Below are 56900 nucleotides of genomic sequence, written 5' to 3'. Positions count from 1 at the left end.
CCGCTGCCGCCCGCGGTGCTGAACAAGGCCACGGAGCTGGCGCGCGGCGTCACCGAGTCGCTCCAGGTCGAAGGCCTGCTCGTCATCGAGCTGTTCCTGCTGAAGGACGGCAGCGTGCTGGTCAACGAGCTGGCGCCGCGCCCGCACAACAGCTTCCACTCCACCGAGGTGGCGTGCCTCACCTCGCAGTTCGAGCAGGCGGTGCGCGCGGTGTGCAACCTGCCGCTGGGCTCCGTGGAGGTGGTGCGTCCAGCGGCCATCGTCAACCTGCTGGGCGACTTGTGGCTGAAGGACGGCGGCCCTCGCTTCCAGGAGGTGCTGGCCATGCCCGGCGTCCGCCTGCACCTGTACGGCAAGCGGGAGGCGCGCAAGGGCCGGAAGATGGGGCACCTGTCCGCGGTGGGCAGCTCGCCCGAGGACGCGCTCGCCCGCGTGCAGGCCGCCGCCACCGCGCTGGGGATGTGAGGCCGTGAAGACGAACAGCGCCCGGCTCCTGGACTCGCTCGGCGTGAAGTACGCGCTGCGCGACTACGACGTGGACCTGGAGGATTTGTCCGCGGAGTCGGTGGCGGCCAAGGTGGGCATGCCCGCCGAGCAGGTCTTCAAGACGCTGGTGGCGCGCGGCGACCGCACCGGCGTGTTGATGGCGGTGGTGCCCGGCAACGCGGAGCTGGACCTGAAGGCGCTGGCCCGGCTCAGCGGAGACCGCAAGGTGGACACCGTGCCGCTCAAGGAGCTCCAGCCGCTCACCGGCTTCATCCGGGGCGGCTGCACGGCCATCGGCGGCAAGAAGGACTATCCCGTGTACGTCGACGAGACGATGGAGCTGTTCGACGCCATCGCCGTGTCCGCGGGCGTGCGTGGCACGCAGCTCGTGCTCGCCCCCGCGGACTACCTGCGCGTGACGAAGGCGAAGACGGGCCCCATCTCCCGCGACAAGGCCTGAGCCCGGCTCACGGGGATTCGCCCGGTGCCTGTCCCTGCGCGGGAACGAAGAGCACCTTGCCAGACGTCATGTCCGCGGAGGCGATGCGCACCGCCTCGCCCGCTGACTCCAGCGGGAGCCGGGCGCGCACGGGCGTCTCCAGCGTCTGCCCCACCAGCGACGGCACGCCCATCAGCGCCTTGACTTGCGCGGCGCCAAAGCCCTGGCGGTGCCACTCCGACAGCCAGAAGCCCTCCACCCGCTTGCGCCCGAAGATGAGGTCGCCAGGCGCGATACGGCACTCCTGTTCGGAGAGCGAGCCATACACGATGACGGTGCCGCCCTCCGGCAGCGCGTGGAGCAGCTGCCCGGTGAGCCGTCCGCCCACCGGGTCGAAGGCGAGCGACACCTTCAGCGCGTGACATACGCGGTGCAGCCGCTCCTCGAATTCGGGCTCGTGGGTGCTCAGCACAAACTCCGCGCCCAGGCCCTGAAGCAGGGCCACCTGCTCCGGGCGCCGCACCACGTTCACCATGGCCACGCCCCGGCGCTTCGCGAGCGCCACCAACATCCGTCCCATGGTGCCCGCGGCGGCCGTCTGCGCCAGCGCGGCATGGCCACCCTCCTTCGCACGCTCCATCAACACCCACGCGGTGAAGGGATTGATGAAGAGGCTGGCGCCCTGCTCGTCGGAGACCTGGCCCCGCAGCGGCAGACACTGCCCCAAGGGCACCGCCGCATACTCCGCCCATAAGCCGTCCCCCTCGCCGGGCGCCACACACGCCACGCGGCGCCCCACCAGGAGCCGGCCCGCGACGCCGCCCGAGGCCACCACCGTCCCGCTGGCCTCCAGGCCCGGCACCACGGGCAGCGGCTTGCGGATGCCGTACTGCCCCCGCACGAACATCAGGTCCGCCGGGTTGATGGGTGCCGCCGCCACGCGCACCAGGACCTGGCCCGTGGTGGGCCGAGGCACCGGCCGGGATTCCACGCGCAGGGACTCCGGCCGTCCGTCATAGGCGGTGAGGACCAGCGCGCGCATCGTCTCGGGAACGACGGGGCTCTTCATCGGCAGACCTTTTTCGCCACCCATGCGTGAAAGGAACAGTTCCTGCCCGGCCTACATCCGTGGGGAGTCGATGAACGCCACTCTATTGCAGCTCCATCATCGCGAGGCCTTCGAGCAGACCGTGACGCGCGCGCTCACGGCCGGGGCCGGGGCCGGCGTGTTGCATCTGGCCATGACACGCGTCGGGGTGCCCCTGCCGCTGGCGTGGCTCGTCCCCGCCGCCGTCGTGCTCGGGTGTGCACGAGGCGACAAGTGGGACCGCGTGCTGCTCGGGGGTCTGGGAGTACTCCTCACCGCGCTGCCCTATGCCCTGGGCATGGCCCCGGGATGGACGGTGGCGCTCAGCGCGGCGGCGGCGGGAGCGCTGCTGGTGCGCTCCCGACTCAGTGAGCGCGGAGAGAATGGCCAGGTGGCGGAAGCGCGCCCCACCCTCTTCCACTTCGGACTGGGCGCGGCGCTGTGCGCGGGCTTGACGCTGGGCGGCATGGAGGTGTCCCGCGTCTTCTCCGCGCGACTGGCGGACCTGGCCACGCCGGCGCTCCTGGGCGCGGGGGTGGCGGGCGGCATCCTGGGCCTCTTCGTGGGATTGAGCGCGGTGGCCGCGCACCTGGCGCTGACAGCGGACCCGGTGGAGGCGCGCGTGGAGGCGTTGTTGCCGCAGCTCGCCGGTGACTTCCGCACGCTGACCGAGCGGGCGTTGAACCTGTACCGGCAATGCGGACAGTCCCTGGCGATGCTCCCTCGCGAGCCCGCGCGCGAGGAGCTGGCGCGCACCCTGGGGAAGATGACGCGCGACGCCGCGGAGCTCGCGTCTGAATGGGCGGGGGTGGAGGCCCAAATCGAGGAGCGCGCGCAAGCGGACCTCCAGGCCGAGCGCGAAGACCTGGAGCGCAGCGCCCGCGCCAGCACGGACGCCATCGCGAGACGCCAACTCGAGCTCGCCGCGGCCTCCCTGGGTGAGGAGGTGGAGCGGCTGGGCACCCTGAAACAACGGCGCGAGCGCATCCTCGCGCGCCTGAGGGCAGAGGTGGCCCAACTGGAACGGGCCCGCGTGGCCCTCCTGTCACTGCGCAGCGGCCAGGCCCAGCTCAAGGCCGCGGAGCTGTCCGCCCTGGCGCGCCGCTTCCGGGCCCTCTCCTCCCTCCAGTGGGAGGAAGCCCAGTCCATGGAGGACGTATTTCCAATGATTCAGGGGACTTCCATGCACTCGCCTCCGCTGGAAGTCAGACAGGCCGAGGGCGAGGAAAACCCGGCGTCAGGCCTGGCAAGCGGGCAGCTGAGGGTCGGCGAGTCTTGAGCGCCGGGGCTCCGGCCCGGGTGCAATGCCCCCGTGACATGCGGCCTTGCAGCTTCTTTCGGGGAGGGCATGGAGCCTGCGGTGGGTTCGGCTACAATTTCCACACATGAGCCTGCCCCTCTCCTCCGCACCAGCGCCCGCCTGGCTGTGGAAAGGTGACGAGCCGAGCGTCACCTCGGTGTTTCAGCCCATCGTGGACTTGCTGCGTGGCGAGGTCATCGGGCACGAAGTGCTTTCGCGAGGCCCCGGCGAGTTCCGCGAGCCGCACATTCTCTTCACGCAGGCGCGATTGGAAGGCTACACGTGGGAGCTGGAGCGCGCGTGCTGGACGTCCGCGCTGCGCTGCATCTCCACGCTGCCGGAGGCGCAACGCAGCGCGCCCTTCTTCTTCAACGTCAGCCCGGACGTGCTGAGCGACCCGCGCTTCGGGGATGGCTCCACGGAGGAGCTGCTCGCGCGCTATGGGCTGAACCCGAAGAACCTGGTGCTCGAAATCACGGAGAAGGCGGCGTTCGAGGACAACGCGCTGCTGCAACGGCTGACGCGGCAGTGCTCGGCGCTGGGCTTCGGCATCGCGCTGGATGACTTCGGCGCGGGGCACTCCGGACTGGTGACGCTGGTGAACAGCGCGCCGCAGTTCATCAAGCTGGACCAGGCGCTGGTGCGGGACATCCACCGGCACAGCTACCAGCAGCACCTGGTGAAGTCGCTGGTGTCCTTCGCGGCCAGCGTCAACGCGACGCTGATTGCGGAAGGCGTGGAGACGTGGAACGAGCTGGCCGTGCTGCTCCGCCTGGGCATCCGGCACGCGCAGGGCTACCTGGTGGCCCGCCCCGCTCCCGTCCCCGTGCTTCCCAGCGTCGAGTTCGAGGCGCGGCGCCATGAGGCCATGCGCGCGCTCGACTTCCGCGAGGACGAGGACGACGAGACGGTGGGCAGCATCGTCATCCGCCGCAACTGCGTGGAGCGGCCCGTGACGCCCGAGGAGTTGGAGCGGCTGTTCCAGCAGAAGGCCGACGTGGACCACGTCGCCGTGCTGCATGGCGAACGGCTGGAGGCGCTGGTGTTGCGGCGCGCGACGGCCACGAAGGGCGCGGCGCAGGTGGCTCCGCTCATCGTCGAAGACCGGATGGCGCTCACCACCCTGGCGCGGCTCGCCATGGAGCGCGCGCCCGAGGCGCTCTATGACCCGGTGGTCGTCACGGATGCCCAGAAGCGATTCCTGGGTACCGTCACCATGCAGCAACTCATTCGCCGCATCACGGAGTTGCTGGAACGGCGCACGCCGGCCTGATGACGGGCACGGCTGCCGCGCGATGTGCACGACGCGGTGGTCCGACTTGTTGCCCCAATTCACGCGGGCACCGACGCAGGCGCAGCCCGACCGCCCAACCAGGTTCGCGCATTCGCTGTCCGAATAGAACTCGTACCAGAATTGAAGCGCACACCCGGCGAGCGCTTCCTCCTGCGTGTCCAGGGACAGCTCGGCGTCCACCTGCTCCATGCCGCCACAGCCCGTCAGCAGTCCCGCGATCAGCGCCATCCCTCCGGCAAAATGACGTACCTACATACGCACCTCCTGAGATGAAGCACTCACAAGAATAGCGCACCTGACATCTTTAAATCCCCGACTCAATGGAAAAGCAATCCCAACGCACGCCTCCATCAAAAGCAAGGCCAACACCATTAAGACACCGCCACCAAGCCTTTAAAGGATGAATCTCCCAATTGCACAAAGGCAAAGTAAAAAATCCATTCCCCTCACAGTCTTTCAACATGAGGGGCATCTCTCCCGAACAACGTTCCCAGAACCATCAGAAATGGGAGCCAGCACCATTCCAAACCAGCCCCAAGGGGCCAGACACTGAAACTCCCAGTACCGTACGCGGGCCTTGCACTGCAGAACAGCAGGCATCTTATCCCTGCAAGGTCCTGGACTCCTCAAACTCCAGCCCTAAAAACAAGCGACCGAGAGATTCACAACCGTGTATGAATTCGGATACGGCGTAAAATAAACAGGGACACCAGTCTGATACCCCCGATACTGACAAATTTGAATTGAACTACTACGAAGAGCCCACCAAGCTGCGCCACGGATATCCCCGGAAATATTGGCCAGATCAGGGAAGCGCGGGTCATCGGTATCAGCCCCAAACCTACCCACATACTCCCGTGGGATACAGACCAACCCAACCAAGTCATTCTCAAAATCCTGATACCCAGTGAAAAAACCCGTCCCATAATCACCAGGACTAGTGGCGCAAATGGAATGAGCAACGATACTGGCCAGGAAATAGGCCTGATTGTCCACAGCAACATGCCCATTAAGCCACGAGGCCCACATTCTCACCTGGGACCCGGGAACATCAAACCACTGAGCAATATCACTCGACAGGCAATCAATCCCCATGATGTCGCCATTCTGAGACCCAGTATAAAGCCCTCGAGCATAGCCCCATTGGGCACACAGAGCCTCGGCACCCCTGCTTGCGTAGGCCCAATTAGTCGTCAGTCGATTCGAAATCGGGTAGCCCGACCCTGCCCGCTGAGTTCCAGTCGTGTCAAGCCAAGTGACACCAGCAACCGTCGGCAGGGGGAAAAGCACCAGCACCCCAAAAATGGCAGCAAAACCCAATCCACTCCGAATCGCACTCATACCCATAACTCCCCTCAAACAAGCACACCAATCAAACAGCCACTCCCCACTCCACGACAAGTCAAACCACATACACAGAAAAACCCCAACGAACAAGGCCTCGTTCTCCACGACAACCGCCACGCCAATGGCAAAGATTTTACTTGCCATTGACTCCCCTCCCACGAACAAGACTGAGCACGAAGTCATTCTGTTGCACTAGTATAATTTCAACCAAACGGTCCGAAATCTTGACACACTCCAGCGAAACCGCTCTCCATGCACGATGAAGCTGAATCCCCTAGATTGCCTTGGAGTCGATCCTCAAAGCGGACACGCTCTGTGAGGCGGACCTGCGAATCGGTACTCACAAGGGGAGCGCATCTTCAGCGCACTGTAAGGACGTAGAGCTACGGGATGTCCCTGATTACTGCAGCCAGAGAACCATGGCTGCGGCGTGCAGGATGGAGAGGTAAGCTTGACCTACCTGCGCCACCTGCATCCGTCAGACAGTGCCTAGCGCTGCTGTCCTTGTGTCGGCGCGAGGTGGAGCCGTTTACCGTTCGTCGTTGTGACGGCGTGAACCTTCGTTGAAAACCTTCTCAAGAGCGCCCCAGAGCATTGCTTTGGATCCCCCATTCTCGCCCACGGCATCCTGACGTGCCCAGACGACCGATGCATCAATCAGAGAGCCGCCTTCATCCACACCGAGCCGAAGCTCCTTGAAGATGGCCTCCCAGCGCCCAGTTCGCGCCCACCGGCGGAATCGATTGTAGACGGACTTCCAATTGCCGAACCGCTCCGGGAGCGCCCGCCACTGCACCCGGTCTGCACGCACGACACCACCGCATTGATGAAGTCGCGGCCCCCTCGCTTCGAGGGCGGGCCAGTCCTGGAGCCAAGACGGGCTCGATGCGGATCGACTCGGCATCGCTCAGCTCATGTCGGCGCATGGCCAGTGCTGATCATTCATGGAGTCGACCAGCAACTCCGCCCTGTGCTGAATTAGCAGAACTGAACTTTCGGCCTTCCGAGTGGATTTCCGAATAGGAGAGCAGGGACAGCCTCTAGTGGGCTCAACCACCCGGCGCAGAACCGCGGCGCGGCGCAATCCGCCGAGGATTAAACTAGGGCTCGATGGCCATGCCCGCCACGCCCTCGAAGCGGACAGCACTGCCCTTGCGGATGCCCACCTTCTCCGTCCAGCCGCCGGGCACCTCCAGCACGTACTGGCTGGGTACGCCCACGGAGCGGGACTCCAGTGAGCGAGGCACCGCGCGCGACACGATGCCCGCCACGCGCAGGTCGGACGTAATGAAGATCATGTCCAGCGGGATGAGCGTGTTGCGCATCCAGAACCCCTGGACCTCTTCGTGGGGGAAGAGGAAGAGCATGCCCTTCCCCTCCGCCAGCTCCTTGCGCCACATCATGCCCCGGGTACGCGTGCCCGCCGTCGCGGCGATCTCCACCTCCACCCGGCGCGCTCCGCCGAAGGCATCCTCCAGCCGCACATGTCCACGCGGAAGCGGCTGCATGACGTAGTCCTCGGCGGTGACGTCGGTGACGCGCGGACGGGGCTCAGCGGCCTTCGGCGTGGCACGCGGCGCGCTGCCCTGCGCCTCCTGCTGGCAGGCCGATGCCAGCAGCGGCACCGCCACCACCATCCACCGAAGGCCGTGCTTCATGAGTGCGAGTGCAGCGGCTTGTTGAGCAGCTTCTCCGTCAGCTCGCCACCGAGGCTGTCGGACATCAGCCCCTCCACCACCGTCTCGAACTCCACTCGCTGCGCTTCACTGCTGTAGATGAAACGGATGCCCATGCCGGGCTCGTCCGCGTCCGCCTTGGACCAGACGACCTCGCCCAGCAATTCAAACGGGGCCTCCCGGTGTGGCACCGTCAGCTTGAAGAGGAAGCGCGTGCCGATGGGCAGCGGCTTCTTCGTCTTGATGAACGTGCCACCCTTGCTGATGTTCTTCGTGTAGTCCGCGAAGAACGAGTTGAGCTTCTTGTAGTCGACCTTCAGCTCGATGGGCGCGCGCCCGTTCTGGCGGTGCTCTGGACCTGTCTTCTGTTCGGACATGCTGGCCGGGAGTATAGGAGAGGCCATGCGGCAAGTCCTCACCCGCGCCTCTGGCCTGTTGCGTCGCCCTGCCGTCCTGGCCACCGTCCTCCTGCTCGCGGGCGGGGGCTCGGCGCTCGTCCTGCTCCCCCTCTTTGGCGTCCCCGGCTTCGAGCTGAGCCTGGCCCTCTCCATCGCCGTCGGCCTGCTCGGAGGGGGGATAGGCATCGCCGCGGCCGCCCAGGAGCGTCGCATCCTGCTGGGCACCACCCCGACCCCACCGGGCGCCCTCCGGCCGCAGACGCCCAGCGGCGCGGTGGGCCGGGCCCTGGGCACTGCCCTGCTCCTCAACGTCGGCGTCCTGGTGCCCCCCTTCCTGGTAGCCACCCTGTTCGCCTGGCTGCGCACCGCGTGTGACCCATTCGCACTGGTGGGCTTCTATCCGATGCTCACCCTCCCCTCGGCCGCGCTGGCCGCCTCCGCGGGCGTGCTGTGCGGCTTCACCGCCGAACGCCCCCGCCGGGCCGCGGGGCTGTACGCACTCCTCATCCTCCTCTCCGCCGTGCCCACCGCGTGGCCCATCGTCGCCGGGCCCCAGGTGTTCGCCTTCAACCACTTCCTGGGACACATGCCCGGGCCCCTCTACGACGAGGCCCTGGGTGTCTCCGCCGCGCTCGGCTGGTTCCGCTTGGAGACGCTGCTGTGGGTCACCGTGTTCGCGGGGCTCACCTGCGCCCTGCTGGACCTGGGCACCGGGCGCCTTCGCCGCGCCGGCCTGCGCCGCGCCACCCTGGCCGCCCTGGTGCTGCCCCTGGCCGCCATCGCCTTCATGGAGGCGCGCGGCCCGGCCCTGGGCCTGCGGATGACGGATGCGTGGCTCACCCAGGAGCTCGGCGGCCTGCGGGAGACGGAGCACTTCGTCTTCCACTACTGGCAAGGCAAGCCGCGCGAGGACGTGGACCGATTCGCGAGGGACCTGGAGTTCCGCTGGGCCCAGACGCGGCACTTCCTGGGCGTGGCCCCCACCGAGCCCATCCACGTCTGGCTCTACCGCGACGAGCACGAAAAGCAGCGCCTGGTGGGCGCCGGCCGCACCCAGTTCGCCAAGCCCTGGCGCCACGAGTTGCACATCCAGGACCGGCCCTTCCCCCACTCCGTGCTCCACCATGAGCTGGCCCATGTCATGGCGGCCCCCGCGGGCAGCGGTCCCTTCCGCGTCACCACCCGGCTGGGCATCTGGCCGCTCATGGGCGTCATCGAGGGGTTCGCCGTCGCCGCGGACGGCCCGGTGCAGGGCGACCTCACGCTGCACCAGTGGGCGGCGGGCATGCGCCGGCAGAAGCTGGCGCCGGACATGCGCAAGCTGATGGGGCCGCAGGGCTTCTACCAGTCGGCACCCGCGCGCGCGTACACGGTGGCGGGCTCGTTCCTGCGCTACCTGGCGGACACCTACGGCGCGGACCGGCTGCGGGCCGTGTATGCCCATGCGGACTTCGACGCAGCATACGGCCGCCCCCTGGGAGAGCTCGTCACCGAGTGGGAGCAGTACGTGGACGCGCTCCCCCTGGACGAAGCCTCCGTGGCGAGAGCCTTCGCGCGCTTCCGCACCGGAAGCCTCTTCACCCGCGCCTGCGCTCGCGAGGTGGCGCGACTGTCGGATTCCGCCCGGCAGGCGCTGGCGAGTGACCCCGAGGACGCGCTGAAGCGCTACCGCCGCGCCGGCGAGCTCCAGCCCGAAGAGCCTGGCTTCCGCATCGGGGAGGCCGTCGCCCTGTCCCAACTGGAGCGCTACGCGGACGCGGACGCCGTGCTCGCCGAGGTGGGCGAGCGCATGAAGGGCCAGGCCGTGCTGGAGGCGGAGGTGGCCATGGCGCGGGCGGACGTCGCGCTGCGCCGCGACCAGCCCGGCGAGGCCCGCCGCTTCCTCGACACCGTGCTGTCGAAGGACGCCGGGCCGGAGCTGACGCGCACCGCCCAGGTGAAGCTCGCCGCCATGGAGGACGCCGTGCGCCAGGCCCCCATCGACGCGTACTTCCGGGCCGGCCAGGACGAGGTGCGGCTGCTGATCCTCGCGCGCGCCCTGGCCGCGGTGCCCACGGACCCGTTCCTCAACTACCTCATGGGGCGCCGGTTGCAGCAGTTGGGCGCGCCCCTGCTGGCCACGGGCTACCTGCAACAAGCCCTTGCGGCGGAAGGACTGCCGGAAGCGCTCCGCCGCGAAGCCCTGCGCATGCGGGTGGAGTCCGCCTACCTGTCAGGAGACTGCGGCGCGGTGCGGCACGAGGTCGGTGCACTACCGGACTTTGGCGCCGCCTTCCGGGCCTCCGCCGACGAATGGCGGGAGCGCTGCGACTTCGAGGAGAAGACCTTCCGTGGACTGCTGGTGCCACGACAGGCTTTCCGCTAGCCACGCTTTTCGGCTAGGCAGGCAGCCAGACAGCGGTGACGTGCCAGCCTGGCAAGGAGGACGTGGATGCGTTTCGAGTCGCGGCATCGGATTCAGGGGACGGTGGATGAGGTGGAGCGCGCGCTCCTCGACGAGCGGTACTTCGAGTTCCTCCTCAAGCACCATGGCGTGCTGCTGGAGCTGCAGCCCCTGGAGGTGAAGCCGGACGGAGACGTCGTGCGCCGCCGCGTGCGCTACCGCCCCAGGCCCGTCATCGAGAAGATTGGCCCCAAGACGGTGCCCCCGGAGTGGTTCGCGTTCGTCGAGACGTCCACCTATGACAAGCGCCGCAAGGAGCTGACGTTCGAGAACGTCCCCACCTCGAACAAGATCTCCAAGATGCTGGTGAACACCGGCACCATGCGCTTCCGCGACGTGGGCGGTGGCCAGACGGAGCGGGTGATGGACGGTGAAATCGCCCTCAAGCTGCCCTTCCTCCTCAAGCCGCTGGGGCTCATCGCGGAGAAGGTCATCCAGGCGGAGGGCTTGAAGATCCTCGACAACGAGGTGCCGGTGCTCAACCGGTTCATCGCCGAGGTCATCCGCCCCGGATAGGCGTCTTCCCGCCCCCGGCGGGGCCTGGGAATGGGTTGACTTCCGTTGGGTTGTCCCAATAAGGCCCCGCCATGCTCAAACGCTTCCTCGCCTTCAGCGTCCTGTCCCTGCTGGTCGCCTGCGCCCCGAAGCGCATCCCTGGCACGGACATCGTCGACAACTCCGACACGCGCGCCATTCTCGCGGTCATGGAGGAGTACCGCACCGCGCTGGAGGCCCGGGACGCCCAGGCCATCCAGAAGCTCGTCTCGCCTTCGTTCCAGGACGACGGCGGCACGCCGAACGACCCCAGCGACGACCTGACGGCGCAGACCCTGGTGCCCTACCTGGAGCGGGTGTTCCCCCGCATCCAGGGCCCTCGCATCGAGCTGAACATCCGCCGCATCCAGGTGGGTGACGGCGTGGCCGCCGCCATCTACTACTGGAACGCCTCCTGGCGGATGCCGTCGCTCCACTCGCGCCCGATGAAGGAGTCCGAGCTGGAGCAGATGGTGCTGCGCAAGGAAGACGGCACCTGGAAGATCCTCACCGGCATCTGACGCCGCCGGGCCCTCACAGGCCCAGCAGCGCGGCGAAGCCCTCGGGCCCCATGGCATTCAACGCCCGGGCCCGGTTGAGGTAGGTGCGGTAGTCCTTGCGCACCAGCTTGTCCGCCGGCAGCGGGGACAGGTGGTAGTCGCGGATGCGGCTCGCCGTGAAGCGCACCGCCCCGTAGAGCGCATGGCCGAAGAGGTTCGTGCGCTCCACGGCGGACAGCGGCCGGATGTCCACGTAGCCGCGAATGAAGGCCCGGCACAGCTCCGGCAGGTACTGCCCGCCGTCGAAGCACCAGGCATTGAGGGTGATGGCCACGTCCAGGCCGTAGTCCTCCCGGCACGCCATCTCGAAGTCGAAGAAGGCGCCCACGCGGTCCCCCAGCCACTTCACGTTGTCCATGAAGAGGTCCGCGTGGATGACGCCGCGAGGCTCCAGCCCCTGCCGCGCCATGCGCGCCGTCTCCATGTCGCGTTGCAGCTCACGCGCCACGGCCGCCAGCTCCGCGTCCGGGTGCGCCGCCAGCGCCTCCAGCCAGCCGCTCACCGTCTCCGGTCCGTAGGGGTTCTCCCGCGAGCCGGTGAAGGACTGCGTGTCGCGGTGCAGCTTGCCCAGCTCCGCGCCCAGCTGCTCCAGGTGGTCGGCGGTGAGGGCCGGGTGGCGCAGCTCCTCGCCCGGCAGCCAGCGGAAGACACTGACGCGGCCGCCCTCCAGCTCCAGGAAGGTCGCGCCGTCACGCGTCGTCAGCTGCACGGGCCCGGGGAAGTGGTACGCGGCCAGGTGCGCGAGCAGCTCGGATTCGAAGCGCAAATCGTCCGCGGAGCGCACCGTGGTGTGGCGCACGAAGTAGCGCCCGCTCTGCGTCTCCACGCGGTGGTTGGTGTTGATGGAGCCCTGGGGAATGGGCGTCACGTCAAGCACAGCCCCGAGCCCGAATGCCTCCGCGACCCGCTCGAATGCCTCGCGGGGTAGCGCCGTGTGTACCGCCATACCTCTGACCTCCCACGTCCGTGTTCACGCCGCCGCCCCCCGTTGACAGTCGAGGGGACCGTTCCTATCTGAGCGCGGCTTCTATACCCGGCACAACGGCCGGCGCACATCCAACTCCAGCGCGGGGGACAGGTCCATGGGCACCGAAGGGCGCAAGGACTGGCAGCGGCGCGAAAGCCTCACCAGCGCGCTGGTTCAGGTGGGCGTGGTGGCGGTGCTGCTCGCGGGCGCGGTGGTCTTCTTCGTCCACCGAGGCACCGTCCGCAAGCAGACGGAGGAACACCTGCGCGCGGCCCGCACGGCCGCCATGCGTGGCAACCCCGCTGACCTCGCCCGCGCGATGGCGGAGCTGGACGCCCTGTTCCAGCTCGACGCCGAGGCCCGTGACGCCCAGGCCCTGGCCGCCGACATCCAGACGATGCTGTGGCTGGAGCACCGGCAGCCCGGCGCGGACGCCAAGGCCCGCGAGCACCTCTCCCGCGCCGCGCAGTTGGAGTCACAGTCCGGCGAGCGCTACGGCGCCCACGCCCTGCATCTGCTGGCCGCGGGCAAGTCCGCCGAGGCGGAGCAATACCTGGCCGGGCTCGAGTCCCGCGGCGCCAACAACGCCCGGCTGACGCTGGCCCGGGCCCTGGCGCTCCAGGCGCGCGGCGACCTTCCCGGCGCCAGACAGGCCTTCGCTCGCGCGGCGGAGGCATCCTGGCGAGACCCGCGCTTCACCACCGCGTATGGCGAGGCCCTGATGGATGAAGGCCAGTACCCGCAGGCGGTGGAGGCCTTCGCCAAGGCCACCAGCGTCAACCCGGACCACTTGCTGGCCCGCGTGTCCACCGCGCTGGCCCACGCCTACCAGGGCCGCAAGATGGAAGAAGCGCAGCAGGTGCTCTCCAGCGTGGAGGCCCGGGGCGCGGAGCTGACGCCCGGACTGAAGGCCCGCGCGGGCGCGCTGAAGGCGGAGCTGGCGCTGGCCCGCGGCGCACCCGACGAGGCCCTCTCCGCCGCGGACGAAGCGCTGAAGGCCGTCCCCGATGAACACTACGCCCTCTTCGCCCGGGCCCGGGCCCTCGCGGTCAAGCGTGACGTCCGGGCGCGCGCGGCCTTCGAGGCGGCCGTGGCCCGGCGCCGCAACGCCCCCCTGCTCTACCTGGACGGCGCGCGGGCGCTGCAGACCGCCGGTGACACCGACGGCGCGGTGGCCCTGCTGGACGCGTACGAGGCCACCTTCGGCCCGGTGCAAACCACCACCCCGGACGGCAAGAAGGCCGGCCTCTTGGAGAAGGACAGCCGCTACTGGCTGGCGCGCGGCGGCGTGATGGAGGCCGCCTCCCGTCAGGACGATGCCCTGGCCGCCTACGACAAGGCCCTGGCGGCGCGCGGCGTGGACCTGGCCCGGGCGCAGTACGCCAAGGGCGCGCTGCTGCTGGCGCGCAAGGACTACGAGGGCGCCCGCCCGCTGCTGGCCGCCGTGGCACCCGACAGCGGCGCGGGCACGATGGCGGAGGCCTACACCGCCATGGGGGACCTGCTCTTCGCGCAGGGCGAGCACGCCGCCGGCTGCCAGCACTACTTCTTCGGCCTCGCGCGAGCCCGGGCACAGGGCGCCCCCCGCGAGGCGCTGGCGGAGCGCGTGGAGGACATCCGCAAGCGGCTGGTGTCCGCCGGCCAGGCCAGCATGGCCAAGGCCTGGAAGGCGGAGTCGAGCTCGCTCCTAGAGTAGGTCGGTGGGGCTGATGGACTCCGGGCGGGCGCGCACCACGCGCCACTCGCCGTCCTCTTCCTTCTCGAAGGCGCCTTCGATGAGGTAGGCGTTCAGCACGCTGTCGGCGGCCAGGTGCTCCACCTTCTCCGCCTGGGAGCGGCCGAAGATGAAGCGCGCCTGGAACTCCCCTTCCGAGGGCGACACCTCGCGCACCTCCAGGTTCGTCACGAAGACGCGCACCCACTGGCCACGCAGTACCTGCGCGGTGAGGATGCCGCGCACGTCCTTCTTCGACCAGCCCCCCTGCCCGTTGGAGCGGAAGCGCTCGGAGACGTGCTCCATCACCCCGCCCACGTCCTTCGCCTCCGCGGCGCGCGTCATCACCACCACCTGACGGCGGATGGCCTCCTCCACGGTGAGCTGCTGCCGCGGCCAGAAGTACAGCACCGCGCCGGCCGCCAGCAGCGCCAGCACACCGCCCACCACCTGGGAGCGCGTCACGTTCACCATGGCCCCTCTCACGCCGCCTCGGGCTCGAGCACCAGTTCGTCCGCGTCGATGATTTCCGCGGGCCTCAGCGCCTCGCCAATCTGCTTCAGCCGGCGGTCCGACAGCTGCTCCAGGTACGTGCGGATGTCCGGAACGGCCGTCACCAGTTCGTGGAAGGCCGCGCGATCCAGGAAGGCCGCCGCCGTCTTGCGCGCCGCCGCCACCGTCGCCGTCGCGCGCAGCCCCGTCAACAGGGAGATTTCGCCCGCGACCTCGCCCTCGCGCAGCATGCCCAGCGTCACCACGCCGCCCGCCGGGTCCTCCTTCTGCACCACCAGCTCACCGGCCAGCACCAGGAACAACCCCGGCGAGTGCTCGCCCTCCACCAGCACCTTCTCCCGAGCCTGGAGTGCCCGGAAGGCGAAGCGCCGCAGCAGCGCGCCCCGCTCCGACTCCGGCATCGTCTGGAACATGGGCGAGGTGGCCATCAGGTTGCGCGCCATGCGCTGCTGCGCGAAGTCCGCCAACACCTGCGGCACCGCGGGGTGGCTCTTGGCGACCGCGTTGAGGTGCTCGCGGCGAATCTCGAAGACTTCCGTGTCCGACACCGCGGACACCGTCGCCGTGGGCGGAGCGCCCGTCAGCAGCGCGATTTCACCGAAGATGGAGCCGCCGCCGAGGAAGCCCAGCGTGCGCGCCTCGCCCTCCATCTGCCGCGTCACCTCCGCCTTGCCGGCGACCAGGACGTAGAGGGAGTCGGCGGGCTCGCCCTCGCGGCTCACCGCCTCCTCCGGCTTCACGCGGCGCCACGCCATCAGCCGCACCAGGTCCACGAAGGCATCCCGGTCCAGCTCCGCGAACAGCGGCAACGGCGGACGGCTGTTGGGGTCCGCGGCGCCGCCCGGGTCCGTCGCGGCCAGCACTTCGATGGCGCGGCTGGACAACTCCTCGCCCTGCAGCCCCATCAGGTCCGTCTCCACCTTGCCGTCGTAGAGGGTTTCGGGCGGCAGCGGCGGGGGCACCACCGCGCGGCCCGGCGCGTTGCGCACCGCGCGCGAGTGCACGCGAAACAGCGTCTCCTTCAGGCGCCGCTCGTTGGGCGCCAGGTCCAGCGCCAGCTTGCACGCGGCCATGGCGGACAACAGGTAGTCCCGGCGCAGCAGGCCCTCCGCGCAGGCGTGGTAGGCGGTGACGGCGCGCTCACGCTCGCCCAGCTCCGCCAGGCAGCGCGCGGCCAACATCCGAGAGCGGTGGTCCGCGGGGACGCGGCGGACCGCCTCGGCGAACACGGCCAGGGCTCGCTCGAACTGGCGCTCCTCGATGAGGTCCATCCCGAGCTCACGCAGCGACGACTCGTTCATCCCTTTTCTCCCCGGCAAATCATGGTCGGCCCGCCGCCACTCACGGCTGGAGCTCGCTCAGATACATCTCCGCCTTGCGCTTGACGTCGGAGCCTTCCGAGGCCGTCTCGATGACGACCTTGAACATCTCCGCCGCGGCCTTCGGATCCCTGTCCCGCTGGATGTAGGCCCGGAGGAAGAGCTCCTCCGCCTTCTTCTGCAGGTTCTCCAGTCCTTCACGCGCCCGCCCGTCACCCGGGTTGAGCCGCAGCGCCTCGCGGAAGTGCGAGCCCGCCGCGCCCAGGTCGCCCTTCTTCAGCGCGCTCTGCCCCGCCGCCAGCGATGACGACGCGAGCTGTTCGTCGATGGTGTTCCCCAGCGAGCCCCGGAAGCCAATCTGGCGGTACAGCTCCGCCGCGCGCCGCAGGGGCTTCGCCGCCGCCTCCAGCGAGTTGGCGTCCAGCTTCTTCTGCCCGTCCTCCAGCGCGCGCCGGAACTGGGGAATCAGGCGCTTGAGGGCCAGGGCCCGGTCCTTCACGTCCTTGTCTGCCCGGTGTTTGTCCATCACCCGGTCGCACTCCAGGACGGCGCGCTGGTAGTCCCCCCCGTTGAAGCGGCGCTCCACGTCGGTGAAGGCCTCGGCGATGAACTCCTTGCGCTTCTCCTTGGCCACCTCCGCCGCGCGGGCGTTCGCGTTGCGGGTGCGGCGCGACGCATCCTGGGCCTCCTTCGCCAGCTCGGCCTCCAGGTCCGTCAGCTTCACCTCGTAGGCCGGCCGGTTCAGCGGGGGCAGCTGCGCGATGAGCGGGCGAATCGTCTCCGGGTCGCGCGAGGCGAAGGACTCCTCCACCTGCTGAAGCCGCCAGGCGATGTCCTTCTCCTCCAGCTCCGTCGCCAGCTTGCGGCGGATGTCATCCGTCTTCGCCGTGCCCTGCGGCGTCGCCTCCAGCTTCGCGCGCGCCTCATCGAACTGCTTCTCCTCGATGAGGGTGCGGACGGCATCAAGGGAGGTCATCACCTCCAGCTGCGTGCGCGCCCCCCGGGCAAGGTTGTCCGCGTCGATGCCCGGCACCAGCTTCTCCGCCTCGGCGACGAGGCGGACGGCGTTGGCGAAGTCATCCGCGCGCACGGACTCGCGCGCCTGCTGCATCAACACCTTCGCCTTCTCCACCTTCGGGTCCGGCGGAGGCGGAGGCGGCGGTCCGGACGGAATCAGCATCAGCCCGATGACCAGCACCACCACCAACGCGCCGCCGCCGCCGATGAGCGCCTTCTGCTTGCCCGTCAGTCCACCGCTGTTCGAACGCGTCGGCGTGCTGCGGATGGGCGGACGGGACCGGGGGACGGCCACCGCGCCCTTGGCGCGGGAGTTCTCCTTGAATGATTCAGGCAGCTTGTAGTTGGCGTTGGTGGCTTCGTTGAAGCGCGGGTCGTTCGGATCCACCTCGCTGCCACGCGCGGCGGCCTGGTTCTTCCGATTCTCCTCCGCCTCGCGGGCGGCCGCCTCGCGCTCGCGCTTCTCCGCGGCCTCGCGGGCCTCCGCCTGGGCGCGCAGCTCCTTGATCTGCTCCGACTCGTCCACGAAGCGCAGGCGCGTCTTGCCCATGGAGATTTCGTCTCCATGCTTCAGCAGACACTCGTCCACGCGCTGGTCATTGACCTGGGTGCCACTGACGCTGCCCAGGTCCCGCATCACCACGCCGGCCTGGCCGTACACCAGCTCCAGGTGCCGGCGGGACACGGACTGGTCCTCCAGCACGAAGTCGCAGTCCTTGTTGCGGCCCACCACCATCCGCACGCTCTGGAAGCGCTTCTTGCGGCCCTTGTCCGGGCCGTCCAGCACATGCATCTGCACGGGCGGTCCGGCGCGCGTGGCGTCCGCGTTGTCGTCTTCGTCCTCGTCGCGGGAGCGCCGCGCCTCCTCCACGGACTCGATGGAGGCCACCCGCGTCTCACCCGTGCGGGAGCGGCCCGGTGACTCCTCACCATAGAGGTCCGGGTTGGGCGGCCCATCGTCTGGGTAGCCGTCCTCGCCGGATGCGGGAGCGGCGAAGTCCTCGTCCTCGGACGCGAGGCGGCGCCGGGAGGGGGACTTCATGGAGTCTGGGTCCTCGCCCGCAGAACCACCGGAACGGCCGGCGCCAGCACGGGAGGAGGGAGGAGGACGAGGAGGCATGGGGTGGGTTCCAGTCTCGGAGCGCCAAGCATCTTAGAGCGCCGTCTCCATGGTGGGAATGCGGACAGGCCGCGGATCAGGGAAAGAACAGGGGCCCTTGAGCGTTGCTCCCGGCGGCGCCCCCTCCTATGTAGGCTGTCACATACCCCATCGTCTTCACTGCGGGAGTCCTGAAATATGCCCCGAGCGTCTGCGCCCTCGAAGCGCGCCCCCTCCTTGAAGCTGGCCCCACCGGTGGCCCGGCGGCCCACGCCCGTCGCCCTGCTGCCCCAGCCGCTGGTCGAGCGCCTGCTCGCCGTGGCCATGGAGCGTGGGGGCGACTTCGCGGAGGTGTACGTCGAGCGCACGCTCACCACGGCGGTGCGGCTGGAAGAATCCCGCATCAAGAGCGCGCAGACGGGCCTGGTCCAGGGCGTGGGCGTGCGCGTCATCTCCGGCGGCAAGGTGGGCTACGCCTTCTCCGACGACTGGGATGAGGCCGCGCTGCTGCGCGCGGCCTCCACGGCGGCCATGATTGCCCAGGGCGGCGGCGCCGAGCGCAGCTTCCCCGTGCGCCGCGCCGCGGTCCCCAGCCACTATCACGTCAGCCCCCCGCTGATGGACGTGGAGGTGTCGCTGAAGACGGGCCTGCTCATGCGCGCCGACAAGGCCGCCCGCGCCTTCGACGCGCGGGTGAAGCAGGTCAACGGCGGCTACGTGGACCAGACCCGGCGCATCGCCGTGGCCAACACCCACGGGCGCTACACCGAGGACACCCAGGACCTGTGCCGGATTTCGGTGATGGTGGTGGCCCAGGGCAAGGGCGGCGAGCGGCGCACCGGCATGTACGGCGGCGGCGGACGCGTGCCCTTCAGCCACTGGGACACCTTCTCCCCGGAGGACGTGGCCCGGGAAGCGGCGCGACAGGCGGTGGCCACGCTGGGCGCGGTGGACTGCGTGGCCGGCCCGCAGACGGTGGTGCTGGCGCCGGGCTGGAGCGGCATCCTCCTGCACGAGGCGGTGGGCCACGGCCTGGAGGCGGACTTCATCCGCAAGGGCACGTCGCTGTTCGCCGGGAAGCTGGGGGAGAAGGTGGCGTCCGACCTGGTCACCATCATCGACGACGGCACCGTGTCCAGCGGGCGCGGCTCCATCAACATCGACGACGAGGGCAACCCCGGCGAGCGCAAGGTCCTCATCGAGAACGGCGTCCTTAAAGGCTACCTCTACGACAGCCTGAACGCGCAGCTCATGGGCCAGCGCAGCACCGGCAGCGGGCGGCGTGAGTCCTTCAAGCACCTGCCCATGCCCCGCATGACGAACACCTTCCTGGCCCCGGGCGACCACGCCCCCGAGGACATCCTCAAGGAGGTGAAGCGCGGCCTGTACTGCGCCACCTTCGGCGGTGGGCAGGTGGACATCACCAACGGCAACTTCGTCTTCGAGGTCAGCGAGGCCTATCAAATCGAGGACGGCAAGCTGGGCCGTCCCGTGAAGAACGCGACGCTCATCGGCGTGGGGCCGGAGGCGCTGAAGAACGTGTCACGCGTGGGCTGCGACCCCATGCCGGACCCGGGCATGGGCGTATGCGGGAAGAATGGCCAGTCCATGCCCGTGGGCGTGGGGCTGCCCACCGTGCGCATCGACAACATCACCGTTGGCGGAACCAAGGTCGCCTGAGAGAGAGCACCAACCATGGACTACCAGCAGCTCGCGAAGAGAATCGTCCAGCGCGCCAGGCGCAAGGGTGCTCGCCAGGCGGAGGCCTTCCTGGAGGTGGGCCGCCAGAGCAGCGTGCGCGTGCACCAGGGACAGATTGAAGACCTCACCCAGTCCACCAGCAAGGGCGTGGGCGTGCGCGTGGTGCTCAAGGACCGCCTGGGCTTCGCCTATACGTCCGACTTCGAGCCCTCCGCCGTGGACCACATCGTGGACCAGGCCCTGAAGCTGGCCGAGTTCTCCGCCCCCAGCAAGCTCAACGGCCTGCCCTCCGGCAAGGACCTGGGCCGCTTCGGGGACACCGGCCTGCTCTTCGACACGAAGGTGGCCGAGCTCCCTGGAGACTGGAAGATCAAGACGGCGCTGGAGGTGGAGAAGGCGGCCCGGGCGGAGGACTCGCGCATCATCGCCTTCAACGGCGTGGGCGCCGGGGACTACGTGTCCGAGGTGTACATGGCCTCCACCGAGGGCGTGACGGGCGCGTACTCCGGCACCTACGTGTACCTGTACGCGGCGCCGGTGGCCTCCGACGGCACCGGGCTCCAGACGGGTTACTGGATGGACTACCGCCGCTTCCTGGATGACCTGGACGGGCCGGAGTCCATCGGCCGGGAGGCCTCGCGCCGCGCGGTGCGGATGTTGGGCGCGAAGCGGGTGAAGACGCAGCAGGTGCCCGTGTTGTTCGACCCGCAGGTGGCCGCGTCCTTCGTGTCGGACGTGGCGGGCGCGGCGGACGGCAACGCCGTGTACCAGAAGGCCAGCCTCCTGGCCCCGCTGCTGGGCAAGCGGCTGGCGGGCGCGCACGTCACGCTGGTGGATGACGGCCTCATGCCGCGCGGACTGGCCACCGCGCCCTTCGACGGCGAGGGCGTGCCCACGCGGCGCACCCCCATCATCGAGCAGGGCGTGCTCAAGTCCTTCCTCTATGACGCGTTCACCGCTCGCAAGGCGAAGGCGCGCACCACCGGCAACGCGTCCCGCAGCTACAACGGGCTGCCCTCCATTGGAACCAGCAACCTGTACCTGGAGGCGGGCACGAAGTCGCCGGAGGAGCTGCTGCGCGAGGTGGACAGCGGCTTCTATGTCACCGCCCTGCTCGGCCACGGCACCGACCCGGTGACGGGCGAGCTGTCCGCGGGCGCCAACGGCCTGTGGATTGAGAAGGGCGAGCTGACGCACCCCGTGCAGGAGGTGACGGTGGCGGGCAACCTGCTGCAGATGCTCAAGGACCTGGACGGCGTCGGCAGCGACCTCCAGTTCCGCAGCGGCGCGGTGGGCGCGCCCACTGTCCGCTTCCGGCAGCTCACCGTTTCAGGCGAGTAGCCCACCCTTCCACGTCCCCCTACCGTGCGCCGGTGGGGGGACGTGTCAGGGCCTCCTCGTAGAACGCTTCAAGCAGCACGAGGAGGGTGCAGCCCATGGCAGCGAAGTCCGCACGCAAGTCCCCCGCCGCGAAGAAGGCGGCCACGCCGCGCAAGCCCCGCCGCAAGAAGGCGGCGCCGAAGTCCCGGGGCCTCTCCCCCGCGGAGGTGGCCAGCGACTCGGTGGAGTACCCCACGGAGCTGCTGGAGGCGGTGCGCGAGGACGGCGGCGAGGTACTCGGCGTGTACCGCGACCCGCTGGGCGGGCACCCGGTGGTGTTCTCCGTGCTGCCCATCGACAAGGTGGAGCCCACGCCCTATCAGCGCGACATCTCCGAGCCCCACGTGAAGCGGCTGGCCAGCGCCATGGAGCGGCTGGATCGCTTCCTGGACCCCGTCATCGCCGTGCGCAAGGACGGCCGGTACTGGACGCCCAACGGCAACCACCGCCTCAACGCCAGCCGGCTTCTGGGCGCCAAGGCCATTGTCGCCCTGGTGCTGCCCGAAGAGGACGTGGCCTACCAGATCCTGGCCCTCAACACGGAGAAGGCCCACAACCTCAAGGAGCGCTCGCTGGAGGTCATCCGCATGTACCGCGGGCTGGTGGGCGCGGAGCGCAAGGGGCCGGAGACGGCCTTCGCCCACCTCTTCGAGGAGCCCGCCTTCATCACCCTGGGCGCCGCCTACGAGCAGCGCCCCCGCTTCTCCGCGGGCGCCTACCACCCCTTCGTGAAGGTGGTGGAGGACTTCCTCGACACGCCCCTGGAGGACGCCCTGCCCCTGCGCGAGGCCCGAGCCCGGCGGCTGCTGGAGCTGGACGACGCCGTGGTGTCCGTGGTGGACGCCCTCAAGGAGCGGGGCCTCCAGAGCCCGTACCTCAAGAACTTCGTCGTCGCCCGCATCAACTTCCTGCGCTTCCGCAAGGACGGCGGGAAGCCGGACTTCGACGCCACCGTGGACCGGATGCTGGCCAGCGCCCGGAAGTTCAACGTCGACAAGGTGCGGCGCGAGGACATTGGCCGGATGGGCGGCGGGCCGCTGGAGCCGGACGAGGAATCCGCTTGAGGGAACACGATTTGCAGGAGGCTGCGCCCAACATGACATCCCCCACGGTCCTGGTCGTCGACGACGACCGCGCGAACCTCGACTCGGTCATCCGCATCTTCCAGCGTGAGGGCATGGCCACGCTGGCCGCCGCCAACGGCACGGAGGCGCTGGAGCTGCTGCGCCGGCCGGAGGTCGCCGCCATGGTGACCGACCTGATGATGCCCAACATGGACGGCCAGGAGCTGCTGCGCGCCGCGCGCGCCATCCGCCCGGACGTGGAAGTGGTGTTGATGACGGCCTACGGCACGGTGGAGACGGCCGTGGCGGCCATGAAGGACGGCGCCTACGACTTCATCACCAAGCCCCTCAAGCGCCATGCGCTGGTGAAGGCCATCCAGAAGGCGCTGGAGAAGCGAGCGCTGGTGGCGGAGAACCAGTCGCTCAAGGCGAAGCTGGCGGAGATGAACGCGGCGGGCGGGCGCTCCATGGTGGGCCAGTCCCCCGCCTTCCGCGCCATGCTGGACACCATCCGCCAGGCGGCGCCCTCCACCGCCACGGTGCTGCTGCTGGGTGAGTCCGGCACGGGCAAGGAGCTGGCCGCGCGCTCCGTGCACGAGTTCTCCCAGCGGGTCCGTGGGCCCTTCGTCGCCGTCAACTGCGGCGCGCTGCCGGAGAACATCCTGGAGGCGGAGCTCTTCGGCGTGGAGCGCGGCGCCTTCACCGGCGCGGTGGCCCGGCGAGAGGGCCGCTTCGAGCGCGCCCACGGTGGCACCCTCTTCCTGGACGAAGTCGGCGAGATGCCGCTGCCCGCCCAGGTGAAGCTGCTCCGCGCGCTGGCCGAGGGCGAAATCGAGCGGCTGGGTGGCACGCAGACGGTGCGGGTGGACGTGCGCCTCGTCGCCGCCACCAACAAGGACCTGCAGAAGGAAGTGGCCGAAGGCCGCTTCCGCGAGGACCTCTACTACCGGCTCAACGTGGTGGAGATTCGCGTGCCCGCGCTCGCCTCGCGCCGCGAGGACATTCCCCTGCTGGCGGACGCCTTCCTACGCCGCTTCGCCGCCAAGAATGGCAAGGTGCTGCGCGGCTTCTCGCAGGAGGCGATGGGCGTGCTGGAGAACTACGCCTGGCCCGGCAACGTGCGCGAGCTGGAGCACGCGGTGGAGCGCGCGGTGGTGCTGGCGCGCGGCGAGGTGCTGGAGGCCAGTGACCTGCCTGAATCCGTGCGCAAGGGCCCGCTGGGCTCAGCCGGACAGCTCGTCATTCCCATCGGGACGCCCATGGAGGAAATCGAGCGCCGGGTGATCCACGAGACGCTCCGTCACACCCGCGGAGACAAGACGCTGGCCGCACGGCTGCTGGGCATCGCCGCGCGGACCATCTACCGGAAGCTGGAGCGCGAGCAGTCCACCGGGGACAGCCCCACCGCCGCTCCTCCCGGCCCCGACACCGACGACTGACAGGGCGTCACACGGCCCCCCGCCTGCTTTTGACAATTTGTCTGGCGGGGTTTCGGAAGGCCCGTCACGCGTCAGGGGCGCCTGCTATTCCGGAATAATTCCAAGTGGTTGGCCGTAGGTCCTGTCTTGCCCGCCTGGCCCGCGATGGCACCTGGCTTGCTCAATGAGGGCCCGGCTTTCTCCCGGAAGCGTGATGGAACTCTTCTTTCGAAAATACTTTTGGACGGTGAACCTGGTGTTCATCCTGCTCGTCGGGTTGCTGGCGGCGAGCACGGTGAACCTGTTCGTCGAGTCCGCCATCTCCCCGGTTCCCACCGGGGGGTCGTCCGCCCGCGCGCCTTCCCAGCCGCGCCGCACCGAGACGGCGATGGCGATGCTCGACCTGGACCGTCTGTCACGGCTGACGGGCATCAAGCTCCCCGAACCCGAGCCCGAGGTTCAGGAGCCCGGCGGCGCTTCGGCGGAGGTGGACCCCAACGCCGCGCCCGTGAAGAGCGGCCTGCGGGTCAAGCTGCTCGGCACGCTGGTGGCGAGCAACCCCGACTGGTCCTTCGCCTCCATCCAGGACATGACGACGCAGCGTTCGCAGACCTACATGGTGGGCAACTCCCTGCAGGGAGCCACCGTGGAGAACATCGAGCGCGAGCGCGTCATCATCATCAACGGCGGCCGCCGCGAGTACATCGACGGCAATCCGGGTGACGGCGCCTTCGTGCCGCCCTCGCCCCCGGTGGCCCAGGCCAACACCGCTCCGCCCAGCGACGGCAGCGGCATCCGCGCCACCAGCGAGAACGAGTACGAAGTCCCTCGCGCGGAAATCGACAAGACGCTCAACAACCTCAACAACGTCGCCATGCAGGCGCGCATCGTGCCCGCGTTCAAGGACGGTCAGGCGGTGGGCTTCAAGCTCTTCTCCATCCGTCCGGACTCCATCTACTCCAAGATTGGCGTCCAGAATGGCGACGTCATCCGTCGCATCAACGGATTCGACCTCAACAGCCCGGAAAAAGCGCTGGAGGTCTATTCGAAGATGAAAGACGCAGCCCGCATCGAGATCGAGATCGAGCGCAACGGTGCGCCGATCCGCAAGTCGTACAACGTCCGTTAATCATCTCCGCAGCGCCCGCTCCTCCATGAAGACGCTCCCGTCCTGGATGCTCTGCCTGTGCCTCGCGCTCGCCGTTCCCGCGCAGGCCCAGCGCCGCTCACCGCCCTCTGGTTCCGCCGGAGAGCGGACGATTTCCCCGCAAGGCCCTGGCGCTACCAGCGCTGGCGACGCCAACGCGGGTCCCCGCCGCACGCCGACGTGCGAGGAGGCCCGCCGCAATGCCCGTTACGGCATCTACTTCGACAAGGTGGAGATCGAGAAGCTGGTCCAGACGGTCGCGGACGCCACCTGCCGCACCTTCATCCTGCCGGAGAACGTGCGCGGGAAGATCTCCATCATCGGCCCGGAGAATGGCCGGGTGGAGGTCAACGCGGACGCCTTCTACTCCGCCTTCCTCGCCTCGCTCGACGCCAACGGGCTCGCCGTCTACCAGTACGGCCGGTTCATGAAGATCGTCGACAAGCGCTCGGCGAAGCAGAACCCCATCCCGACCATCGTCGAGGACGGTGAGCCGTACACCACCAACGAGCAGATGGTGACCAAGCTGGTCCGCGTGCAGAACGTGGAAGTGGAGCCGCTGCGCGGCGTGCTCCAGCAGCTGGTGTCCAAGGACGGCGACACGATTCCGTATCCGCCCGACACCATCATCATCAACGACGTGGGCTCCAACATCCACCGTCTGGAGCGCATCATCCACCAGTTGGACACGCGCGCCGCCAGCGACGAGATGCGCATCATCCAGGTGCAGTACGCCTCCGCGCAGGACGTGGCCAACACGGTGCAGCGCCTCTTCGAGGCCAAGGGCGCCCGCCCCGGCCAGCCCGCCGCCGGCCGCGGTGTGCCCCCCGCCTCGGCGCAGGCCACGCCCCAGGCCGGCCAGGGCCAGGAGGGCGCCACCGGCGGTCCGGTGACGCTGTCGCAGATCATCCCAGACGAGCGCACCAACAAGCTCATCATCGTCGCCAGCCCCGCGGCCTTCGAGCGCATCCAGGACATCGTCGGGCAGATTGACATCCCCACCAGCGGCGGCGGACGCATCAACGTCTACTACCTGGAGAACGCCAACGCGGAGGAGCTGGCCAGCACGCTCCAGTCGCTGGCCCAGGGCACCGGAAACGCGCCCCGCGGCCGCACCCCGGTGCCGGCCCGTCCGCCCGGCGCCCCTGGCGGCCCCTCCACGACGCAGGCGGCGGAGCTGTTCAGCGGCGAGGTGAAGATTTCGGCCGACAAGGGCAGCAACTCGCTGGTCATCGTCGCCAGCTCGGCGGACTACAAGAACATCGTCCAGGTCATCCAGCAGCTCGACAAGCCGCGCCGCCAGGTGTTCGTGGAGGCCGTCATCATGGAGGTCAACCTGGACCGCAACGCGCGGCTCGGCATGAACCTCCACAGTGGCTTCAGCTTGAGCACGTCGAACGGCGATCAAGTGCCCGGCCTCATCGGCACCAACACCTCCGGCAACGGCCTGCCGCCGTCCCTGTCGCTCACCAGCCTGGCGTCCTACGGCGGCTTCCTCGCCGGCATCCAGGGCCCCGTCATCCCCGCGCTGGAGAAGCTGGGCATCCCGGCCTTTGGCGTGGTGCTGCACGCCATGCAGCAGAGCTCGGATGTGAACGTGCTCTCCACGCCGCACATCCTCACCAGCGACAACGAGGAGGCGGAAATCACGGTGGGCCAGAACGTGCCCTTCCAGTCCGGCTTCAACCCGACCTCGCTGGGCTCGCTCGGGGGCGGCGCCGGCGGCGTCGCGGGAGGATTGGGCGGCGGCCTGCTGGGCGGCCTGGGTGGCCTGGGTTCGCTCTACGCCCCCATCACCCGTCAGAACGTGGAGTTGAAGCTGACGGTGAAGCCGCAGATCAACGAGAGCGACTACATCCGCCTGGTCATCAACCAGCAGACGGAGGAGATCGCCTCCACCGACCCGGTGCTCGGCCCCACCACGTCCCGCCGCAGCGCGAAGACGACGGTCATCGCGCGGGACCAGGAGACGCTGGTGATTGGCGGCATCATGCAGGACCGCACGCTGGAGAGCGTGTCCAAGGTGCCGCTGCTGGGTGACATCCCGCTGCTGGGCCACCTGTTCCGCGACACCACGCGCCGCAAGACGAAGACGAACCTGCTCCTCTTCCTGACGCCCTACATCATCCGGGGGCCCGAGGACTTCCGCGTCATCTTCGAGCGCAAGATGAAGGAGCGGCAGCAGTTCGTGGAGCAGTTCTACGGCCAGGTGCCCGGCTACGACGTGGCGGTGGACTTCAGCCGCAAGCCCGGTCCGCTGTCGCGCATGGGCCAGAAGGTGACGCAGGAGGAGCAGCGCGCGGAGAACGGCGGCCCGGGCCTGTCCGGCGAGCGCGTCATCACCCCGGCCCCTCCCCCGGCCAGCAGCCCGGGAGCCGTGCCCTCCACGCAGCGGCAGGCGCCCGCCGCCCCGGAGGATGAAGGTGGACCGGCGGTGCGGGAAGGCATGCCGCCTCCGGATGGTTCGGAAGAACCAGTGCCCGCGCCCGTCCCGCAGAACTTCGAGCAGCCCCCGCCCGAGGCCATCCAGGTCCCCGAGCCAGGAGACGCCGAACGCCTGCGCATCCAGCACATCGAGCCGGGGCCGAGGGAGTAGACGCCATGAACCTGACCGCCGACCCCGCCCTCACCAGCGCCGCCACCGGAGGCGCGGTTTCCCCGCGCAACGACGCCACGCAGCTCGTGGCGCACGGACAGGCCTACCTGTGTGGCCGCCCGCTGGGGGAGATCCTGCGCGCCATCGTCCCCTCGCTCACCGAGGAGAAGCTCCAGGAGGCGCTCGCCATCCAGGACGAGAAGGGTCAGCGCATTGGCGAGGCCCTCGTGGGGATGAAGGCGGTCTCCGAGGAGGACGTGGCCAAGGCCCTGGGGCACCAGCTGGACCTGCCCTACCTGGCGCGCATCTTCGCCGAAGAGGTGGACGCGGAGCTCGTCAAGCGCATCCCCATCAACTTCGCCAAGCAGTCGCGCATCCTCCCGCTGTCCCTGGAGGGTGACACGGTCGCGGTGGCGGTGGCGGACCCGCTGGACACCGCCGCGCTGGACCACGTGCGCGTGCTGCTGGGCCAGAGCGTCAGCCAGCGCATCGCGCTGGGCTCCACCATCACCGACGCCATCAACAGCGTCTACGACCGCTCCGTCAACGAGACGGAACAGCTCGTGGACGAGATGGAAACGCAGGACCTGGACGCCATCGCCCACGAGCTGGACGAGCCCAAGGACCTGCTCGACGAGGACGACGAGGCGCCCGTCATCCGGCTGGTGAACTCCGTGCTGTTCCGCGCCGCCAAGGAGCGCGCCAGCGATATCCACATCGAGCCGATGGAGCGCGAGCTGCTGGTGCGCTTCCGCGTGGACGGTGTGTTGCAGGAGGTCATCAAGCCGCCCAAGCGCTACCAGAACGCCATCGTCAGCCGCGTGAAGGTCATGGGGCAGCTCAACATCGCGGAGAAGCGCCTGCCGCAGGACGGCCGCATCCGCATCAAGCTGGCCGGCCGCGACATCGACATCCGTCTGTCCACCATCCCCACGTCCTTCGGCGAGCGCATCGTCATGCGTCTGCTGGACAAGACGGCGACGCTGCTGGACCTGGCGGAAATCGGCATGAGCCAGAAGACGCTCGAGTCGATGGAAGCCGTCATCAAGCGCTCGCACGGCATCATCCTGGTGACGGGCCCCACGGGCTCCGGCAAGACGACGACGCTCTACGGCGCCCTGTCGAAAATCAACACGCCCGACCTCAACATCCTCACCGTCGAGGACCCGGTCGAATACCAGCTCAAGGGCATTGGCCAGATGGCCATCAGCCCGAAGATTGGGCTGACCTTCGCCCAGGGGCTGCGCTCCTTCCTCCGCCAGGACCCGGACGTCATCATGGTCGGCGAGATTCGCGACAAGGAGACGGCGGAGATCGCCATCCAGGCCTCGCTGACGGGCCACCTGGTGCTGTCCACCGTCCACACCAACGACGCCGCCGGCGCCGTGACGCGTCTGGTGGACATGGGCGTGGAGCCCTTCCTCGTGGCGTCCTCGCTCACCGGCATCCTGGCCCAGCGACTGGTGCGCCGCGTGTGCCCGGACTGCCGCGTGCCCTACGAGCCCACCGACGCGGAGCTCAAGGAGCTGGGCCACACGGTGGCCTCCTTCAAGCAGCGCTACGGCGTGGACCGCATCTACAAGGCCGCCGGTTGCCCCTCCTGCAACCGCAACGGCTACCGCGGGCGAACCGGCATCTACGAGTTCCTCCCCGTGGATGACGACGTGCGCCAGCTCGTGCTGAAGAACGTGGATGCCTCCACCATCAAGCGGTCCGCCACGTCCAAGGGCATGACGACGCTGCTGGATGACGGCGCGCGGAAGATTGCCCTGGGCGAGACGACCATCGCCGAGGTGCTCAGCATCACCCAGGAGGACATGTAGCCGACAGCTCCTCCCTGGGAGGGGCCGGGGTTCCTGAACCATGCCGGTCTTCGAGTACAGAGGTCTCAATTCCGCGGGCAAGCAGATCAAGGGCCTGCTCGAGGCGGACTCCCCCAAGACGCTGCGGTCCAAGCTGCGCGCCGACGGCATCTTCCTCACGGATGTGCTGGCCCAGGCCGAAGGCAGCCGCGCCGCCGTGGCCAAGGGCACCAACGCGGCGCTGGTGGCGCGCGACATCGACCTGCGCAAGCTGGGCCGGGGCCGCGTCAACACCGACGACGTGGCCATCTTCACCCGGCAGCTCTCCACGCTGCTGGGGGCGGGCGTCACGCTGGTGGAGTCGCTCAGCGCGCTGGTGGACCAGGTGGAGAAGGAGCGCTTCAAGCGCGCCCTCTCCGACATCAAGCAGCGCGTCAATGAAGGCTCGTCCCTGGCGGAAGCCATGGGGCAGCACCCGAAAATCTTCCCCAGCATCTACGTGAACATGGTGCGCGCGGGTGAGGCCTCCGGCGCGCTGGACGCGGTGCTCACGCGCCTGGCGGACTTCACGGAGAACCAGGCCCGGCTGCAGCAGAAGATTCTCAGCACCATGCTCTACCCCGCCATCATGATGGTGGTGGGCGGCGGCATCCTCGTGGCCCTCATGGTCTTCGTGGTGCCGAAGGTGACGAAGATCTTCCAGACGATGAAGGCCACGCTGCCCCTGAGCACGCGCTTCCTCATCGCCTCCAGCAACTTCTTCCAGAGCTGGTGGTTCGTCATCCTGCCGGCCATGGTGCTGCTCGGCGTGCTCTTCATGCGCTGGACGAAGAGCCCCTCGGGAAAGCCCAAGTGGGACCGCTTCACGCTCAAGGCCCCCGTGGTGGGCAACCTGGTGCGCCTGCTGTCCATCTCCCGCTTCGCCCGCACGCTGTCCACGCTGCTCAAGAGCGGCGTCCCGCTGCTGGCGGCCATGGACATCGTCAAGGCCATCATGACCAACACCGTGCTGGCGGAGGTCGTCGAGAAGGCCCGCGACTCCATCCGCGAGGGCGAAAGCATCGCCAACCCGCTGAAGCGCTCCGGGGAATTCCCTCCGCTGGTGTACCACATGGTCGCCATCGGTGAGCGCTCCGGCCAGTTGGAGGAGATGCTCACCAGCGTGGCGGACAACTACGAAACGCAGGTGAACGTGCGCATCAGCGCCCTCACCTCGCTGCTGGAGCCCCTCCTCATCGTGGTGATGGGCGCGGTGATTGCATTCGTCGCGCTCTCCATCCTGATGCCGATTCTGCAGGTGAACTCGGCCATCCGGTGAGGTGTGGCGGAATGATGAACGACATGGCGGACCGTTGGATTCAACGCGTCACCCTGGCGGCGATGGTCGCCATGGCGGCGGCGCTGCTGACCGTGGGGGCCCGGCTGTACGGTCCCCAGCAACCGCGCCCGCCCGCCGGGGCGGCGGACAGCGTCCGGACGCCCTGACAAGAAGACACGACGACACGAGGGTGGCCTGCCAGAAAGTCACCCGGGATGGAGAGCACACATGCGCCAGAGCCAGAAGCAGCAGAGGAAGCAGCGCCGCAACCGCGGCATGACGCTCATCGAAATCATGGTGGTCATCACCATCCTCGGTCTCATCGCCGCGGCGGTGGGCGTGGCCGTCATCCCGCAGTTGGAGGCCGCGCGCAGGGATCGCGCCGCGCTGGACATCAAGAACATCCAGGGCGCGATGAAGCTCTACTACACGAAGAAGGGGAAGTACCCGGACACGGCCTCCGGCCTGCAAGCGCTGGTGGAGGCGCAGGCGCTCGAGCAGATGCCCAAGGACCCCTGGAACAACGACTACGTCTACATCAACGAGGGCGGCAAGCCGGTCATCATCTCCTATGGCGCGGACGGCGCATCGGGCGGCGAGGGCAACGACGCGGATATCTCCTCCGCGGACGCGGCGGCCTCCGCCAAGAAGTGACGAACAAGTCGCGCGCGACACACGTTGACAGGGCTTGGGCATGAAAGAGCACGACGCCATTCCATCCCCGACGCCCTCGCACGAGGGGCGGGACCGCCGTCTGAGCCTGGGGCGGCTCCTCCTCGCGTTCATCTTCGTGGCCGCCACGGGGCTTGCCTTCACGCTGGTCTATGTGACGGAGGACCGGACGCTGGACGCCAACCAGCGCCGGGCGCGCACGGACATCCGCCAGTTGGAGGGCATGTTCAAGTCCCACCACCGGCTGATGGGCCGCTTCCCCTCCCAGGCAGAGGGCTTCACGCCGCTCATCCAGGCCCGGCTCCTGGACCGCGTGCCGGAGGACCCCTGGGGCCACCCGTACATGTACTGGATGAACGGCTCCACGGGCGCCGTCGTCTCCTATGGCGCGGATGGCAAGCCGGGCGGCACGGGGCCTGACGCGGACCTGAGCAGCGGCGGTGTGCTGGCCGCCGGTTGGGCGGAGCCATGACGAAGCGGAGCCGCCGCGCCCAGCGCGGCCTGACGCTCATCGAAATCTCCATCGCCATCATCATCGTCGCGATGCTCTTCTCCGCGGCGGTGATGGGCATCGGCTCCATCACCGGCGCCAAGGCCAAGGGCAGCGCGGGCGAGCTGGCGGGCCTCATCCGCTCGCTCTACGACTCGGCGGCGCTGCGCGGGCAGACGTGCCGGCTGGTCTTCGAGATTCCCGACCCCAAGAGCGAGCAGGCCACGCGCTATCACGCCGAATGCGCGGAGGGCGCCGTCACCACCGCGAGAGACCGCGACGAGACGCTGCGCGCGGAGAACAGCGAACGCGAGCGCGCCGCGCGCAACCGGGGCAGCGGCAGCGGCCGTGACGAGCGGCGCAACTACCTGTCCGGCGGCAGCGGGACGAACGCCCCCAGCGCGCAGGAGCTGCTGGAGGGAGAGAAGCTGCGCGTGGAGAACGCGGCCCGCTTCTCCTCCTACACCTCCGAGGAGGTCCCCGCGCGTGAGCTGCCGGCGGACGTCAAGGTCTCCGTGTGGACGCGCAACCAGCGTCAGCCGGTGGAGAACGGCGTGGCGTACCTCTACTTCTTCCCGCAGGGCTACACGGAGAAGGCCTACGTCTACGTGCAGCAGGGAGACAACGTCTGGACGCTGGACGTGTCGCCGCTCACCGGCAAGGTGCAGATTGTCGCCGAGGCGCTGGAGGTGCCGCGATGAGGCGCGCCCAGGGTTTCACGCTGCTGGAGGTGGTGGTGGCGCTCGCCATCCTCGGGCTGGCGCTGATGGCCATCTTCGACCTCAACGCGGGCGCGGTGTCCAACCACGTCTACACCAAGCGCCTCACCGTGGCGTCGCTGCTGGCCCGGTCGAAGATGACGGACCTGGAGCAGGACCTCTACGACGACGGCTTCAGCCTGGACGACCAGGAGGAGTCCGGGGACTTCTCCGACGAAGGCTGGAACCAGTTCAAGTGGCGCGCGCGCATCATCGCGCCCAAGACGGACGGCGTGACGCCGGACCAGCTCATTGGCGCCATCTTCAACCTGCCCATTGGCGACAATGCCAACGGTGATGACCCGCTGTCCGGGCTGGCGGGCCTCTTCGGAGGCGGCGCGGGCGGCAAGGATGGCGCGTCCTCCGGCGGCCCCCAGGCCGCGGGCCTGGGCGGCATGGGCGGCGCGGCCATGGGCATGGCCCAGCCCATGTTCACGCAGATGGTGGAGCAGATCACCCAGACGGTCCGCGAGGTGCACCTCACCGTCTACTGGCAGGAAGGCACGCAGGTGGAGAGCATCGACCTGGTGACCCACGTCGTGTCGCTCGGGCCGGGCTCGGACCGCAACGGCGGCGCCGCCGCGGCCCAGGGCGGAGGCTCCGACAACCAGTGGGTGACGCAGGACGGGCGGCCCGTGGCCAACCCCATCCCCGGCCCCAACGGGGTCATGTTGGATCCGGCGACGCGCCAGCCCCTGCGCCGCATGTCCGACGCGCAGCAGGACCTGGGCGGCCGCCGGGGGAACATGGGCGGCGGCAGCCTGCTGGGCAACCCGAGGCTTCCGGGCGGCTTCCGAGGGGCTCAATGATGCGGCGTCACACGCGAGGCTTCACGCTGATGGAGGTCATGGTGGCCGTCGCCATCACCGCCCTCATGGGCACGGTGGTGGCCATGGCCTTCCAGACGGGCCTGACAGCCAAGGAGACGGTGGAGGTGGACGCGGACCGCTACCGGCAGGTCCGCGTGGCCATGAACCGCATGGCGCGTGAGATTGGCTCCGCCTACGTCAGCGACCGCTACGACTCCACCCGCTTCCGGGACCAGAACGACCGGCCCAGCAACTTCGTGGGGGAGCGCGGCAAGCTGCTGTTCACCACCTTCTCGCACCAGCGCCTCTACACGGACGTGAAGGAGTCCGACCAGGCCATCGTCGAGTACTTCGTGGAGGCGTCGGAGGACCGGGAGGCCCGCGGCCGGCAGGACCTCAAGCGCCGCGTCAACGCGAACATCGACGAGCGCATGGAGCAGGGCGGCCACGTGGACGTGCTCTTCGAAGGCGTGAAGGAGCTGGAGTTCGCCTACTGGGATTCGGAGAAGAAGGAGTGGGATGACGAGTGGGACACCCGGCGGACGGAGCGCAAGTCCATCCTGCCCACCCGGGTGCGCGTGACGCTGACGGCGGTGGACGAAACGGGCAAGGAGGCCCGTTACGTCACCCAGGCCCGAATCATGCTCAACACGGAGCTGCCGAGGTACTGAGCCATGCCCCTGCCCTTCTTCCAGCAGACGCCCCGGCGGCGACGCAAGCCCCTGCCCCGCCCGGCGCGGCGGGAGCGGCGCTCACGCGGCGTGGCGCTCATCATCGCCATTGTCTCCATCGCCCTCCTGACGGTGATTGCCACCGACTTCGCCTACAACAGCCGGGTGGACCTGCAGCTGGCGGCCAACCAGCGGGACGAAGTGCGCGCCTACTACATGGCGCGCTCGGGCATCGCGCTGTCGCGGCTGCTGCTGCGCTTCCAGAAGCAGGTGGACCAGACGCCCATCCCCAACCCGGCGGCCATCCTGGGGCAGCTGGGCATCGGCGGCACGCCGCAGGCCGGGCAGGTGCAGCCCTCCTCGCTCAACATCCAGCTCTTCAAGATGGCGCGCGTGGACTGCCACATGCTCCGCGGGCTGGTGAAGAGCGACGGCGCGGGTGGAGAGGTCTCCGCGCTGGAGCCCAAGCAGGACGACAACTTCAAGCTGGATGAAGAGGACGCGGACCCGGCGGCGCGCGAGGTCGCCTCGCAGATGACCATGCGCTCCTTCGGCGGCTTCGAAGGCTGCTTCCTGGCCACCATCAGCGACGAGGAAGAGAAGCTCAACGTGCACCGCCTCATCGCGGGCGCGGGTGACGCGCGGCCCACGGCGCTGCGGCTCATGGACATGATGGCGGACCCCCGCTTCGAGTTCCTCTGGGAGCGGGACGACGCCAACAAGGTGCGCAGCACGCCCCAGGACGTCCTCCTGGCCCTGAAGGACTGGGCGGACGACGACCGGACAGGCTCGGCGTTCAACCCGGTGGACCCGGTGAATCCGCTGCCGGGTGGGTTCTCGGATGAAGGCGCGGCCTACAGCCGTTATGAACCCGGCTATCAGCCCAAGAACGCGCGCTTCGACAGCGTGGACGAGCTCTACCGGGTCCACGGCGTCAACGACCAGTTCATGGCGGCGTTCCGGGACCGCCTCACCGTCTATCCGGACATCAACCGCCGGCCCAACATCAACACCGACGACCCGGTGATGATGGGGCTGGCCATCATGTCGGTGGCGGACCAGACGCGGCCGGACCCACGTCTGAGGGACCCGGTGTTCCTCAACGAGCTCATCGAACGCGTGCGCGCCGCGCGCATGTTCAGCTTCTTCGGGATGTCCGTGCAGGACTTCGTCGCGGTGGTGGAAGCCGCGGGCATCCTGGTCGACCCGGCCGTGAAGTCCAACGTCGCGGGCAACCGGCTCGTGGGCGACAAGAGTCAGACCTTCACCATCAAATCTGTGGGAGAAGCGGGCAGCGTGCAGAAGACGCTGACCGCCGTCATCCGGCTCGACGACACTCTGGGCCGGCTCCTGTACTGGAGAGAGGAATAGCATGGCCCGTATCCTTGGCCTGGACCTCGGTAGCCACGCCGTGAAGGGCGTGGTGCTGGAGGCGAAGACGAAGACGCACACGACCCATGGGTTCGCCGAGGTCCGGCGCGCCCAGGAGGGCGAGCGCGCCGACACGCTGCGCGCCGCGGTGCAGGAGCTGCTGGGCCAGCTCCCGCCGGGCAACGTGGACCAGATTGTCATCGCCCTGCCCGGCCCCGCGCTCACCACGCACGCGCTGAGCCTGCCCTTCTCCGACGCCAAGCGCATCGAGGCGACGCTGCCCTTCGAGGTCGGCAGCCAGCTGCCCTTCGACATCTCCGACGTCGTCTACGACTACCAGGTCGTGGGCCTGAAGGACGGCGAAGGCAAGGAGAAGGCCAGCGACCTGCTGGTGGGCGTGGTGCGCAAGGAAGAGCTGGCGGAGCTGCTGGCGCTGCTGTCCGAGCTGAAGGTGGACCCGCGCATCGTCACGCACCCGGGCCTGACCTATCAGAACCTGTTCCAGCAGCACCCGGGCCTCTTCCAGGGCACGGGTGAAGGTGGCGCGGTGGCGGTGGTGGACATCGGCCATGAGCGCACCTCCGTGTCGGTGGGCAAGCCCGGTGAGGGCGTCCAGTTCGCGCGCACCTTCTCCGGCGGCGGCAAGGACTTGAGCAAGGCGCTGGCGACGGAGTTTCAGACGTCGCTGGCGGAGGCGCACCACTGGAAGGAGCAGCACGGCGCGGTGGCCAGCGCGGCCCAGGGCCCGGACGCGGAGCGCGCGGCGGCGGCCTTCGTGCGCGGCCTGCAGCCGATGCTGCGCGAGCTGCGCCCCACCCTCAAGGCCTTCACGGCCCGCACCCGTCAGCAGGTGGGCGCGGTGGTGCTGTGCGGCGGCACCGCGAAGCTGCCGGGCATCGCCGAGCAGCTCTCCCGGGACTTGAATCTGCCGGTGCGGGTGCTGGCGCTGCCCGCGGACGCGAAGGCGATTCCCGCGGCGGAGCAGCCCGTGGCGGCCCAGGCGTATTCGCTGTCCCTGCGCGGCAACGCGGCGGGCGTGCGCGCGCCGCGCTTCAACCTGCGCCGGGGCGAGTTCGCCTTCAAGGGCGACTTCGACTACATGAAGGACAAGCTGGGGCTCCTGGCGTCCTTCGCGGCCACGCTCATCCTGCTGCTCATCGCGTTCGGCGTGGTGCGCAACTCCGTGCTGGCGCGGCGCGAGGCGCAGGTGGACGCCGTGCTGTGTGACACCACCCAGCGAATCCTCGGCCGGTGCGAGAAGGACTACAACCGCGCGCTCAACATGCTCGCGGGCGTGGAGAGCCCGGCGGCGGCGCTGCCCCGGCTGACGGCGGTCAACCTCCTGGCGGAGGTGACGGGGCGTGTTCCGGACGACATGCCGGTGAAGTTCACCCGCATCCAGATCGACCTGAGCCGCGTCATCCTCGAGGGTGAGACGGAATCCTCGAAGCAGATCGACACGCTGTCCAACGCCATCAAGAACCACGACTGCTTCAAGGACGTCCGGCAGGGAAAGGTGGAGAAGACGCGGGACGGCAGCAAGATGTCCTTCCGCCTGGACGTGCAGGTGCAATGCCCTGGTGAGCAGGGAGGAGAGAGCTGACCATGGCCAAGCTTCAGGAAGTCTTCGCCCCCATCCAGACGTGGTTCGAGCGGCTCAGCGACCGCGAGCGCCGCATGGTGTCCATCGCCGGCGCGGCGGTGCTGGTGTTCATCCTGTTCGCCGTGGTGATGACGTTCACCAACAGCGCGTCCGGGTACCGCAAGCGCACCGAGGAGAAGCTGGCCAAGCTGCAGGAAGTGAACACGCTGGCCGCCAGCTTCCGCGAGGCGCAGGCCAACCGTCAGTCGGTGGAGCAGCAGCTCACGTCCAGCAACGTGCAGCTCATCAGCTACATCGAGGACAAGGCGACGCTGGCCGGCCTCCAGGTGCCCAACATGACGCCCAAGGGCGAGGTGGGCATCGGCGACGGAAAAATCGTGGAGAGCGCCGTGGAGCTGACCTTCACGGACGTGGACCTGCGCAAGCTGACCGACTTCCTGCAGACGGTGGAGAGCGGCCCGGGCGTGGTGAAGGTGAAGCTGCTGCGCATCGAGCCGCGTCCCGCGTCGGACACGCTGACGGCGTGGACCACTGTCGCCACCTACCGGATGAAGCCCTGACCCATGTCCACTGACTCCAAAGCCGCCCGCTGGAAGATTCTCCTCGGCTACGCCGCGTTCGCGGTGGTGGCCTTCGTCGTGGGCCTGCTCGTCACCTTCCCGTATGACGCCATCCGCAAGCGGCTGGTCAGCGAAGCGGCCCAGGCGGGGCTCGCGGTGCGCATCGGTTCGCTGCGGCCGGGCCTCGCGGGCATCACCGCCACCAACGTGCGCGTGAGCAAGCCGCCCCAGCCGCTGAGCGCGGACACGGTGGCGGCCCTCGCGCGGGGCGAGGGCATGCTGGGCGCCGCGGAGCTGGGCGAGCCGCTAGTGCTGGACAGCGTGGCGCTGCGCCCCGCCCTCTTCCCGCCGGGCATCGCGCTGCGCGCCAGCGTCATGGGCGGCACGCTGAGCGCCTCCGTGGGCCTGCTGGGCGACACGCGCGTCAAGGTGACGGTGGACGGGCTCCAGGCCTCCGGCGGCAACCTGCCGCAGTTCACCGGCATGGACCTGGACGGCGAGCTGAACGCGGCCCTGTCGCTGACGTTGCCCAAGAGCGGCGCGCAACCGGACCTGTCCCAGGCCAACGGTGAGTTGACGCTGGACACCCGGAACATGGTCATCAAGAGCGGCAAGGTGGCCATCCCCATGGGAGGCGGCACGGCGGTGCCCATGGACCTGCCGCAAATCGACCTGGGCGCGCTCACCGGGCGCATCCAGTTCGTCAAGGGGCTGGGCACGGTGGAGTCGCTGCGCCTGAAGAGCAACGAGTTGGAGGCGGTGGCCACCGGCACGCTGAAGCTGGGCAAGCGGCTGGAGTACAGCGAGCCCGGCATGGATGTGAACATCAAGCTGGACCCGGAGTTCCAGAAGCGGCTGGGTCTGGTGGGCGCGGGCGTCACCATCCTCCCGCCGGACAAGACGGACCCCAGCTTCCGCGCCGCCCGGCTCGGCGGTTTCCTCAACCGGCCGACGTTCCTCCCGCGGCGCTGAGCCCCCGCGCCCGCCCCAGGGCGCGGGGTTGAAAGCCGAACACCAGGGCGTGTAAAGCGCTCTCAGGCGCTGGACTGCTGAGAGGGCTGGGATGCCGGAGCTGGTGTTCTTTCGTCGTGGCGAGGAGGTGTTGCGGGTGGGGGTGGACCGGGCACGGCTGGTGCTCGGGCGCGGCGAGCAGAGCGACGTCGCCATCCCGGACCCCGAGGTGAGCCGCCTCCAGGTGGCCCTGCTGTGGGACGGAGAGCGCTGCCGGGTGGAGGATTTGTCCGGCAAGGGCACCACCGTCGCCGGCCAGTCCATCACCCACGGCGAGCTGCCAGACGGCGCGGACCTGGCGCTGGGCCAATGGCGCGCGGTGTTCCGCATCAGCGGTGGCAGCGAGGGCGCGGACGTCACCACCGAGGTGGGCCACACGACGTCCGTCCAGTCCCGCGACACGCAGGCGCCGCGCTGGCAGCCCGCGCAGGTGCGGGTGAAGCAGGGCCTCAACGAGTCCGTGCACCGCTTCACGGGTGAAGGCTTCACCGCGGGCAAGGACGCCAGCTGTGACCTGGTGCTCCAGGACCGCTTCGCCTCCAGCCGGCACCTGAAGGTGACCCGGCGCGACAACACCTTCCACGTCGTGGACCTGCGCTCCACCAACGGGACGTGGATGGGCCCGGTGCGCGTCTTCGAGGCGGAAGTCCCGCTGCCCACCGTGCTGCGCGTGGGTGAGACGGAGCTGGTGCTGGAGCCCGCCGCGCCCACCACGCGCAAGGAGCCCACGTCCTTCCACGGCATCATCGGCGGCGACCCGTCGGTACGGCAGCTCTCTGAGTTGATTGAGCGGGTGGCCCCGTCCTCCGCGGCGGTGACGATTCTGGGTGAGTCCGGCACCGGCAAGGAGCTGGTGGCCCGCGCCATCCACGCCTGCTCGCAGCGGGCGAACCGGCCGCTGGTGCCCGTCAACTGCGCGGCCATCTCCAAGGAGCTCATCGAGAGCGAGCTCTTCGGCCATGAGAAGGGTTCCTTCACCGGCGCCATGGGCGCGCGCAAGGGCGCCTTCGAGGAGGCCGACGGAGGCACCCTCTTCCTGGACGAGATTGGCGAGCTGCCGCTCGACTTGCAGGCCAAGCTGCTGCGCGCGCTGGAAGGCGGCGAAATCAAGCGCGTGGGCGCCAGCCGCCCGCAGACGGTGGACGTGCGCGTGGTGGCGGCCACGAACAGGGACTTGCTGGCGGCGGCGCGCGAGGGCCGCTTCCGCGAGGACCTGTACTACCGGCTCTGTGTCATCCCCCTGCACCTGCCGCCGCTACGCAGCCGCAAGGCGGACCTGGGCTCGCTGGCCGAGCACTTCGTGCGCACCTACGCCCCGCGTGGCCAGTCCGTGCGCTTCACCCCCGCGGCCCTGGAGCGGCTCCAGCACCACGCGTGGCCGGGCAACATCCGCGAGCTGCGCAACGTGGTGCACCGCGCGCTGCTGCTGCGCAAGGGGCCCCTCATCGACGCGGGGGACATCTCCTTCGACCAGGAGCTGAACCGCGAGACGGGCATCGCCGTGCCGGAGCTGCCGCCGGGGATGACGCTGGAGCAGATGCTGGAGAAGCTGGAGCGTCAAATCGTCGAGGCGGCGCTGCGGCGGTACAACAACAACCGCGAGCGCGTGGCCCGCGAGCTGGGCGTGGCCCGCTCCACTCTCTTCAAGCGGCTGAAGGACTGGGGCCTCACGAAGCAGGACGAGCAGGAGTAGAGGCCGCCTTCCAGGGAGGTGGGGGTGTCAGCGGATGGACGCCCCCGCCCCGGGAAAATGTGGCCCACGGTGCATGGCCCTGAAGGGCGATAGACCCTTCTGGCAGCTCATTCGTTCCATGTCCTGTACGTCCACCCCGGCGTGTCAGGAGAGCACCCGTCATGCACGCATGCGCGCTTCCGCCGCTGTCCGAGTTGTATACCGAGCACCGCCCTCGCGCGTTGGCCATTGCCCGACGCATCGTCGGCGATACCGCCGACGCTGAAGACGTGGTGCAGGACGTCTTCGCCCGGCTCGCCCGCCGCGCACCCGGCTATGGTGGCCGCGCGGCGTGGAGCACCTGGCTGCACCGGGTCATGGTGAACAGCAGCATCAACTGGCTGCGGGCGCGCAAGCGCCGAGACAGGCTGAGCCACGACATCCAGGAGCCCCTGTCCCCGGAAGCCCTCGCTGTGGGCGCGGAGATGGAGCGCCACTTCGGCGAGGCGATGGAGGACATCAACGAGCAGCAGCGCCAGGTGCTCTACCTGCGCGAGGTGCGCGGCCTGAGCTACCCGGAAATCGCCCGGCTGCTGCGCATCCCCGAAGGCACGGTGAAGAGCACGCTGCACCGCGCCCGCCAGCGCACGCTCTCCCTGATGGAAGAGCGCGGCCAGCAGCCCTGAGGGCCAGGGACGGCTCAGTCCTCGCTCTTCGAGCCGACGAACTGGTCCGCCTTCTCCTTGAAGAGGACGTTGAAGCTGGTGAGCGAACCGTAGACGCGGGTGATGTAGCTCTGCATCTCCACCTTCTCCGCGTCCGACAGCTTCGGGTGCGCGTTGAGCTTCTGCTCCAGCACCCGGAGCCTGTCGCGCACCATGACGACCTTGTGGAACAGGCTGTCGATGGGCAGGTCCTTGGGCTGCAGCTCGGTGTTGGCGGGCACCAGCCGCATCGTGCCGCCCTCCCACTTGTTGGCCAGGGGCGGTGCGTCCAGCAAGCCGGACGCCTCCCGGAAGATGTCCATCAGCTCTTCACGCGTCATGCTCAACCCTTCCAGGTCCACCACGTCGTTGGGGTCCGCGCGGCGCCGCACCACCACCGGCGCCACGCTGCGCGCGGTCCGCTCGCGCGCGGGTGCAACCGCCGAGGGGGCCGCGCTTCCCCGAGGCGTGTACTTGTCGCAAATGGGCGCGGACGGGGGAAAGTTGCCCCGCCACGAGTGCAGCCGGCACGCGCCCACCCAGCCCCGGCGCTCATCCACCGACTGCGGGCTGAACAGCTTGCAATTGCCGCACACGCGCTCCTCCGGCTTGAAGACCGGAAAAGGAAGCGAGCCGTCCCCCGCGTCCGACATCAGCGCGTCTCCCTCGCGACCGGCGGGCCCTTGCGCACGCCCAGCTCGCGCAGCAGCGCGTCCGCGTCCTCCACCTGGTCCAGCATCCAGAGGATGTAGCGCACGTCCACGTTGACGTTGCGAGCCACGTCCGGGTTGTAGCCGAAGTCGTTGGCCACGTTCTCCCAGACGCGGTCGAAGTTGACGCCCACGAGTTGGCCCTTGCCGTTGACGGTGGGGCTGCCGGAGTTGCCGCCGGTGGTGTCCGCGTCCGACAGGAAGTTCACCGGGATGTCCTTCAGCTTCTTGTCCTGCCACGCGCCAAAGCGCTTCGCCTCGGCGACCTTGGAGACCTTCTCCGGGACGTCGAAGGGCTCCTCGCCGGTGTGCTTGGCCAGCATGCCCGACAGCGTCGTCTGCGGCGTGTAGATGGCGCCGTCCCGCGGCGCGTAGCCCTGCACCTTGGCGAAGCTGACGCGCAGTGTGCTGTTGGCGTCGGGCGCCACCGGCTTGCCCGCGTGCGCCAGCACCGCCTTGCGCCACTCCGGCCGCAGCCGCAGCGCGGCGCCCTGGCGCTTGTCCTTCACCTCGTCGAGCGCGGCCTGCTCCTTCGCCAGGTCCAGGCCGAACGCGAGCAGTGGGTCCTTGCGCGCCTCGAGCTGGCCCACGGACTCGGTGGCCATCTTCAGGCGCTCGTCCAGCGTCAGCACCTTGGTGCCCGCGTACATGGCGTCAATCTTCGCCAGGACGTCCTTCTCCGAGAAGGTCTTGCCGAAGTGCTTGTCCACCGCGGCGATGCGCTCCTCGGCGCCCAGCGCCTGCGCGCGGCGCACGAAGGCCAGCAGCAACTGACGCTCGGCGGGGAGGAACAGGTTCTTCTGGTCGCGCTCCAGCCGGTCCTTGATGCGGACGTGCTCGCGCTCCATGTACTCCGGGCGGCGCTCCAGGTCCGGCTTCGCGCGCTCCGCGGCCAGCCGCGACACCACCACCGCCAGGGCCGGGCCCCGCGCCAGGCGCGACGACGCAGCCAGGAGGAACTCACGGTCGAAGGACTTCGCGATGGCGGACTGCTCGACGAGCAGCGCGGCCCGCGCGTCCAGCGCCGGCTGCCACTTCGCGCCCGCCTTCTTGGCCCACACCGCGACGGCGGCTTCCGCCTCGCGCTGCTTCTCCACGATGTGGCCACGCTTCAGGCCGGCGAGCTGACCGCCCGAGTTCTTGTAGACGTTGTGCAGGCCCTTGAGCTGCGAGGCGACCGCGATCTTGCCCGCGGGGTCCTTCTCCCCTTCCGCTTCGAGGATGCGGATGGCCTCGCCGAACACGTCGCGCATGCGCGGGTAGAGGCGGGACTGGCGCTCGGCCATCTCCTCGGCGAGCAGCGCGCGGTACGTCATGCCCGGGTAGCCCAGCACCATGACGAAGTCGTTGGGCTTCACGCCCTGGGTGGCCAGCGGGAAGAAGAACTCCGCCTTGTAGGGGACGTTCTTGTCGCTGTACGGCGCGGAGGTGCCGTCCGGCGCGGTGTACGCGCGGAGGATGGCGAAGTCACCGGTGTGGCGCGGCCACATCCAGTTGTCCTCCTCGCCGCCGTACTCACCCACCGCGCGCGGCGGCGCATAGACGAGCCGCACGTCGGTGAGCTCCACCGCGTCCACCAGCGTGTAGTTGACGCCGCCATCGAAGGTAGCCACCTGGCAGCGGGTGGCGGGGCGCTTCTCGCACTCAGCGACCAGCTCCTTCTGCTTCCGCTCGATGGCCTTGTAGCGCGTGATGTCGTCCGCGTCCGCGGGCACCGCGGCGAGCACCGTCTTCGTCACGTCGGTGAAGCTGCGTGGGACCTGGACGCGCGAGCCCTTGCCGGGCAGTTCGTCCTCGCGCTTGGAGGCGAGGAAGCCCTGGGTGATGAGGTCGCGCTGCGGCGTGCTGTGCTCCTGGATGACGCCGAAGGCACAGTGGTGGTTGGTGATGACCAGCCCCGAGGCGGCGATGAACGCGCCCGAGCACCCGCCGACGTTGACCGCGCCCGCGAGCAGGCCGGTGCCACGCTTCGGATCCCAGAGTTTCTTGGGGGAGACCTGGAGGCCCTGGGCGCGTAGCCACGCCGGGTCCAGCTCCAGGACCTGCTGGGGAGTCCACTTGCCTTCCCCGGCCAGAGCGGGGGCAGCCACGAGCGACAGAAGGAGGAGCGTCTTCTTCATGGTGTCCCCTCCCTACTCCGTCCGGCGCCCGCAAGCGAATCCCTTCGCCGTGACGCTTCGCGGCCAGGAGGCCGGGCTTTTTCGTGGAAGACGAACCCGGATTAAGTGTTGGGGTGTCCCAGGAGGGGAGCGACCGATGCGGACCGCCAGCGGTGCACAGCTCGATTTCGGCCGGTTGGCCCTGCTCGCCCTCATGCTGGGGGTGGGCTGGTATTTCTGGGATTCACCCGCCCTGTGGCCCATGAAGGTGCTGGTGGTGATGATGCATGAGAGCGGGCACGCCCTGGCGACGCTGCTGGTGGGCGGCTCCGTGGACCGCATCCACCTGGCGGCCAACGAGTCGGGCTCCTGCCTGTCCCGCCTGCCACCCGGGCTGTTCGCCAAGGTGGCCGTCTACTCCGGGGGGTACCTGGGCAGCGCGGTGGCGGGCGCGGGGCTGATGCTGGCCACCTTCCGCTTCCGGCTCCGCCGCTGGGTGCTGGGCACCGCCAGCGTGTGGCTCACCGTCATGGGCCTGGTGTACGCGGGGGACGGCTTCACCCTGCTCTTCTGCCTGGGCACGGCCGTGGTGCTGGCCCTGGGCGCGAAGTTCCTGCCGGATGGAGTGGTGGACGCGCTGAACCTGTTCATCTCGGCCTTCACGGCGCTGTATGCGCTGTTCGATTTGCGCTCGGACTTGTGGAACAGCGCGGTGCGCTCGCAGAGTGACGCGGCGCTCCTGGCGGACCTCACCTACGTGCCCGCGGTGGTGTGGGCGGCGCTGTGGTCGCTGCTCGCCATCGGACTGCTGGCGGTGGCGGCGTACTCGTCCCTGCACGCCAGGCCCAAGGGGCTCCAGATGCCTTCCATCACGGCACGGACGCGGCGGGTGTAGCGTCCGGGGGCCGGGCGGCGTCGCGCCGGACACAGCGGCCCCTCCCACGGTCGCACGGACGCCCCCCGTGGGTTGTCGCGCGAAGGCCGCCGCCTCATATCGAAGCCTCCGGCCCGTCCTGTCCCGTCCACCTTCGAGCCCGCCGGCCATCCAGCCCGCGAGCGGCTCCGGACGCGGCACGAGGAGAGACGATGAACCTTCCTGGCACGTGGCGCGCGTGGCTTCGCGGCGGGCTCCTGCTGACCAGCGTGTGCGCCGTGGGCGGCACGGTCGCCACCCAGGCCGGGTGCGCGTCGACGCCTGACAGCGCTGCCCGCGAGGGCATCTCCCTGTCGCCCACACCGCTCTACGGCAAGTTCGTCTGGCACGACCTCGTCACCGACAACCCCGCCGCCGCGAAGCGCTTCTATCGCGACCTGTTCGGATGGGAGTTCGTGGACATCCGAGGCGGCCTCCGCCCCTACTCCCTCATCCGCGCCCAGGGGCGCTGGATTGGCGGCATCGTCCATCCGGCGAACACCGCCGAGAAACGCGAAGGCGCGCTGTGGCTCGGCTACCTCTCCGTGCCCGACGTGGACCGCGCTGTCACCGAAGTCAGCGCGCGCGGCGGCAAGGCGCTCGACGGCCCCATCGATGTGCGGAACATCGGCCGGGCCGCGGTGGTCGCCGACCCGCAGGGCGCGGCGGTGGGCTTCGTGCGCTCCCGGCCCGGAGACCCGGCCGACACGGGCGTGCCGGATGAGGGCCAGTTCTTGTGGATGGAGTACCTGGCCCAGGACCCCGTCGCCGCGGCGGACTTCTACAAGGAACTCCTGGGCTACGAGGTCCGCGAACGGCCACTCGGCGGCGGGCCGCACTATGTCCTCGCCCAGGGGCAGCATCCCCGAGGCGGCGTGCTGGCCAACCCGGTGAAAGGCGCGCGCCCCAACTGGCTCACCTATGTCCGCGTGAAGGACCCCGCGGCACTCGCGTCACGGGCCCAGGCCCTGGGTGGGCGCGTGTTGATGGCCCCGCGCCCGGACGCACGCGGCGGCTCGCTCGCGCTCATCGCCGACCCGAGCGGCGCGGTGCTCGCGCTCCAGCGCTACCCCTTCGAAACGTCCAAGTCCACGACGGCGCCGTGATGCGCCCCCCCTCGAGGAGAACCCCACATGCAGCTGCGTCGACACCCTTCCCCCCGCTCGCTGTCCTGGACCGTCCTGATGGCCGGTGCCCTCCTCACGTCCGGATGCACGGACCAGCCCGCGGGCGTCGGACTCGGCTTCACCACGCCGTCGCCCTGGAACGCGACGCCGCAGATGGAGATCACAACCACTTGGAACGGTGGACCGATGTACTGGGCGCCCTGAGCGCGTCGACCTTCTCGCAGCGCGCATTGACTGCAAGGCACGACGCGCGATGATCAGATCATCCAGCAGTGTCTTCGTGCCGCAGTCGAGGGGCCGTTCTTCTCCGAAAGGGCGTTCCCCTCCGTGTTCGGACTCGACCGAGCGGAGGTCGCCGCCATCCTGGCATCCTGGCCCGCGTGCGACGACCTAGCGAAACAGAAGGACGCCATCAACAACACGCTAAACAACCTGCTCGGCTACCCGCACAAGAGATGGGCCCTCTGGCCCCAGTACATCTCCGTCTCACCCGAAGAGGTCAAGGCCGTCTTCGCGCGATGGCGAAAGGCCCAACCCAGGGAGGGATGAGCTCACAACTGAGCGCCGTCGCCCAATGAGGGGAGAGTGCTTCCCCGGAGGCGGGCGGCGGACCTCACCACCGCGCCTCCGAGGAAGCGGCGCATCACGCCTGCGGAGCGTGCACGCCGTTGGACAGCTCGTTGCGGACGACCTCGGACACGCGCTCGCGGACCATCTCGCCCACGCGCTCGCGGACGTCGGCGCTCACGCTCTCACGCACCGCGCTCGCGATGCGCTCGGGGTCGACGGAACCGCCGCCCTGCTGCATCGGCATCATGGACGGACCGGCGCGCATCGCCTCACCGAACGCGGACCGGACGGCCTCGGGGAGCTGCGAGCGGAGCGCCGAGTCCAGCTCCGAGCGCATGCTGCTCATGAGCCGCTCACGCAGGGAGTCCGCCAACCGCGTGCGGATGGCGTCCGCCAGGCGCTCCACGTCCTGCATCCCCTGCCCCATCATCATGCCCTGCGGCATCATCCCGCCCTGCCCCATCATGCCCCGGTGACGGGCCATGGCGCCGCGCAGCATCTCGCCCATGCGCTCCCGCAGCACCTCGCGGACGCGCTCGCGGACCGCCGAGTTGATGCGCTCACGGAGCCCCTCGGACAGCCGGTCCTGGAGGGCCATCGCGATGCGCTCGGGGTCGAACGAGCCGGCCGCCATGCCGCCCCACTGGCGCGTCACGACGCCGCGGAGCCCGTCGGCCAGGCGCTCGCGCAGGGCCTCGCGCACGCGCTCACGCAGGCTGTACACCAGCCCCTCGTGGAGGGCCTCGGCCAGGCGCCCGCGAATGGCGTCCGCCAGCCGCTCCGCTTCGTGGGGGCTGAAGCCGGGCATGCGCTCCGACATCACGGAGCGCAGCGTGTCCGCCAGCCGCTCGCGCAGCGCCTCGCGCACGCCGTCATGCGCGGCGGTGTTGATGCGCTCGCGCAGGGACTCCAGCAGCCGGGTGCGCACCGCCTCCGCCAGCCGCTCGGCATCCGGGGCGCCGAAGCCATGGGAGGACATCTGCCACTGCTCAATCAGCGCCGCGCGCACGCACTCGGTCAGCCGCTCGCGGATGCCGTCGCGGATGCGTTCGTGCACCACGGAGGCGATGCGCTCGCGCAGCGTCTCCGACAAGCGGGAACACAGCGCGTCCGCGATGCGCTCCGGCTCCGGCATGCCGTAGCCCAGGGGCATCATCCCATACCCCTGCGGCATCCCACCGCCGCGCTCGGACATCGCGTGGCGGATGGCCTCCCCCACGCGCTCACGCACCTCGCGGCCGAGCCGGTCCTCAATCGCGGAGACAATCTGCTCGCGAACGGCTTCGACGACCCGCTCCTTCAGCGACTCACCGAACATCTGCTGCGACTGGGGAGAAAGCTGCTCCTGAAACATGAGAACGCTCCTGACTCGACGCCTGGACTGCGAGGAAACACGGCAGGAGAAACCCCCTCTCCTGCCGGGCGCGATTCAATAGACAGGCACGCACTCAGGGTAAACGTGTCCTCGGTGTGAGGCCCCGTTGGCCGCCAGACACCGGCGGCGCGGCACAGGCCACTACTTGCGCGGCCGCATGCGGAACGCGACGAAGGCGTCCACGTTGTCGAAGGCGAAGTACGGGTTCTTCCGCCGCACCGTCTCCATGGAGGTCACCGGTACGTCCGCATAGTCGTGGCCCGGAAACAGCTTCGCGCTATCGGGCACCTTGGCCAGCACCTGCGACAGGGAGCGGTACATCGCCTCCGGGTTGCCCCCGCTCATGTCACACCGGCCGCAGCCGTTGATGAACACGGTGTCCCCGGACACGAGCGCGTCACCGGCCAGCAGGCAATGCGAGCCCGGCGTGTGCCCGGGCGTGTGCAGCGCCTGGAACGTCTCAGGCCCGACGCGCACGTCATCCCCCGGCCCCAGGGGCCGCAGCGCGTCGCCCAGTTCGCGCAGCTCCGGGGAGAACTGGACCTCTTCGCGCTGCGCGAACACCGGCACGTCCCACTTCGACAGCAGGTCCGGCAGCCCGTTGATGTGGTCGAAGTGGCAGTGCGAAACGAACGCGCCCACCACGCGCTTGCCGTCCTGCTTCACCGCCTGCTCGATGGCCTCCACGTCCCACGCGGGGTCCACCACCACCACTTCGTCCGAGTGCCGGGGGCCCACCAGGTAGACGAAGTTGTCCATGGGCCCGAGCTTGAGCTGCCGCACGTACGGTTCACGCATCGCGAAATCCTCCTCGTCGAAAAGCCCCACTCTAACGTCCGGGACTTGATGCGGCGGGCCCCTTCCCTCTTGAATAGGCCCTTTTTGCCCCTGGGGAGGTCTCCACGTGAAGCGCCCACTGCTCCTTTGCACCCTGCTCGCCGGCACCGCCTTCGCCGCCAAGGAGCGCGCCACCTTCCGCTATGCCGCGCCCCCGGATGGGGAGCGTCCCGTCATCGTCAACGCCGTCATTGGCCCCCAAGGCAGTGACTTCGCCATGCGCCTGCGCTTCGACAAGGTGCCGTGGGGCGACGAGTGCAAGAGCCGCTGCGCCAACGCCACGCTGCTGCTCGACACCGACAACAGCAAGCAGACGGGCCTGCGCCTGGCGACGAAGAACGCGCCCGGCAACGGCGCCGACGTCGCCGTCGTCATCCAGGGCGTGCGCGACTACGCCAAGCAGGAAGGCGCCCCGCCCGTGAGCTGGCTGCGGGTGAAGGTCCGCCTGCTCGGCAGCGAGGCCTCCTCCGTGGATGACGGTGAGCTGCTGGCCGAGTTCAACCACCGCCAGGACCCCGAGCGGCTCCACGTGGACGGAGAAACCATCTACCTGCTGGTGGACGCCACCAGCGCCGCCCTGCCCTCCGCGCGCAAGGCCCGCGTCGTCTACCAGCCGCCCGGCGCCAAGCCACTCCAGGCCACCATTCCGGGGATGATTGGCAGCGGGAGCGGCAAGGGCGTGCGCATCTTCAAGGACGGTTCGTGGGGGAAGGCCCGCGACGCGACGCCCTAGGGCGTATGCCTGCCGCCAGGGGGACGAGCCGTCCTGTCCTACCCGCACCCACCGTCCCGCCCCATGCCCCAGCCAGGAGGCCCCCGACCTCGGAATTCCGCGGGGTTGGGGTGGGGTTCTGCTAGCAAATAGGACTGGACAGACGTATAGGTGGGCACTGTTGGAGAGTGCGCAACCCCCCGAATTCGTTCCCAATGTCAGGGTGGCATGGTAGTCCCGGCGCCCTGTTACATACCTCTGCCCCCCAACGTGAGGAGTGCGCGGGTCGCGCGCCGCGTTCGGGGTGCGGGGCGTTCTCACCTGTGGATTGACGACCATGCTCGCAGAAGCCGAATCGAAATCGCGAAAGAAGCAGGGGGCCGGGGGGGGCGGCGGTGGTGGGGGTGGCGGCGGCGCGGGTGGCAACGGCGACGGCTCCGTGCCGGCTTCGCTCGCGGACGAGGCGCGCCGCCGGTACATCAACTACGCCCTGTCGGTCATCACCTCGCGCGCCCTGCCGGACGTGCGTGACGGCCTCAAGCCGGTGCAGCGCCGCATCCTGTTCGGCATGTTCCACGACCACCGGCTGACGCACGAAGCCAAGTACCAGAAGTCCGCCAAGGTGGTTGGCAGTGTCATGGGTCAGTACCACCCGCACGGTGACGCCTCCATCTACGAGGCGCTGGTGCGCATGGCGCAGGACTTCTCGTTGCGCTACCCGCTGGTGGACGGCCACGGCAACTTCGGCTCGCTCGACGGCGACGGCGCGGCGGCCATGCGCTACACCGAGTGCCGCCTGGCGATGCTGTCCAGCGAGCTCCTGACGGAGCTGGGCAAGAAGACGGTGGCCTTCCGGCCGACCTACGACGGCACGCTGCAGGAGCCGGTGGTCATCCCCGCGCGGGTGCCGCAGCTGCTGATGAACGGCACCACGGGCATCGCCGTGGGCATGGCCACCAACATCCCGCCGCACCACCTGGGCGAGCTGGTGGACGCGCTGGTGGCGCTCATCGAGAACCCGCAGCTCCTGACGAAGGACCTGCTCAAGTGGGTGAAGGGTCCGGACTTCCCCACCGGCGGGCAGATCCTCAACGACAAGAAGGAGCTGCGCGACATCTACGAGTCGGGCCAGGGGAGCATCCGCATCCGCGGTGAGTACAAGCTGGAGGACCTCAAGCGAGGCGGCCAGCAGATCGTCATCACCTCCATCCCCTACACGGTGAACAAGTCCACGCTGGTGGCCAAGTTCGGCGACCTGGTGCGCGAGCGGAAGCTGCCGCTCATCACCGACGTGCGCGACGAATCCACCAAGGACGTGCGCATCGTCCTGGAGCTGAAGAAGGACGCCAACCCCGAGCTGGTGATGGCGTACCTGTACAAGCAGACGCCGCTGCAGACGAACTTCGGCGTCAACCTCACCTGCCTGGTGCCCATCAAGGACAAGCCAGAGCTGAGCACGCCCGAGCGGCTCAACCTCAAGGACATCCTCTGGTACTTCCTCACCTTCCGCTTCGACGTGGTGACGAAGCGCTTCGAGCACGAGCTGGGCGAGCTGCTCCGGCGCGTCCACATCCTGGAGGGTTTCGAGAAGGTCTACGACGCGCTCGACGAGATGATCAAAATCATCCGCGCGTCGGAAGGAAAGCAGGACGCGGCCCGGAAGCTCATCGCCCGCTTCAAGCTGGATGAAGCCCAGGTGGACGCCATCCTGGAGATGAAGCTCTACAAGCTGGCCCGCCTGGAGATTCTCGTCGTGGAGAAGGAGCTCAAGGAGAAGCGCGCCGAAATCAAGCGCATCCAGGGCATCCTCAAGGACAAGAAGAAGGTGTGGGGCACCGTTCAGGACGAGCTGGGCGAGATGAAGGCCCGCTACAACGACAAGCGTCGCACGCGCATTGGCGGCGCGGGCTCCGAGGAGATGGAGTTCAGCGCCGAGGCATTCATCGCGGACGAGGACGCGCACGTGGTCATCACCCGCGACGGCTGGGTCAAGCGCGTGCGCGAGGTGAAGGACCCGTCCACCACGCGCCTGCGTGAAGGCGACGCGGTGATGGCGGTGCTGGCCGGCAGCCTGAAGGCGAACCTGGTGCTGTTCAGCAACTTCGGCACCGCGTACGTCACCCGCTTCAACGACGTGCCCGCCTCCACGGGCTACGGCGAGCCGGTGCAGAAGTTCTTCAAGTTCGACGACGGCGAGCGCGTGGTGTCCGCCCTGTCGCTGGACGCGCGGCTGCCGCGCCCGCAGAAGCTGGTGGGCGTGACGAAGCAGGGCATGGGCATGCGCTTCCTGCTGGAGCCGCACCTGGAGGTCTCCACGCGCGCGGGCCGCCGCTACGCCAAGACGGGCGAAGGCGACGAAATCATCGGCGTGCAGCCGGTGACGGACCGCGACCTGCTGGCGGTGCTGACGGAGAAGACCAGCGCCCTGGTGTGCAAGGTGGCGGAGGTCAACGAGCTGGCCGGCCCGGGCAAGGGCGTCACCGTCATCAAGGTGGACGGCGGAGACCGCGTGGTGGACTTCCTCGCCGTGTCGCCCGCGCAGAAGGACGCGAAGCTGGAGTTCGAAACGCAGAAGGGCCGCAAGCTGCACCTGTCCCCGGCGAAGTACGAGGTGACGGGCCGCGGCGGCAAGGGCCATGAGATGTCGAAGCGCGACGCCGTGAAGGAGGTGGCGCGTCCCGTCACCTTCATCCCGTTGCCCGAGAAGAAGGACTAGGCAGAGGACGCCATGGCGACGAAGAAGGAAACCTACACAGGCGCGGACATCCAGGTCCTGGAAGGCCTGGAGCCGGTGCGCAAGCGCCCGGCCATGTACATCGGCGGCACCGACAGCACGGGGTATCACCACCTGCTGTGGGAGATCCTCGACAACTCGGTGGACGAGGTCATCAACGGCTTCGCCACCACCGTGGAAGTGACGCTCCACAAGGACGGCCGCAGCGTCACCATCGTGGACAACGGGCGAGGCATCCCCGTTGACATCATGCCCAAATACAAGAAGCCGGCCGTGGAGGTCATCCTCACGACCCTTCACGCGGGCGGCAAGTTCGAGCAGGGCAACTACATCCACTCCGGCGGTCTGCACGGCGTGGGCAGCTCGGTGGTGAACGCGCTGGCGCGCAAGCTCGTCGTGGAGATCAAGCTCCACGGCAAGAAGCACGTGCAGACGTTCGCGCGCGGCAAGGCCACCAGCACGCTGAAGGTGGATGGCGCCGCGCGTGGCACGGGCACCTCCGTCACGTTCGAACCGGACCCGGAGATTTTCGGCGAGAAGCTGAAGTTCGACGCGGAGCTGGTGCGCGAGCGGCTGGAGGCCAAGAGCTACCTGCACAAGGGCATGACGGTCGTCTGGAAGGACGAGACGTCCAGCCCGCCCACGTCGGTGACGTACAAGCACGACGGCGGCATCGCCGAGTACCTCACCAAGGTGGTGACGGAGCGGAACAAGCCGCTGGTGCCCGCGGGCAGCGCGGCCTTCTACCACTCACGTGACAACGGCGTGCGGCTGGAGGCGGCGCTGGCATGGACGGAGGCCACCGACGAGCACATCCGCTCGTACGTCAACGGCATCCCCACCCCGCTGGGCGGCACGCACGAGGCGGGCCTGCGCAGCGCGGTGGTGAAGGCGGTGCGCAACTACATCGAGACGCACGGCATCGCGCCCAAGGGCGTGACGCTCACCGCGGAGGACATCCGCGAGGGCATCACCGCCATCCTGTCCACCTACGTGGTGGAGCCGCAGTTCCAGGGCCAGACGAAGGGGCGGCTCAACAACCCCGAGGTGTCCGGCCAGGTGGACGGCGTGCTGCGTCCGGCGCTGGAGAAGTGGCTCAACGACAACAAGTCCATCGCCGAGTCGGTGGTGGCCCGCATCGTCCTGGCCGCCCGCGCGCGCGAGGCCAGCCGGGCCGCGTCGCAGGCGGTGAGCCGCAAGACGGCGGTCAGCCACCGGCTCAACCTGCCGGGCAAGCTGGCGGACTGCTCGTCCACGGACCCGGGCCAGAGCGAGCTGTTCATCGTGGAGGGTGACTCCGCAGGCGGCTCCGCCAAGCAGGGTCGTGACAGGCGCACCCAGGCCATCCTCCCGCTGCGCGGCAAGGTGCTCAACGCGGAGCAGGCGTCCACCGACAAGGTGACGACGAACAAGGAGCTCCAGGACATCGTGTCCGCGCTGGGCTGCGGCATCGGCTCCGACTTCGACATCAGCAAGCTGCGCTACGGCCGCGTCTTCCTGCTGATGGACGCCGACAGCGACGGCCACCACATCGCCACCCTGCTGCTCACCTTCTTCTACCGGCACCTGCGCCCGCTGATTGAGAGCGGCGCCATCCACATCGCCCAGCCGCCGCTGTACCGCGTGGACATCGGCAAGGAGACGTACTGGGCGCTGGATGAGCCGGACCGCGACCGCATCATCAAGGAGAAGACGAAGGGCAACGCCAAGCCCAACATCATGCGCTTCAAGGGACTGGGCGAGATGACGCCCGACGAGCTCAAGCAGACGACGCTCGACCCGAAGAACCGCATGAGCCTGCGCGTCACCATCGACAAGCCCCTGGAGACGGACCGGCTCATCAACGACTTGATGGGCAAGGACGTCAGCGCCCGCTTCAGGTTCATCATGGAGCGCGCCAGCGAGGTCCAGGACCTGGACGTCTAGTCAGGACGGAATCACCGTCGCGGGTCCCTCCCAACCCGGAGGGGCCCGCGCGCAGCAGGGCTTTTGAGACGGAGCCCCGGCTCGGATAGCATTCGCGCCGTGACTACGTTCCGCCGAACCTCCCTGCTCCTCGCGTTCATGCTGGCCACCTCTCCCGCCTATGGGCAGTCCACGCGGAAGAAGAAGTCCAGCAAGAAGCCCCCCGCCACCACTCAGCCGGTGAAGACGACCAAGGCGGCCTCGGCGGACGACGCGGATGGCGACGAATCCGTCGAACCCCGGGCTTTCGGCTCTCCGTACGAGGACGAGGAGACGGCCGTCACGCCGCTGGTGTCGCCGGACGCTCCGGCCATGGCCAGGCCCGCGGCGGCGCCAGGTGCCTCGGGTGAGACCTCGGTGGCCAGCGCGGCGGTGACGGCCTCGGGGCCGGTGGCGCTCTTCGCGGTGGCTCGGACGTCCGCGGTGGAAGATGCCGCGGTGAAGCTGGAGGATGAGCTGCTGAGCCGGCTCAAGGCGAGCGGCGTGGCGCTGGTGGACCTGGGCGCAGCCTTCCCGCCGTCCCCGCCGGCCTCGCTGGCGCGCGCGGACACGCTCTTCGAGCAGGGGCGCACCGACTACGACAACCTGGACCCTGAGTCCGCCGAGGCGAAGTTCCTGGCGGCGGCGGAGGCCTACACGAAGCACCCGGCGGAGCTGAGCCCGGAGCGGCTGGCCAAGGCCTACCTGTTCCTGGGCGCCTCGCGGATGCTCAACGGCGACGCCACCGGAGCCCTGGACGCGTTCAAGCGCGCGGTGGTGGCGGAGCCGTCCACGTCCCCCGACGCCGCCCTCTTCGGGCAGGACGTGCTGAAGACCTTCGACCAGGCCCGCGCCGAGGTGAAGGCGCGCCCGGCCGGCACGCTGGTGGTGGAGTCGAAGCCGGCGGGCGCCAGCGTCCTCGTGCGGGGGCAGGAGCTGGGCGTCACGCCGCTCAAGGGCGTGGAGTTGCCCGCGGGCCAGCACCCGGTGGTGGTGTCCCTGCCCGGCTACTCGGCCTTCTCTCAGTACACAGAGGTGGCGTCCGCCAAGAGCACCGAAGTGAAGGCGACGCTGGAGCCCAGCCCGGGCCTGTCCGCCGTGCGTGACGCGGCGGTCCACGCCAGCACCGAACAGGCCTTCGAGCGGGACACGCCGCCGCCCGAGGCACGCGCCATTGGGGAGCGGCTCAACGCCCGCTACGTGGTGCTGGCGGCGGTGGCTCGCGGGGACAAGGGCCACCTCCAGGCCGAGCTCCAGGCGTGGGACCTGCGCTCCAACGCGCGGCTGCGCGGCGTGGAGATTGCCCTGGCGCCGGGCGCGAAGAAGAACGGCCCGGACGCGGCGGTGGACCAGGTGCGCGCCTTCGTCAACGGCGTCGCGGCGCCCCGCGTGGCGGAGAGCAATTCGTTCTCCACCCTCATCAAGCGCCCGTGGTTCTGGGCGGTGGTCGGCGGCGCGGCGGCGGTGACGGCCGGGGCCGTCTACGTGGCGACGTCCCAGGACAAGAGCCGCCCGTTCAACCCCGTTTCTGGTGGAGTCGGGTTCTGAGGCAGCGCCGCGTGTTGAATGCCCGGACCGCCACCCGCGTCGCCTGTTTCAAAGGTCACCCCATGAAATCCGCCCTCGCCCTCCTCCTCCTCCCAGCGCTGACCCTCGCGGCCCCGCCCCAGGCGCGCCGCGTCAGCACCCTTCTGGTGCCCATGGACCCGGCCTCCGAGGCGTCCAGCGTGCAGATGGAGGGTTACATGAACGACGCCCTCTCCAACTTCGCCGGCATGACGGTCCGCAAGTCGGAGGAGCTGTTCGGCATGCCAGAGGACCCGGAGGCCAAGGCATCCCTGGAGCGTGGGCGCAAGGGGTACTCGGAGAGCCTCTCCGCCTTCGACAAGAAGGAATACGAGGAGGCGGAGCGCAAGGTGCGCGCCACCCTGAAGGAGCTTCAAGGGGCCGCGGGCGCCATGCGCGGGTGCTCGCCGCTGTGTGACGCGCTGGCGCTGTACGCCGCCGTGCTGCACCTGCGCGGCGAGGTGGAGGAGGCGAAGCTGGCGCTCATCGACCTCATCGCGCTGTCCCCCACCCATGAGCTGTCCCCCAAGCGCTTCTCGCGCGAGTTCCTCGCCCTGCGCGTGCAGGTGGCCACCAGCCGCACGTCCCAGCTGCGCGGCACCGCCACGGTGAACTCGCGGCCCTCGGGCGCGCGCGTGTACGTGGACGGCGAAGTCGTGGGCTACACGCCGGTGACGCTGCCCGCGCTGCCCATTGGCAAGCACCTGCTGCGGGTGGAGCGCCCGGGCTTCCGGCAGTACGGGCAGTTCATGGAGGTGGCCACCGACGACGCCGAAGTCACGGCCAAGCTGGTGCCTACCTCTGCGTACAAGGCCTTCGACGCGCAGTTGGACCGGGTGGCGGGTGAGGTGAACCGCGCCGGTGAGAAGGCGTCTGGCGTGGCGGCCATGGCGCAGTCGCTGGGGCTGGACCGGGTCATGGTGGGCACCCTTCGCGCCAATGGCGAGGGCACCGACCTGACGCTGGGCTACTACGACGCGCGCACCGGTCAGCGGCTGGCGGGGCGGCGCATGGCCGTCCAGGGCGACGAGTTCGGCCAGTTGAAGCAGGAGATGGAGCGGGTGGTGAACCACCTGGTGAACAGCATCGGCGAGAAGGTGACCAAGAGCCGGGACCCGCTGGACAACCGCGGGGGCATGGAAGACTGGTCGTCCGAGGACCGAGGCGGCCGTGGCAAGGCGCAGGACAAGAAGAGCAAGCCCGGCGACGACCCGCTCGACGGTGTGTCCGGAACCGAGGACTGGTAACGCAGAGCGCTTGTCCCGGGACGGCTGACGCCTAGAGTCCCGGGGCGTATGCGCCTGCTCGCCCTCCTGCTCCTCCCCAGCCTCGCGCTCGCCCAGACGAGTGTCGTCAGCCAGCCCGCCCTGCCC

The 56900-nt window shown here is 69.1% G+C and carries 50 protein-coding genes (1 of these 50 running past the window's edge); 37 read left to right on the top strand and 13 right to left on the bottom strand.

Going from position 1 to position 56900, the window contains the following annotated elements:
• On the top strand, nt 1–465 hold the end of the coding sequence (gene purK / locus HNV26_RS14110; RefSeq protein WP_171442520.1) for a 5-(carboxyamino)imidazole ribonucleotide synthase. Its footprint begins 678 nt before the window's first position; only the last 465 of its 1143 coding nucleotides appear in the window; its start codon lies beyond the left edge, outside the window; the stop codon is at nt 463–465.
• Between the two features lie 4 nt (nt 466–469).
• Nucleotides 470–946, top strand: a complete 477-nt coding sequence (gene ybaK, locus HNV26_RS14105) for a Cys-tRNA(Pro) deacylase (RefSeq protein ID WP_011552603.1) — start codon at nt 470–472, stop codon at nt 944–946.
• 7 nt (nt 947–953) lie between these two features.
• Here ybaK and HNV26_RS14100 read toward each other — a convergent pair whose 3' ends face one another.
• The gene (locus HNV26_RS14100) at nt 954–1994 is read right to left on the bottom strand and encodes a zinc-binding dehydrogenase (RefSeq protein WP_253816553.1); all 1041 of its coding nucleotides are present in this window, start codon (nt 1992–1994) and stop codon (nt 954–956) included.
• A gap of 70 nt (nt 1995–2064) precedes the next feature.
• On the opposite strand from HNV26_RS14100, the gene HNV26_RS14095 reads away from it, so the two are divergent.
• Together HNV26_RS14095 and HNV26_RS14090 are read left to right on the top strand one after the other, a co-directional pair.
• Complete coding sequence (locus tag HNV26_RS14095) at nt 2065–3291, top strand: hypothetical protein (protein WP_253816552.1); 1227 nt, start codon at nt 2065–2067, stop codon at nt 3289–3291.
• 106 nt (nt 3292–3397) lie between these two features.
• Entirely contained in the window at nt 3398–4585 is a 1188-nt protein-coding gene (locus HNV26_RS14090; RefSeq protein WP_253816551.1) for an EAL domain-containing protein, read from the top strand.
• Nucleotides 4586–5245: 660 nt separating this feature from the next.
• Here the strand turns inward: HNV26_RS14090 and HNV26_RS14085 are convergent.
• From HNV26_RS14085 to plpQ, 4 genes are all read right to left on the bottom strand, one after another.
• Nucleotides 5246–6097: a hypothetical protein gene (locus HNV26_RS14085; protein WP_171442523.1), complete on the bottom strand. Its 852-nt coding sequence runs from the start codon at nt 6095–6097 to the stop codon at nt 5246–5248.
• Nucleotides 6098–6482: 385 nt separating this feature from the next.
• On the bottom strand, nt 6483–6857 hold the full coding sequence (locus HNV26_RS39270) for a transposase (protein ID WP_366816866.1): 375 nt from the start codon (nt 6855–6857) through the stop codon (nt 6483–6485).
• Between the two features lie 196 nt (nt 6858–7053).
• Complete coding sequence (locus HNV26_RS14075) at nt 7054–7590, bottom strand: DUF192 domain-containing protein (protein ID WP_171442554.1); 537 nt, start codon at nt 7588–7590, stop codon at nt 7054–7056.
• A 17-nt stretch (nt 7591–7607) separates the two neighbouring features.
• On the bottom strand, nt 7608–8006 hold the full coding sequence (gene plpQ / locus HNV26_RS14070; protein ID WP_002639025.1) for a motility regulator PlpA: 399 nt from the start codon (nt 8004–8006) through the stop codon (nt 7608–7610).
• Nucleotides 8007–8031: 25 nt separating this feature from the next.
• On the opposite strand from plpQ, the gene HNV26_RS14065 reads away from it, so the two are divergent.
• From HNV26_RS14065 to HNV26_RS14055, 3 genes are all read left to right on the top strand, one after another.
• Nucleotides 8032–10392 carry a gluzincin family metallopeptidase gene (locus tag HNV26_RS14065; RefSeq protein WP_171442525.1) on the top strand — a complete coding sequence of 787 codons (2361 nt, stop codon included), beginning with the start codon at nt 8032–8034 and terminating at the stop codon, nt 10390–10392.
• Nucleotides 10393–10458: 66 nt separating this feature from the next.
• The gene (locus tag HNV26_RS14060) at nt 10459–10986 is read left to right on the top strand and encodes a hypothetical protein (protein WP_171442526.1); all 528 of its coding nucleotides are present in this window, start codon (nt 10459–10461) and stop codon (nt 10984–10986) included.
• A gap of 71 nt (nt 10987–11057) precedes the next feature.
• Entirely contained in the window at nt 11058–11525 is a 468-nt protein-coding gene (locus HNV26_RS14055) for a nuclear transport factor 2 family protein (protein ID WP_140861866.1), read from the top strand.
• 13 nt (nt 11526–11538) lie between these two features.
• On the opposite strand, the gene HNV26_RS14050 is transcribed toward HNV26_RS14055, so the two are convergent.
• Entirely contained in the window at nt 11539–12510 is a 972-nt protein-coding gene (locus tag HNV26_RS14050; protein WP_171442527.1) for a homoserine kinase, read from the bottom strand.
• Nucleotides 12511–12646: 136 nt separating this feature from the next.
• Between HNV26_RS14050 and HNV26_RS14045 the strand changes: the two genes are divergently transcribed.
• Nucleotides 12647–14227 (top strand): tetratricopeptide repeat protein, encoded by a 1581-nt coding sequence (locus HNV26_RS14045; protein ID WP_171442528.1) that lies wholly within the window; start codon nt 12647–12649, stop codon nt 14225–14227.
• Here HNV26_RS14045 and HNV26_RS14040 read toward each other — a convergent pair.
• The 3 genes from HNV26_RS14040 to HNV26_RS14030 are packed head-to-tail and all read right to left on the bottom strand — an operon-like array spanning nt 14219 to nt 18214.
• Nucleotides 14219–14719, bottom strand: a complete 501-nt coding sequence (locus HNV26_RS14040) for a hypothetical protein (protein ID WP_171442529.1) — start codon at nt 14717–14719, stop codon at nt 14219–14221. The genes HNV26_RS14045 and HNV26_RS14040 overlap by 9 nt on opposite strands.
• A gap of 8 nt (nt 14720–14727) precedes the next feature.
• The gene (locus tag HNV26_RS14035) at nt 14728–16059 is read right to left on the bottom strand and encodes a cyclic nucleotide-binding domain-containing protein (protein WP_171442530.1); all 1332 of its coding nucleotides are present in this window, start codon (nt 16057–16059) and stop codon (nt 14728–14730) included.
• Between the two features lie 40 nt (nt 16060–16099).
• Complete coding sequence (locus HNV26_RS14030; RefSeq protein ID WP_171442531.1) at nt 16100–18214, bottom strand: FHA domain-containing protein; 2115 nt, start codon at nt 18212–18214, stop codon at nt 16100–16102.
• 177 nt (nt 18215–18391) lie between these two features.
• On the opposite strand from HNV26_RS14030, the gene HNV26_RS14025 reads away from it, so the two are divergent.
• The 20 genes from HNV26_RS14025 (at nt 18392) to HNV26_RS13930 (ending at nt 40922) form a co-directional block, all read left to right on the top strand.
• Entirely contained in the window at nt 18392–19873 is a 1482-nt protein-coding gene (locus HNV26_RS14025; protein ID WP_171442532.1) for a TldD/PmbA family protein, read from the top strand.
• Between the two features lie 15 nt (nt 19874–19888).
• Nucleotides 19889–21235, top strand: coding sequence for a TldD/PmbA family protein (locus tag HNV26_RS14020; protein ID WP_171442533.1), 1347 nt, complete (start codon nt 19889–19891; stop codon nt 21233–21235).
• A gap of 95 nt (nt 21236–21330) precedes the next feature.
• Nucleotides 21331–22338, top strand: a complete 1008-nt coding sequence (locus HNV26_RS14015) for a ParB/RepB/Spo0J family partition protein (RefSeq protein WP_171442534.1) — start codon at nt 21331–21333, stop codon at nt 22336–22338.
• A 32-nt stretch (nt 22339–22370) separates the two neighbouring features.
• Nucleotides 22371–23777, top strand: coding sequence for a sigma-54-dependent transcriptional regulator (locus HNV26_RS14010; RefSeq protein ID WP_171442535.1), 1407 nt, complete (start codon nt 22371–22373; stop codon nt 23775–23777).
• A gap of 193 nt (nt 23778–23970) precedes the next feature.
• The gene (gene gspC, locus HNV26_RS14005; protein WP_171442536.1) at nt 23971–24885 is read left to right on the top strand and encodes a type II secretion system protein GspC; all 915 of its coding nucleotides are present in this window, start codon (nt 23971–23973) and stop codon (nt 24883–24885) included.
• 25 nt (nt 24886–24910) lie between these two features.
• Nucleotides 24911–27499 carry a type II secretion system secretin GspD gene (gene gspD, locus HNV26_RS14000; RefSeq protein WP_171442537.1) on the top strand — a complete coding sequence of 863 codons (2589 nt, stop codon included), beginning with the start codon at nt 24911–24913 and terminating at the stop codon, nt 27497–27499.
• Between the two features lie 5 nt (nt 27500–27504).
• Nucleotides 27505–29322, top strand: coding sequence for a type II secretion system ATPase GspE (gspE, locus tag HNV26_RS13995; RefSeq protein WP_171442538.1), 1818 nt, complete (start codon nt 27505–27507; stop codon nt 29320–29322).
• A 40-nt stretch (nt 29323–29362) separates the two neighbouring features.
• Nucleotides 29363–30619, top strand: coding sequence for a type II secretion system inner membrane protein GspF (gene gspF, locus HNV26_RS13990; RefSeq protein ID WP_171442539.1), 1257 nt, complete (start codon nt 29363–29365; stop codon nt 30617–30619).
• An 11-nt stretch (nt 30620–30630) separates the two neighbouring features.
• The gene (locus HNV26_RS13985; RefSeq protein WP_162295072.1) at nt 30631–30786 is read left to right on the top strand and encodes a hypothetical protein; all 156 of its coding nucleotides are present in this window, start codon (nt 30631–30633) and stop codon (nt 30784–30786) included.
• Between the two features lie 61 nt (nt 30787–30847).
• Entirely contained in the window at nt 30848–31273 is a 426-nt protein-coding gene (gspG, locus tag HNV26_RS13980) for a type II secretion system major pseudopilin GspG (protein WP_090489382.1), read from the top strand.
• Nucleotides 31274–31313: 40 nt separating this feature from the next.
• Complete coding sequence (locus HNV26_RS13975) at nt 31314–31763, top strand: type II secretion system protein GspG (RefSeq protein WP_171442540.1); 450 nt, start codon at nt 31314–31316, stop codon at nt 31761–31763.
• Nucleotides 31760–32482, top strand: a complete 723-nt coding sequence (locus HNV26_RS13970; protein WP_171442541.1) for a prepilin-type N-terminal cleavage/methylation domain-containing protein — start codon at nt 31760–31762, stop codon at nt 32480–32482. Before HNV26_RS13975 ends, HNV26_RS13970 begins: the two co-directional genes overlap by 4 nt.
• The gene (locus tag HNV26_RS13965; protein WP_171442542.1) at nt 32479–33348 is read left to right on the top strand and encodes a type IV pilus modification PilV family protein; all 870 of its coding nucleotides are present in this window, start codon (nt 32479–32481) and stop codon (nt 33346–33348) included. Before HNV26_RS13970 ends, HNV26_RS13965 begins: the two co-directional genes overlap by 4 nt.
• A complete protein-coding gene (locus HNV26_RS13960) occupies nt 33348–34019 on the top strand; it encodes a type II secretion system protein GspJ (protein WP_090489931.1) in 672 nt (223 codons plus the stop codon). Before HNV26_RS13965 ends, HNV26_RS13960 begins: the two co-directional genes overlap by 1 nt.
• Nucleotides 34020–34022: 3 nt before the next feature.
• Nucleotides 34023–35390, top strand: coding sequence for a type II secretion system minor pseudopilin (locus HNV26_RS13955; RefSeq protein ID WP_140861850.1), 1368 nt, complete (start codon nt 34023–34025; stop codon nt 35388–35390).
• A gap of 1 nt (nt 35391) precedes the next feature.
• The gene (gene pilM / locus HNV26_RS13950; protein WP_171442543.1) at nt 35392–36993 is read left to right on the top strand and encodes a pilus assembly protein PilM; all 1602 of its coding nucleotides are present in this window, start codon (nt 35392–35394) and stop codon (nt 36991–36993) included.
• Nucleotides 36994–36995: 2 nt separating this feature from the next.
• Nucleotides 36996–37553, top strand: a complete 558-nt coding sequence (locus HNV26_RS13945; protein WP_090489394.1) for a type II secretion system protein M — start codon at nt 36996–36998, stop codon at nt 37551–37553.
• 3 nt (nt 37554–37556) lie between these two features.
• The gene (gene gspN, locus HNV26_RS13940) at nt 37557–38525 is read left to right on the top strand and encodes a type II secretion system protein GspN (protein WP_171442544.1); all 969 of its coding nucleotides are present in this window, start codon (nt 37557–37559) and stop codon (nt 38523–38525) included.
• Between the two features lie 91 nt (nt 38526–38616).
• Nucleotides 38617–40257 (top strand): sigma 54-interacting transcriptional regulator, encoded by a 1641-nt coding sequence (locus HNV26_RS13935; RefSeq protein WP_171442545.1) that lies wholly within the window; start codon nt 38617–38619, stop codon nt 40255–40257.
• Nucleotides 40258–40418: 161 nt separating this feature from the next.
• The gene (locus HNV26_RS13930) at nt 40419–40922 is read left to right on the top strand and encodes an RNA polymerase sigma factor (protein ID WP_171442546.1); all 504 of its coding nucleotides are present in this window, start codon (nt 40419–40421) and stop codon (nt 40920–40922) included.
• A gap of 14 nt (nt 40923–40936) precedes the next feature.
• Here the strand turns inward: HNV26_RS13930 and HNV26_RS13925 are convergent, their stop codons facing one another.
• Both HNV26_RS13925 and HNV26_RS13920 read right to left on the bottom strand, forming a co-directional pair.
• The gene (locus tag HNV26_RS13925) at nt 40937–41593 is read right to left on the bottom strand and encodes a DUF8685 domain-containing protein (protein ID WP_011552570.1); all 657 of its coding nucleotides are present in this window, start codon (nt 41591–41593) and stop codon (nt 40937–40939) included.
• Nucleotides 41593–43770: a S46 family peptidase gene (locus tag HNV26_RS13920; RefSeq protein ID WP_171442547.1), complete on the bottom strand. Its 2178-nt coding sequence runs from the start codon at nt 43768–43770 to the stop codon at nt 41593–41595. The genes HNV26_RS13925 and HNV26_RS13920 overlap by 1 nt, the downstream gene beginning before the upstream one ends.
• Nucleotides 43771–43906: 136 nt before the next feature.
• Between HNV26_RS13920 and HNV26_RS13915 the strand changes: the two genes are divergently transcribed.
• From HNV26_RS13915 to HNV26_RS13900, 4 genes are all read left to right on the top strand, one after another.
• A complete protein-coding gene (locus HNV26_RS13915) occupies nt 43907–44644 on the top strand; it encodes a M50 family metallopeptidase (protein WP_171442548.1) in 738 nt (245 codons plus the stop codon).
• A 191-nt stretch (nt 44645–44835) separates the two neighbouring features.
• Complete coding sequence (locus HNV26_RS13910; protein WP_171442549.1) at nt 44836–45768, top strand: VOC family protein; 933 nt, start codon at nt 44836–44838, stop codon at nt 45766–45768.
• A gap of 27 nt (nt 45769–45795) precedes the next feature.
• A complete protein-coding gene (locus tag HNV26_RS13905; RefSeq protein ID WP_043612277.1) occupies nt 45796–45993 on the top strand; it encodes a hypothetical protein in 198 nt (65 codons plus the stop codon).
• A gap of 123 nt (nt 45994–46116) precedes the next feature.
• Nucleotides 46117–46338: a hypothetical protein gene (locus tag HNV26_RS13900; protein WP_171442550.1), complete on the top strand. Its 222-nt coding sequence runs from the start codon at nt 46117–46119 to the stop codon at nt 46336–46338.
• A 94-nt stretch (nt 46339–46432) separates the two neighbouring features.
• Here HNV26_RS13900 and HNV26_RS13895 read toward each other — a convergent pair whose 3' ends face one another.
• Both HNV26_RS13895 and HNV26_RS13890 read right to left on the bottom strand, forming a co-directional pair.
• Complete coding sequence (locus HNV26_RS13895) at nt 46433–47713, bottom strand: DUF445 domain-containing protein (RefSeq protein WP_171442551.1); 1281 nt, start codon at nt 47711–47713, stop codon at nt 46433–46435.
• 162 nt (nt 47714–47875) lie between these two features.
• Entirely contained in the window at nt 47876–48532 is a 657-nt protein-coding gene (locus HNV26_RS13890; protein WP_171442552.1) for an MBL fold metallo-hydrolase, read from the bottom strand.
• Nucleotides 48533–48638: 106 nt separating this feature from the next.
• Here HNV26_RS13890 and HNV26_RS13885 point away from each other — a divergent pair, with 106 nt between their 5' ends.
• From HNV26_RS13885 to HNV26_RS13865, 5 genes are all read left to right on the top strand, one after another.
• Nucleotides 48639–49304, top strand: a complete 666-nt coding sequence (locus tag HNV26_RS13885; RefSeq protein ID WP_140789858.1) for a hypothetical protein — start codon at nt 48639–48641, stop codon at nt 49302–49304.
• A gap of 316 nt (nt 49305–49620) precedes the next feature.
• Nucleotides 49621–51999: a DNA gyrase/topoisomerase IV subunit A gene (locus tag HNV26_RS13880; protein WP_171452807.1), complete on the top strand. Its 2379-nt coding sequence runs from the start codon at nt 49621–49623 to the stop codon at nt 51997–51999.
• A gap of 12 nt (nt 52000–52011) precedes the next feature.
• Nucleotides 52012–53943: a DNA gyrase/topoisomerase IV subunit B gene (locus HNV26_RS13875; RefSeq protein WP_171443590.1), complete on the top strand. Its 1932-nt coding sequence runs from the start codon at nt 52012–52014 to the stop codon at nt 53941–53943.
• A gap of 99 nt (nt 53944–54042) precedes the next feature.
• On the top strand, nt 54043–55509 hold the full coding sequence (locus HNV26_RS13870) for a PEGA domain-containing protein (protein ID WP_366816864.1): 1467 nt from the start codon (nt 54043–54045) through the stop codon (nt 55507–55509).
• A 62-nt stretch (nt 55510–55571) separates the two neighbouring features.
• On the top strand, nt 55572–56774 hold the full coding sequence (locus HNV26_RS13865; protein WP_171443588.1) for a PEGA domain-containing protein: 1203 nt from the start codon (nt 55572–55574) through the stop codon (nt 56772–56774).
• The last annotated feature ends 126 nt before the right edge of the window (nt 56775–56900 follow it).

This window comes from Myxococcus xanthus (assembly GCF_013116825.1).
Taxonomy (GTDB): Bacteria; Myxococcota; Myxococcia; order Myxococcales; family Myxococcaceae; genus Myxococcus; species Myxococcus xanthus_B.
This window is presented reverse-complemented; position numbering and strand designations above follow the sequence as displayed.

Bases quoted from the DNA above. Each gene is read 5' to 3' on its own strand.
- HNV26_RS14100 (WP_253816553.1), bottom strand. From the start codon at position 1,994: ATGAAGAGCCCCGTCGTTCCCGAGACGATGCGCGCGCTGGTCCTCACC.
- HNV26_RS14095 (WP_253816552.1), top strand. From the start codon at position 2,065: ATGAACGCCACTCTATTGCAGCTCCATCATCGCGAGGCCTTCGAGCAG.
- HNV26_RS14090 (WP_253816551.1), top strand. From the start codon at position 3,398: ATGAGCCTGCCCCTCTCCTCCGCACCAGCGCCCGCCTGGCTGTGGAAA.
- HNV26_RS14085 (WP_171442523.1), bottom strand. From the start codon at position 6,097: ATGGCAAGTAAAATCTTTGCCATTGGCGTGGCGGTTGTCGTGGAGAAC.
- HNV26_RS39270 (WP_366816866.1), bottom strand. From the start codon at position 6,857: ATGCCGAGTCGATCCGCATCGAGCCCGTCTTGGCTCCAGGACTGGCCC.
- HNV26_RS14075 (WP_171442554.1), bottom strand. From the start codon at position 7,590: ATGGTGGTGGCGGTGCCGCTGCTGGCATCGGCCTGCCAGCAGGAGGCG.
- plpQ (WP_002639025.1), bottom strand. From the start codon at position 8,006: ATGTCCGAACAGAAGACAGGTCCAGAGCACCGCCAGAACGGGCGCGCG.
- HNV26_RS14065 (WP_171442525.1), top strand. From the start codon at position 8,032: ATGCGGCAAGTCCTCACCCGCGCCTCTGGCCTGTTGCGTCGCCCTGCC.
- HNV26_RS14060 (WP_171442526.1), top strand. From the start codon at position 10,459: ATGCGTTTCGAGTCGCGGCATCGGATTCAGGGGACGGTGGATGAGGTG.
- HNV26_RS14055 (WP_140861866.1), top strand. From the start codon at position 11,058: ATGCTCAAACGCTTCCTCGCCTTCAGCGTCCTGTCCCTGCTGGTCGCC.
- HNV26_RS14050 (WP_171442527.1), bottom strand. From the start codon at position 12,510: ATGGCGGTACACACGGCGCTACCCCGCGAGGCATTCGAGCGGGTCGCG.
- HNV26_RS14045 (WP_171442528.1), top strand. From the start codon at position 12,647: ATGGGCACCGAAGGGCGCAAGGACTGGCAGCGGCGCGAAAGCCTCACC.
- HNV26_RS14040 (WP_171442529.1), bottom strand. From the start codon at position 14,719: ATGGTGAACGTGACGCGCTCCCAGGTGGTGGGCGGTGTGCTGGCGCTG.
- HNV26_RS14035 (WP_171442530.1), bottom strand. From the start codon at position 16,059: ATGAACGAGTCGTCGCTGCGTGAGCTCGGGATGGACCTCATCGAGGAG.
- HNV26_RS14030 (WP_171442531.1), bottom strand. From the start codon at position 18,214: ATGCCTCCTCGTCCTCCTCCCTCCTCCCGTGCTGGCGCCGGCCGTTCC.
- HNV26_RS14025 (WP_171442532.1), top strand. From the start codon at position 18,392: ATGCCCCGAGCGTCTGCGCCCTCGAAGCGCGCCCCCTCCTTGAAGCTG.
- HNV26_RS14020 (WP_171442533.1), top strand. From the start codon at position 19,889: ATGGACTACCAGCAGCTCGCGAAGAGAATCGTCCAGCGCGCCAGGCGC.
- HNV26_RS14015 (WP_171442534.1), top strand. From the start codon at position 21,331: ATGGCAGCGAAGTCCGCACGCAAGTCCCCCGCCGCGAAGAAGGCGGCC.
- HNV26_RS14010 (WP_171442535.1), top strand. From the start codon at position 22,371: ATGACATCCCCCACGGTCCTGGTCGTCGACGACGACCGCGCGAACCTC.
- gspC (WP_171442536.1), top strand. From the start codon at position 23,971: ATGGAACTCTTCTTTCGAAAATACTTTTGGACGGTGAACCTGGTGTTC.
- gspD (WP_171442537.1), top strand. From the start codon at position 24,911: ATGAAGACGCTCCCGTCCTGGATGCTCTGCCTGTGCCTCGCGCTCGCC.
- gspE (WP_171442538.1), top strand. From the start codon at position 27,505: ATGAACCTGACCGCCGACCCCGCCCTCACCAGCGCCGCCACCGGAGGC.
- gspF (WP_171442539.1), top strand. From the start codon at position 29,363: ATGCCGGTCTTCGAGTACAGAGGTCTCAATTCCGCGGGCAAGCAGATC.
- HNV26_RS13985 (WP_162295072.1), top strand. From the start codon at position 30,631: ATGATGAACGACATGGCGGACCGTTGGATTCAACGCGTCACCCTGGCG.
- gspG (WP_090489382.1), top strand. From the start codon at position 30,848: ATGCGCCAGAGCCAGAAGCAGCAGAGGAAGCAGCGCCGCAACCGCGGC.
- HNV26_RS13975 (WP_171442540.1), top strand. From the start codon at position 31,314: ATGAAAGAGCACGACGCCATTCCATCCCCGACGCCCTCGCACGAGGGG.
- HNV26_RS13970 (WP_171442541.1), top strand. From the start codon at position 31,760: ATGACGAAGCGGAGCCGCCGCGCCCAGCGCGGCCTGACGCTCATCGAA.
- HNV26_RS13965 (WP_171442542.1), top strand. From the start codon at position 32,479: ATGAGGCGCGCCCAGGGTTTCACGCTGCTGGAGGTGGTGGTGGCGCTC.
- HNV26_RS13960 (WP_090489931.1), top strand. From the start codon at position 33,348: ATGCGGCGTCACACGCGAGGCTTCACGCTGATGGAGGTCATGGTGGCC.
- HNV26_RS13955 (WP_140861850.1), top strand. From the start codon at position 34,023: ATGCCCCTGCCCTTCTTCCAGCAGACGCCCCGGCGGCGACGCAAGCCC.
- pilM (WP_171442543.1), top strand. From the start codon at position 35,392: ATGGCCCGTATCCTTGGCCTGGACCTCGGTAGCCACGCCGTGAAGGGC.
- HNV26_RS13945 (WP_090489394.1), top strand. From the start codon at position 36,996: ATGGCCAAGCTTCAGGAAGTCTTCGCCCCCATCCAGACGTGGTTCGAG.
- gspN (WP_171442544.1), top strand. From the start codon at position 37,557: ATGTCCACTGACTCCAAAGCCGCCCGCTGGAAGATTCTCCTCGGCTAC.
- HNV26_RS13935 (WP_171442545.1), top strand. From the start codon at position 38,617: ATGCCGGAGCTGGTGTTCTTTCGTCGTGGCGAGGAGGTGTTGCGGGTG.
- HNV26_RS13930 (WP_171442546.1), top strand. From the start codon at position 40,419: ATGCACGCATGCGCGCTTCCGCCGCTGTCCGAGTTGTATACCGAGCAC.
- HNV26_RS13925 (WP_011552570.1), bottom strand. From the start codon at position 41,593: ATGTCGGACGCGGGGGACGGCTCGCTTCCTTTTCCGGTCTTCAAGCCG.
- HNV26_RS13920 (WP_171442547.1), bottom strand. From the start codon at position 43,770: ATGAAGAAGACGCTCCTCCTTCTGTCGCTCGTGGCTGCCCCCGCTCTG.
- HNV26_RS13915 (WP_171442548.1), top strand. From the start codon at position 43,907: ATGCGGACCGCCAGCGGTGCACAGCTCGATTTCGGCCGGTTGGCCCTG.
- HNV26_RS13910 (WP_171442549.1), top strand. From the start codon at position 44,836: ATGAACCTTCCTGGCACGTGGCGCGCGTGGCTTCGCGGCGGGCTCCTG.
- HNV26_RS13905 (WP_043612277.1), top strand. From the start codon at position 45,796: ATGCAGCTGCGTCGACACCCTTCCCCCCGCTCGCTGTCCTGGACCGTC.
- HNV26_RS13895 (WP_171442551.1), bottom strand. From the start codon at position 47,713: ATGTTTCAGGAGCAGCTTTCTCCCCAGTCGCAGCAGATGTTCGGTGAG.
- HNV26_RS13890 (WP_171442552.1), bottom strand. From the start codon at position 48,532: ATGCGTGAACCGTACGTGCGGCAGCTCAAGCTCGGGCCCATGGACAAC.
- HNV26_RS13880 (WP_171452807.1), top strand. From the start codon at position 49,621: ATGCTCGCAGAAGCCGAATCGAAATCGCGAAAGAAGCAGGGGGCCGGG.
- HNV26_RS13875 (WP_171443590.1), top strand. From the start codon at position 52,012: ATGGCGACGAAGAAGGAAACCTACACAGGCGCGGACATCCAGGTCCTG.
- HNV26_RS13865 (WP_171443588.1), top strand. From the start codon at position 55,572: ATGAAATCCGCCCTCGCCCTCCTCCTCCTCCCAGCGCTGACCCTCGCG.